This window comes from [Clostridium] aerotolerans DSM 5434 (assembly GCF_000687555.1).
Taxonomy (GTDB): Bacteria; Bacillota; Clostridia; order Lachnospirales; family Lachnospiraceae; genus Lacrimispora; species Lacrimispora aerotolerans.
The window spans coordinates 57,672-115,342 of sequence record NZ_JHWJ01000003.1; the positions used below are offsets into that span (position 1 = coordinate 57,672).

The window sequence follows — 57,671 nt, forward strand, 5'->3', positions numbered from 1 at the left end:
ATACCGGTGGCAGCCGTAATGCTTTTAGGTGCTGTCACTGTAAACTCAGGATCAATGATTGCGATTTCAGGCAATAGATCATCGCCTTTTAACAGCATCTTGATTCCTTTTTTTGTATCCTTAATAACAGTGAATTTTGTTGTTTCCGAGCCGGTTCCTGCTGTCGTAGGTATGAGTACCAATGGAGGGAAATTTCCTTTCAGCTCCTGGCCCATATAATCAGAGATGTCTCCGCCTAATGCTGTCATGGCTCCAATCGCCTTGGCGCTGTCTAAAGGACTTCCGCCTCCGATTCCAATGATAAAATCACAATCGGAATCCTTATAAGCCTTTACTCCGGCGAGAATCATCTCATCCGTCGGCTCGCCGGTTATGTCATTAAATATGGTGTGTTCTATGTTCCATCGGTCAAGATATCCTGTCAGTATAGAAACTGTTCCCGTCTTTGTTACTACTTTTCCAGTTACGATAAACGCTTTCTTTCCCAGACTTTTGATCGCATCTTCACTGTTTTCCAATGCATCTGCGCCTAACATTGTTTGCCCTGGTAACATAAATTTAGTTGCCATAGTCCACCCCTTTTCTAAGCATAAGTTAAAAGTTCCTGATCAACAATCGTTAGTACCTCATCTAATTTCTTCAGTTCTTCTCTTAGCTGCTCCTCCGTAATGATGAGGGGAGGGGCAACTAATACCATATTTTCATGGGTATAAGTCATGAACTTCCGTTCTTTTAAGAGCCCTGTTATTTTTCCCATGATGCCCTTTGGATCTTTTCCGTATGGCACCAGCAGCTCCTTTGTCTCCTTATCCTTCACCAGTTCAACCGCTGAGAATAAACCAATGTAGCGAACATCTCCAACACTTTTATGGTGTTGCTTAAGCTCTTCTAAAACCTCGCCTAATACCTGCCCCACCTTATTTACATTGCTTAAAATATCCGCTTCTTCATAATAATTTACACAAGCAACGCCCGCTGCACAAGATAGAGGGTGACCGCTGTATGTAAGTCCGCAGGATAAGAGGTTATCATCAAAATAAGCTGCAATATCCTTGCTTACCACCACACCTCCAAGAGGAACGTATCCGCAGGTAACTCCTTTAGCAAAGGTCACGATATCCGGCTTAACATCAAAGTGTTCAAAGGCAAACATCTTTCCGGTCCTGCACCATCCAGTCATGACCTCATCGCAGATCATTAAGATTCCGTACTTATCACAAAGTGCACGTACCCCAGGCATATAACCCTTTGGTGGAATCAGGATTCCGTTAGATCCGGTAATGGTCTCCATGACGATTGCGGCTACGCTGTCCGGGCCCTCATACTGGATTTGTTCTTCCAGTTTCTTTAAGTAATAGGAGGAAGCCGATTCTTCTGAATCAAATTCAATTCCTTCTCTGTAAACATAGGGATCAAAAAATTTTACAAAACCTGGAACGCCTGGCTCTAAGGTATATCTTCTCGGCTCTCCTGTTAAATTACCAGCTCCAAAGGAAGATCCGTGGTAGCTTCTGTACCGGCTGAAAATCTTATGTTTTCCTGTAAACATTCTTGCAATCTTTACTGCATTTTCATTGGATTCTGCTCCTGCATTGGTAAAGAAGACCTTTCCCATATTATCAGGCATAAGACCGATGATCTTCTTTGCAAGAATGGCTCTTGACTCAGCACCGTAGGAGGGGCCAATGAAACAGTACTGATCTACCTGATCCTTAATCGCCTGGCTGATAGCCGGATTGCCAAAACCAAGATTCATATTTACAAGCTGAGATGACATGTCACTATAGCGGTTACCATCGTAATCCCAAAAATATATTCCTTCTGCCTTTTCAACTGAAATCGGATTAATGCCTTTTTGCTTGCTCCAGGACTGTAAGTTGTATTCCTTTAATGTGCTTTTAATTTCTTCACCCTTCATTCTGGTTCCTCCTACAAAAAAAGCAGCGGACCGATGGCTTTTGTAGCATCGTCGCTGCATTCATTATTTTTTTGAGAAGTAAATACGCTGTGGTTTTTCTTTGTATTTCCTTCCGTGTTTGACATGGTAGTATTATAAGCACAGTCAAACCTGGATTGCAACCAGCAGTTGAACAAAGATAATTGTGCATCTGCACAAGCAGCTTTCTGTCAATGTGTTAAAAAAGGCCGTTTTGTAAGGCAAAATGAGCATTTTGCATTGGCATCAAATGATATCCTGAATATAAAAGCCAAGATATAATTTTACCTTATCTTCTAATTCCATGGGATTAAAGCCAGTAATCGTCTCAATTCTTTTTAACTGATTTGTCACTGTATTACGATGAATGTACATTTTTTCCGAAACCAATTGGAGGCTTCCGTTATTTTCCAGATACGTCTTTAATAAAGTCACTAAATCTGTGTTATTTTCTCTGTCGTATTTCTCTAAAAGACCAATGGATTCACTATAGAAGCTTCTTAATACAGACCTCTCCTTTACCGCATAAAGGATCTTATAAATACTCATCTGGTCATAATAAAGTACACTTTCCTTCTGCCTTGCCGCCATTTCCATGGCAGAAATAGACCGTTCAAAATTCTGTTCCTGATTATAGATTCCAGGCTGATTTGAGCTGATTCCCATATGAACTAAAGCCTCATTGTTATCTCGTTTCACATAATCGAAAAAGTCTTTGACAAAAGATTCTATTTCCTCATCTGTGTAGGCAACCAGAACAAATACAATATTTTCTTTATAAGTAAAGGAAATAAATAATTCATGAATCTTTCTAGCTGTTTTTTCCGCATATATGGTGAGCCGATCCATATATTCTTCGTATTCTGCAGAATCTTTTTTATCTGCCAGGAGACTGATAAAGCAAAAGGTATCACTTCGTTTATAGCCATAGCGTTCCATCTGAAGTATCTGGGATTCCAAATCACCGACATTAAAAATAATATTCTTAATGGTCGTTGACATGGTGTTTTCCACATTGTCATTTTGCATGATCCGGCGGCAGAAATCCCTGGTCATATCAACCATACGGGTTTCCCATGGTATGGTAAATAACGGCATATTCACCTCATCACAATATGCAGCCACTTCCTTTGGTATTTCTCTGGTATGAGGCCCTAAGTTAACTACAAAAGCACTGACTCCTGACTGATTCAGCTTTTTTGCAAAGTCAAGAAGCCAGTGGTCCGACTGATTTAAGATTCCAGCGGTAAATACCAGTTCATATCCATGTAAAAACGGGCTTACAGCATCATCTTCAATGATGTGAACCCACTGAACCAGATTATTCATTCCATTTCTTCCGGCAACCAATTCCATCTTGTATAAAAAATATGCGTTCTTTACTAGTTTTTTAACGACAATTGCCATAGAAGCCCTCCTATCTGGTTTTCCCTATTATACCGGATTTCTCAGGCAAATCAAGGCCTTTCTATCATCAGTTTTATTTCTTAAGTAAAGATTTCATGATAAAATCAGGGATTTAATTCTGACCTTGCAAAATTAAATCCCTGTCATAAATCCTATTTATAATTTTTTTGCCGGAACAAAATCAATGGTACGCAAAAGCTTATCGGTCCCTTCCACAACAACACGAATGGGCTGTCCAAGTTTGTAAGTCTTTCTTGTCATCTCTCCTACCAGTTCATAATGTTCCTCATCAAAATGATAATAATCATCCTGAAGCTGATTTACATGAATCATACCTTCTACGGTATTAGGAAGCTCCACATAAAGTCCCCAGTTGGTCACACCGGAAATAACGCCATCGAATTCTTCCCCAATATACTTTGACATATATTCGCATTTTTTAAGCTTTATGGTTTCTCTCTCTGCCTCATCGGCTCTTCGTTCCATGGTAGAAGACTGAACCGAAACCTGGCTTAATATCTTATCGTAATGCTTGATTCGCTTCTCACTTAACCCAGATCTTAAATTCTCTTTGATGATCCGGTGAATCTGTAAGTCAGGATATCTTCGAATGGGTGAAGTAAAATGAGTATAATACTTGGCTGCCAGACCAAAATGTCCAGTGTTACCAACCGTGTACTTCGCCTGTTTCATGGACCGTAAGGCCAGACGGCTGATGAGAGCCTCCTCTGGTGTATCCTCAGCGTTTGCCAAAAGCTTCTGCACTTCCTTAGGATAGACTTCTCCATTATGAAAGCGGATGGAATAGCCAAAGTTATTAATGAGAGTCGCAAGGCTCTTCATCTTTTCCGGATCTGGATTATCATGAGTCCTGTAAAGGAATGGAATCTCCTGCCAGAAATAATCTTCCGCCACGGTTTCATTTGCCATCAGCATAAAATCTTCAATGATCTTAGTTGCTGCATTGCGGTCATAAGGCTTGATCTCTACAGGCTTCCCTCTCTCATCAAGAATGACCTTTGTCTCTGGGAAATCAAAGTCAATGGAGCCTCTTTTTTTCCTCTTTTCCCTGAGAATATCTGCCAGCTCCTTCATTAAGAAGAACATAGGTACAAATTCCTCATACTCCTTCATCACAGCCTCGTCACGGTCTGTTACAATGGCATTCACCGCTGTATATGTCATTCTACGGTCTACCTTTATCACAGTTTCAGCGATTCTGTGGCCGGTAACATCACCGTTTCCATCAATATCCATCATGCAGCTTAAAGCCAGACGGTCTTCTCCCTGATTTAAAGAGCAGATTCCGTTGGAAAGCTTATGAGGCAGCATAGGAATGACCCGGTCAACCAGATAAACACTGGTCGCCCTTTTTAAGGCCTCTTCATCAAGAGGGCTGTGTTCTGTTACATAGTTGGTAACATCCGCAATATGGACTCCAAGGGTATACACATCACCCTTTTTAGATATGGTAATGGCGTCATCAAGGTCTTTGGCATCTTCTCCGTCAATGGTAACCGTCTGAAGTTCTCTTAAATCCAGGCGTCCCTGCATGTCCTTTCCGTCAATCTCATCAGGAACGGCTGCCACCTGCTTCATGACACTGTCAGGGAACTCCTCTGCAAGACCGTAAGCACGGACGATGGAAAGAATATCGGTTCCCGGATCATTGACATGCCCAAGAATTTCCGTAATGACTCCTTCCGGCTTTCGTCCCGGACCACCAAAATCGGTTACCTTTACAACAACCTTATGGCCGTTTACCGCTCCCATATCTTTTCCCTGGGGTACAAATATATCCTTGGAAAGCTTCTGGTTATCCGGTATCACAAACCCAAAGTTCTTATTCTTCTGATAAAAACCAACAATTTCACTGTTGGCATGATTTACAACTTTTAAAACACGGCCTTCTGACCGTTTTCCATTGGAAGGCTCTGATTCCACGGAAATAAGTACGGTGTCTCCATGGAGCGCTCCACCCGCCTTTTCTTCAGGAATAAATACATCCTGTTCCATTCCCTCTACTGCAACAAACCCAAAGCCTTTGGGATGACCGAAAAAAACTCCAGCTATGGAACCAATGTCCGGTTTTCCATATTTTCCTTTTTGTGAAATGCCGATTTTACCTTCTGAAACAAGGACATCCAGCACTTCCTTTAAATCCTCCCTCTGGCCCTTTGGAACATCCAGGAGTATGGCTATCTCCTTTATCTTCATCGGAACATAGGCAGGGTCTTCAAACAGCTTTAAAAGCATATCTTTTCGCTGTGTTAATTGTTCACCTGTCATCTTCTACCTCACTTCTCATTCAATAATTTTACCTTTGTAATACATTTTTCTCTATTATCTTTACTTTATCCATAAAGTGAAAAAAACACCCTTGTTATCGTATACAAGAGTGTTTAATCTTTACAGTATATTCAGATTCAATACTAAGGATAAAATGAAAAAAAGAACAGCTGCGTACTTCGTAAATTTTTCCAGATTACCTTCCATGGAACGTCCCTTGTTTTTTCCCCAGTAAGTATCTGCCATACCACCGATGGAACCCAGGCCCTGACTCTTTCCTTCCTGTAACAGGATAATCGCTGATAAAGCGATACATATGATAACAAAGATGATTGATAATATAATCCTGATCATGTTTCCCACCTCCTATAGTCAAACAACAGTTATCATACCATAATTTTTCAGTAAATACAAGCTACTTTTGCATTTTTATAGGTTCTGTCTGCTGGAATAGAACTCTTCAATACGCAGTAATTCGTTGTATTTTGATGTGCATTCTCCCCGACAGGGAGCTCCGCATTTGACATAATCTGCCCCAACAGCTGCTGCCAGATCAGCTGCAAAGGATTCTTCGGTTTCCACAAAATCATTGGCAATAATAACCTTATGCCCTGCCATCTTAGCCTGCTCCACCTTAAAAAGTGCCTCTGTCACCGTACCAGCCTGTTTTAACTCTATCATATGGGCATTGGACGTTTCAGAGTCCGGAAAAGAAAGTAGCACACGGTGGCCAAGCATGCCCATAATCGTCTCCCGTCCTTCCATATCTTCTTTCCACACTCCATTTATAATAGAGATGACAGGAAATCCATCGGTCAGTCTTAAGAAATAATCCATCATATCCTTCTGGTTTCTATGAATCATGAGTCCCTGATGTCTGCTTTCATTTTCAAAATTATAAGTGCCATCTTCTTTCTTATAAAGCCGGTCTGCCGCTGCATGGATACCAATCCCGGCATCGACTCCGGGAATATAGCCCGCAAGCTTTATGGCTTCCATCACATAGTGAAGAGCTTCCTCCGTACTTTTCATATCAGCGATAAAGCCTCCTCCATTCCCTGTAGAGGTATCGTAGCCATTGATCAAAAGCAGCTGTTTCAACGTATGATAAATTTCGGTCCCCATACGAAGTCCTTCGCCATAAGATTTCATATTCTTAGGAATTACGGTTATATCCTGAAAATCAATTCCTTTTCCCCCATCTCCCCCGCTGATCATGCTAAGCATTGGCACCGGCATCATTGGCGCAGAGGTTCCTCCTAAGTATCGGTATAGAGGAAGAAAGAGCCCAGCACCTGCTGCTCTTGCTACCGCCATGGATAAACCAAGCACTCCGCAGCCGCCAACACCATGTTCTCCATTTTCCCGGTACTCTTTTATAAGCAGCCGATCAATTTCCCCCTGATCGCCTGCGTCTTCAAACAGGATGCACTCCGACAACTGGTCCAATAAAAATTCAAGTTCTTTATTGACATCCTCTTTTCCATATATGGGTACAATTGCTCTTCCCTGAGCACCATTTTCCAAGACTACTTCTGCTTCAAGGGCTGGATTTGCCCATGAGTCGTAAACCCTTCTTCCCATTACTTTTATAATATCTAGATCCCCTAGCATCTTACTTGCCTCCCTGTTTTCAAACATTCATATCGTAAGGATTGACCGGAAAACATATACTCATGCAAGCAGGGGGTAAAAAAAGATGCCAGTCGTCGGATTTCAACTGGCACCTTTTTCTTTATTATAACTTTTTATGCACGAAGTTCAATCCCCAGTCCCTGCAATCCATTCAGGATCTTTTTCATGACTGCAGAAACCTCCTGATCTTCCAGTGTATGATCTGCAGACCGGAATGTGATAGAATAAGCCACAGATTTGAAACCTGCCAAAATCTGAGCACCTTCGTAAATGTCGAACAGTTCATAGCTTTCCAGATTCTTTCCGCCCCGCTGTTCGATAACTTCTTCAATCTGTCCTACCAGGATATCTTTAGGAACTACCATACTGATGTCTCTGGTAACTGCCGGGTATTTTGCAATTCCTACGTACTTGCGGTCGAAGTTTGTAAATGGAATCATAGATGGCATATCAATGACAGCCACATAAGCCCGCTCACCAATCTTATAATTATCCGCTACCTCCGGATGAACCTCTCCGATATATCCGATGGTCGTGCCATCATAAATGATATCTGCGCATCTGCCTGGATGAAGGAAGGGTTTATCATCTGCCGGATTATAATGAGGCTTCTTATGCATTCCTGTTTTCTCAAATAACTCTTCTACAACGCCCTTCATATCAAAGAAGTCACCTTCTCCGTAGAATCCAAAGGTAAGCTGCATTCTTTCGTCAGGCAGTTCTGTTAATGGAAGTGCCTTTGGAAGATAAATGTTAGCCAGCTCATAGAGGCGTACACTTTTATTTCTGCGGTTGTAGTTGGTGGACAGGGAATTTAACATTCCATGAAGAGGAGTCGTCCTCATCACACTAAAGTCCTCACCAAGGGGATTTAAGATATTAACAGTTACACGAAGAGGGCTGTCTTTTGGAAGCAGAAGCTTATCAAATACCTTAGGACTTTCAAAGGAATATGTCATTCCTTGAGAGAATCCACAGAATTCAGCCACCTCTCTGGCAATTTCCTCGACTCTTAATTTATAGGATAGCTTTCCTGTCGTAGCCTCACCATTTGGCAAGGATACAGGAATCTTATCATAACCGAAGAATCTGGCTACTTCTTCTGCAAGATCTGCCATGCACTCCAAATCCTGACGGAAGGTAGGAATAAGAATTTCAGAAGTAGAAGCATCGTACTCCAGTTCAAGCATCTTATAATAATCCAGCATGGTTTCCTTTGAAATATCCGTTCCCAAGAGACGATTCATCTTTTCCGGTTCAAAAGGAATTCTCTTTCCTTCTCTCTTTTCCGGATAGATATCAATGATTCCTCCCACGACCTCACCAGCACCTAATTCCTCAATCAGCTGACAAGCACGGTTCATTGCCTCGATGGCATTATTGGGATCAAGTCCCTTTTCAAATTTACCGGATGCGTCCGTTCTAAGTCCTACTTTCTTAGAAGAAAGACGGATATTGGTGCCATCAAAACAAGCGGCTTCAAATACCATGGTCTTTACGTCATCCGTAATTTTGGAGTTATCTCCTCCCATGATACCTGCAATTCCAACTGCTTTTTCACCATCATTGATCATCAGGATGGAGCTGTCAAGCTTTCTTTCCTGACCATCTAATGTCTGGAAGGTATCTCCGTCCTTAGCACGAGCCACAACGATTTCATGACCAGCAATGAGATCATAATCAAAGGCATGCATTGGCTGACCATACTCTTCCATAACGTAATTGGTAATATCCACAATATTGTTGATCGGACGGATTCCGCAGGCTGCAAGGCGTCTCTGCATCCATACCGGAGAAGGAGCGATTTTAATATTCTTGACCATTCTCGCACAATAACGAGGACAAAGGTCCTTATCCTTTACAGATACCTTTAAATAGTCGTTAATATCTTCGCTGTTTCCAGTGGCAGTGACAACGGGAGGAAGGAACGCCTTACGGAAGGTAGCCGCTGCCTCTCTTGCAATTCCTACCACACTGTAACAGTCCACACGGTTTGAAGTGATTTCATATTCAAATACAGTATCATGAAATCCCAAAAGCTCCACAGCGTCATCACCAGGAGTAGAATCTTCCGGTAAAATATAGATTCCACTTTCAGGGGCATCTGGATACATCTCGCTGGTGCCTCCAAGCTCCTCGATGGAACACATCATTCCACAGGACTCAATTCCTCTTAATTTACCTTTTTTTATCTTGATTCCGTCTTCCGGAAGGGCGCCGCCATCATGGCCTCCTGCCACCTTTCCACCGTCTAATACCACCGGTACTTTATCTCCAACCTTTACATTAGACGCTCCGGTTACGATCTGAACCGTCTCTGTTCCTACATTTACCTGACAAACGATTAATTTATCTGCGTCGGGGTGGCGCTCGATGGATAAAATATGGCCAACCACGATTTTCTCTAAGTTTTTGTCAAGACATTCAAAGCCCTCAACCTTGGTTCCGGTAAGTGTCATGGCATCTGTATAATCCTGAGGTGTCACATCCAGATCCGGAACGTATGCTTTAATCCATGATAATGGTGTATTCATTGATTTCTCTCCCTTTCTGTTCCTAGAACTGCTTCAAAAATCTAATATCATTTTCGTACAGCAATCTCATATCATCAATTTCGTACTTTAACAGTGCGATTCGCTCAAGGCCAACACCGAAAGCAAATCCAGAGTACTCGTTAGGGTCAATGCCGCTCATGGAAAGTACATTGGGGTGTACCATTCCGCAGCCAAGGATCTCGATCCAGCCAGAGCCCTTGCAGAAACGGCAGCCATTTCCGCCGCACTTAAAGCAGGTTACATCAACCTCTGCACTTGGTTCTGTAAATGGGAAATGATGAGGACGGAACTTAACCTTTGTTTCCGGTCCAAACAGCTCTTTGGCAAACTCTGCGAGAGTTCCTTTTAAATCTGCAAATGTAATATTCTTATCAATGACCAGACCTTCAATCTGATGGAAGGATGGGGAATGGGTAGCATCTACTTCGTCAGAACGGAATACCCTGCCTGGTGCCAGCATACGGATCGGCAGTTTACCTTCCTCCATGGCACGAATCTGAACCGGTGAAGTCTGGCTTCTTAATACAATGCTGTCACTGATGTAAAACGTATCCTGCTCATCTCTTGCGGGGTGATTCTTAGGAATATTCAGCTTTTCGAAATTGTAGGAATCGTACTCAACTTCCGGTCCTTCCATGACTTCGTATCCCATGCCCACGAAGATTCTTTCTACTTCTTCTAATGCAATGGTATTAGGATGAGAATGACCAACTTTACTCCGTTTTGCTGGAAGGGTAACGTCGATTACTTCCTTTTTCAGCTGTTCTTCTCTCACCTTCTTTTGCAGAACACCAATGGTCTCCTCTAACTTACCTTCAATTACGGCACGGGCATCATTAACAAGCTGCCCTACCTTTGGTCTGTCTTCCGGGGAAATATCCTTCATACTTTTTAAAACGTTGGTCAACTCACCTTTTTTTCCAAGGTAAGCAACTTTAATATCATTCAGTTTTTCCAACGCATCCGAAGCTTCTATCTGCTTTAATGCTTCTTGCTTGATCTTTTCTAATTGGTCTCTCATGATCATGCTCTCCTTCTTTCCTCATTGAATTTTGCCATAACCCAAAGGTTAAGCAAATAAAAAAAGCCCGCCCCTGAAAGGGACGAAGCTATATTCGCGGTACCACCCTAATTCCTGTGATATTCACAGGCTCTCGGAATACGTAACGTGTATCAAACGTCATGACCTACCCACCGGAACTTAAAACTTTAAAAGAATCGGATTCAGCCATGCTGCTTCGGTGAGAAATTCGATTTCTTATCTGAACTTAAAAGGGCTTACAGCCGGTGGCCCCTTCTCTCTGGAAGAAAATAAGTATCTACTAACACCATCATAGCATTTTCATATTTAACTTTATAGTTTCTATTATTGTAATAACAGAAAGCTGAAATGTCAAGGACATTTTATCAGATTCCTGCTTCTATATTGGCCCCCGGTACTGATATACCGGAGGCCGAATATCATTATTTTAATTTGAAACCGGACACAACTGTATTGAGTTCTTCTGCAATGCGCTCCTGTTTCTGAGACATCTTTGACACATCCGTTACAACATCGTATGCTTTTTCTATGGTAGAAAGCACCATACTGCTGTTACCGGCTGTAGTCTGTACAGACTCTGAAACATTCTGGATGGCATCACGAACTTCCTGCATGACCTGACTGATGTTTTCAGCCATCTCCGCTATCTCATTAGAAATCTCTTCTATGGATACTGCATCCCTGCCATACTGCTGCCCAACATCCACAAAGTTATTATAATCCGGAGTTACTGTATCCTTTAAGAATGTGAGCATGGACTCTGATCCATTTAACATCATGCCAAATGCTTTTTGTACCTCAGTGATGGTTCCCTCAATCTCTTTCACGATCTCAGATGTATTCTTAGCAAGGGTTCCAATCTCTCTTGCTACAACAGCAAAACCTCTTCCCTGTTCTCCGGCTCTGACTGCCTCAATGGAAGCGTTTAAAGATAATAAATTAATCTGAGAAGCAGTGTTTGAAATAACTCTTGCCATATCCCCGATCTTTTCCACTACCTTTGCATTCTCTACTGCCATAAGAAGTTCTTCTTCTCTCTGCCTGGAGATTTCAGCAGCACTTGCATAAGCTTCACGGCTGTTCTTCTCAATCACCCGGGCACGTTCCATGATTTCTCCTGCCATCTTACTGCTCTTTCCGGTCTCTCCGGCAAGTACAGTGACAGAAGTATTCACCTCAGCCATGGAAGCGTTCAATTCCTCGGTTGCAGCACTGGAAGACATCATAGCTTTATCTACATCACCCATATAGACCTTAACTTCACTGAACTGCTGAAGAAGATCATTGGATACAGTATTTAACCGCACGCTGGAATCTGTAATGCCGCCTGCCTGTTCAGATATCTGTTCAATGACAGCTTTATTGCTGGTAAACATGTTATTAAGAGAGCTGCTCATCTGGCCCAGCTCATCTTTGCTTTTTGATTTAAGAGGCTTTATGGTAAAATCACCTTCTGCAAGAGAGCCTGCAAACCGTTTTACCTTATTTAAACCAGAAGCAATCACTGCAACCTGGAATAAGACTGCAAGAATACAGCAGATGATTGCAATTCCGCTTACATTCATAAGCTTAGCATTCAGTGCAACAATCGGCTGATCCAGTTCGGACTGAGGCATCTTGATCATAATAATCCAACCAATATCAGGTACCTTATCGTAATACAGGTTATAGGTCTCTTTACCATCTACAAAGGTAACCTTGCCTTTGTCGCTGGAAATCATGGAATTGCCTGCTGCTGCCAGGGATCCATTCTCATCTTGAGAAATATTAGCGCCTTTTGTTATCTTTTCCTGATCTGCTCCACTTAAATAGACTCCGCTGGCGGAAGTCAGCATGGCAGTACCATTCTTCCCTACCTTAATGGACTGAATGAGATCATTAATATCACTTAACTGCATATCAACGGTCACAGCACCAATAAATTTGCCGTTTGTATCATATATAGGCGCGGTACAGGATGCCATTGTTGTATTTAGTGTAGGATCAAAATAGGGATCTGTTATAACCGGTTTTTTAATTCCGCTTTTTGCAAGCTTATAGTATTCCTGATTAAAATAGTCGTAGCTGGGATCGTTATACTCGTAGCTTAACTCCACCTTGTCCCCAGATTTATACCAATAAGGTCCCATGTATTTTTGCTGAGCATCATATGTATTTGGTTCAAACCAGATACCGCTTCCAAGGATTAAATCGTTGCTCTCCACAATCTTTGTGATAGCATCTCCATAGGTGTCAATCTGTGTTGTCTGATAGGAGGAACCCACCACCTGTGCAATGTTCATGGCAGTCGTTTCAACCATATTCAAATAATCATTAATGCTGTTGACATTTGCTTTCAGTTCAGACTGCATCGTAGAGTTGCTTTGCTCCGTAATCAGGTCCCGGCTTGTGGATTCACTGATCCTGGCTAACAACGCCAATGCTAAAACAACAACAGGTAAAATTCCAAGCAGCATCTTAATTCCGATGCTTCTTATTCCTATTTTTTTCTTCATACTTTTCTCTCCCGTGATTCGGATTTTGGCTTTACCTTACAAGTTTCGACATATTTTACGAATAAAATAACACTTTGTTAAGGTAAAATTTTCGTTTGCATATTATCATAACAATAACACTTCATTATGCTCCCCGTATAGAACTAGTAGAATTAGTTACATCTGCTTAAGATATTCCCAGCGGGTTACGCAGGCGTTACCATAAAGACCAATAACTTTATGTATATAACCTGCAACATCTCCTTTCTTGCGCCCGGTAAATGCATAATTTTAACCGTCATTCATTATACTATTCGTATTCATAATATGCAATATATTTATTTTACATACTTTAATCGTGTATTTTATCGATTATAATATCATACAATATATAGGGAGAGGTGAGAGACATGGAGCAGGATTATATAAACAAACGAATAACTGAATTGAGGATAAAAAAGGGAGTAGCCGAACACAAGATGAGTATTGAATTAGGACACAGCAGAAGCTATATTCAAAGCATTTCCAGCGGCAGAAGTCTTCCTTCCATGACTGAATTCCTGGCAATCTGCGATTACCTGGGTGTTACTCCAAGGGATTTCTTTGATGACGATATTTCAAATCCCCCTCTGATCAGAGAAGCGGTAGATAAGCTTAAAACACTTTCAGACGGAGACCTTTTACTGATTCTTACCATGATCAACAGACTGCAGTCTTAAATACTTATTTAGTAACCGAACTCCCCTGCCCATGCAGGGGGTTTTCATTTGTATCTATGATTCTTCTTTTAAATCATGACAGCATTTCTTTTCTTTTTATCTTAGTCGGCTTTGTTTTTTTCACTTGCATAAATCCGTGCTCCCAAAATAAGGCTAACTAAGACCAGTGCATTTCCCAGTAATATATCAAGCAAACCCATAATACACCTCTTATTCTTTCTGTCATTCTTCTTTTTATGAGATCAGACAAACGTTCGATCTGACGTATTGGTACCCGACGGCTTCAATAAATTGATGCTCCCAGTTACACAGCCTAAGTCAGGTACTGCTCCCAATATGCGCCCATATAATTCATCCATACCACCTCTGGAAAGCATCCCGCAAAAGTAACCGTATAAATCCTGAAAGTTTTGCTTTTTTTCAACTTTTCTATCCATACAACCTCCTGTGTATCGCTTAAAAACAGGTTTCCTATCACCGTTTAACCTATTTCCATTTTCTTCTTGTCACCGTAAAGCACTACACTCTTTCGAATAAGCGTTAAGCAGTTGGACCATGAGTTCCGCTTTTCAAAGGGGCAGTTAAACATTATCATAAGCAATCTCTCCCCAGCCGGGTATACAGTAAGAACATTATAGATATTTTCATTAAGAGCACTGCTTATAAATTCCATCCATGCGCTGGGCGTCTCTTCTTTAGGTTCTGAGCCGGTATCCAGACATACGCTCATTGGCTGGAACCGTTTTAAAACCCGATAAAATTCATGTATAACAGCTTCCAGCTGATCTTCCTTTACACTTTTATCTATCATGTTAAAGCAAAGATTAACGGATCCATCTTCATTTGTCTTAATAACTTCAGGCCGCTGTTCTGAAAAGTACTTTTTTCTGGCCATCTCCGGTGTCATATCCCGGAATGCACTGGGAATGGAAACTCCCAGCTCATTATTAAATAACATGGTCTCCTGAAACTGAATCAGCTCACCGTTTACATAGATCCCTGTTTCAATACTGGTAAAACGGTTGATCCATTCAAGATGCCTGTCAGCCAGTGCTTTTTCATCATCTAACATAATTTTATCCTCCGTAAAGATTCTATCCCTCTTCCTTCACCAGCTTCTTCTTTGTCTCCGCATCACTTCTGGTCTCTGAGAAGATATCTAATTCTGATCTTTTTGCACAAATACCATGTTCTTCTGCAGTAACGGAAGATTTAATCGTATTAAGAAAAAGCAGAATAAGCATTTCTATATTCAGCAATAGTTTTTTTAATAAGTTACCAGATTTATTTTTCTTTTGGTCCGTATTATAGGTAAACCGGGGTATGAGAACCAGATTTTCCTGTAAAATCTTGCACTTCACGTTCCTGGTATCCTGTGCAGCCAGGCTGTATAACATGTTCTGACTCTTTCGTATATAATAATATCGATTCCAAAAATAAAGATCCCCATAGTGAATATCTGTATCCAGCTGATACCGTTTGATTTTTTCTGTCCCATCATCTCTTCGAACATAACAACTGGCTCTATATTGATAATAGCTTTCGTTTACCCTTTTTGTGCTCACCTTCTAGTCATCCTTTCATTCCCCCGCTCTCTTTCTTATACATAATTACATTCTACATCTGGAGATTTTTTTTTCAACACTAGTGCCAAAATTATACGCTTTCAGTTCCGAAATTTGCATGGATTTTAAAACACACTTACTATATAGGAAATCAAGAGAATAGGAGGTTTGGGCTTAATTCAGACGGCACTACGACAAACAACCTCCAGAGCATATGCCCTGGAGGTTGTCCTATTTTTTTAATATGATACACATCAATCACAAGCTTTTTTATTTTTAAACACCCCATAAACTAACATAAAAGACAAAATGGCATGACTAGTTGCAATCACAACACCAGCTCTTAAACCAAAATACCAAAACACTGCTCCAATAATAGCTTCAAGTAACCAAATAGTTCTGCTTTTTTTTCGATAATGTCTAGTCTCAACTTCATCTAAAGGCTTATTTTTATCAGCTACAGGTGCATAATTAAAAATGGAAGCTCCAGAAATTATTAGACATATCGGTGGTAATAGAACAGCTAACTCCCCAGTTAGTGTCTTTTCTACCAAACAGACAAATACAATTAATAATGAAGATACAATAGTACATCCACCATTTGTTTTCGAATGATATCCGCCGCAATAAGATCTTAATGGCAAGTAACTAAGAAAAAAAACCAAAACAGGCATTGGTGCCTTTAACACTATAGAAATGAAAATAGCTATCAAAATGTTAATTGTCTGATTTATGAATACTTCATATGCATAGCAATACAGCGCACGTTGCTCGTTCTCTATAATATTTTTTCTTATTTGCCAACAAACTATATTATCTGATAGACGCTGAATCATTAGAACTTTCTAAACCTTTTTGCGTCTACAGGTACTTCCGGCTGATGATGGAAGTAAAAACAAGTAATATTGAATGTATGTACTGCAAGAGCTAGAGCACAAACATTCATGACTTTAAGCAATGATACATTACTTCTTAAATAATTCTTAAATTTTATCATCATAATATCCTCCTTTTTTACAATAATATATTATTTTTCCATTTTTTCAAGTCATGTGCCAAAATTATACACGTTGAGTGCCAATATTAGCATTGCTTTTGTCGCTAAATGTAGAGACCGCAAGTGTAGTAACAAATGTATCCCCTTTTTCTTCTAAAGTTAAAGATCCTCCATATTTTTCTGCAAGATTTGATACTATACCAATTCCCAATCCATGATGTTTATCATCAGCTTTTGTAGACAATAGGCGAGTCCCCTCTCTTTTAGCAGAAATAGAAAATGTGTTCTCAATATAAAATATCAAAAAGAAATTAGTTCCCATAAATAATTTTGCATTAACTACACGATTCCCTTGTTTACACCTTGAAGATGCTTCTAGAGCATTATCTAGTAAATTACCAAACATAGATATTACATCTGAATCCGAAAGAAAATCTGTTTTTATAAATTTCTCAACAAAAATTGATAGTGTTACACCAAATTCTTTTGCCTTTGAAACACGTTCTAAAATAACTGCATTTAAAACTGGGCTACCACAATAAATAACATCACTTGTTTCTTCATCAATTTTTCCCTTTAGTTCATCAATAATCTCTATAATTTTCTTATTCTCGCCATTTATAGCTAAAAGTCTAAAGCTGTTAAAATAGGAATTAATATCATGCATTAAGCACTGGTAATGTTGGTTAATCTTTAAAATGTTTTGAAAATACTCATTTTCCATATCTCTTTTAACAGTTATAAGTTCTGCATATTGAACCTTGTTTAATACATCAGTGTATTTTTCTAAAATGATAAATATAATTGCATTTGTAAGGTAGAGTAATATTGAACAAATGAATACAAAAACTTGAACGATACCTGAATTCGAAAAATCAATAAATGAAAAACTGGTTAAGGTCATCAAGGTTAAAATCGGAACAATTAGCAAATACCATGAAAATACATTGTCGTTTCTAATATTTAATTTTATAATGTATCTTTCAATATATAAGAGAAACAAAAATCCCACAATGTATTCGACTAACAGAAAATACACTCCGCCAGCCGTAAACCACGGCGGTATATAGATAGCCATTACATTTATTAACACGCGATAAAGCAGTTCGAAAAGAACCTCTCTGCCACCAACAAAAGTAAAGAAAATAATTATATATGCCATCGCATTAGTTATAGATACCTTAAAAGATAATATTACGTAAATATAACAAAACAAAGGAACAAATATAAAATTTAAGGATACATTACCGATAGCATTTTCAAAAAATATTAATAATGCCGTTATCACGCTTGAAACAATACGTTTTTTACCAATCCATTTCTGTCTAAATATAGAGTTAAAAAAGCGATATAACATATAAACATCGGCTGCGCAGAAAAACAGTCTGCTTACTGAAAATAAATCATTTTCCATTATAATCGCCTTCCTTATACTTTGATAACATAAAATCTTCTTTTAACTTATTAAATTCCTGAGCCTTACTTCTTGCTATTTGAAAAGTATCCTCCACATCTTTCAGCTTCAAAATTTTACTGGTGCAATAAACCAAATATTTTAAATTAACCAAATAACTGTCGTGAGGATAGCCGAAACCATGAGCTTTAAGTTTTTCATAGATCTTTTCTAACTTTTCCGGGATGCGGATATCAGGTGTCTCACCCTTTTCATTGGGTTTTATACCATAGATGCGAAACGAACTTTCTGAAATATGTACTCTCGTATTCTTCTTGTACTTTTCAATGTACACAATATCATCTGCTCTTAAAAACAGCCTTTCTCTGTTCATATTTGCCGTAAGAAAAGGGGCCTGACCAAATTCGATCATCTTATCCAGAGCATCCTTGATATACCGATCCATAATCTTCTCTGTCATATTTTTCATGATATAACGATATGGCTGTACTTCAAAGCTGCGCGGAGATGGTTCTACGAAACCAATATAAAAGACAAGGATTACATTGTTATCCAGTTCTCTGATCCGGATTGCAGTTTCCTCACCATCGATTCCTTTCATCTGGACGTCCAGGAATATGATGGAAAACCGGATGCTTTTTATGGCCTCTAAAAGCAGCAGACCACTGTCATATTCATGAATGCGAATCTTCTCCGCCTCCGGGATGTTTTTTCCAATCCTCTCAGATAACCGTTGACGATCCTGCGCATTGTCATCACATATAGCAATTTCAAACATATTTTTTCCCCTTTGTAAAAAACATTTTATTTAATCTATCGGGAAAATTTTCCCTATTCATAAGAATAATATAAGAAAAGACGCCAAAAAGCAACATCATTACCCACTTTTTGGCATCTTTTCATTATTTATTTACTTATTTCTTGTTATGACACAGCGAATTGGCTGTTATAAAGCTGGGCATAAAAACCATTTTGAGAAAGCAGATCTTCATGGGTTCCCTGTTCAATGATATGACCATCTTTCATGACTAAAATTACATCCGCTTCCCGGATGGTTGATAAACGGTGAGCAACGATAAAGCTGGTTCTTCCCTCCATCATTTTTGCAAATGCCTTCTGAATCTTTATCTCGGTTCTTGTATCAATGGAGGAGGTCGCTTCATCAAGAATAAGCATAGGCGGAAGGCACAGCATGACCCTGGCAATGCATAAAAGCTGCTTTTGTCCCTGAGATAAGTTTCCTCCATCTTCAGAAATTACAGTATCATATCCATTAGGCATACGCTCGATAAAACTGTGGGAATGAGCTTCCTTGGATGCCAGTATAATCTCTTCATCGGAGGCATCCGGTTTTCCATATGCAATGTTTTCCCGTATGGTTCCTGATTTCAGCCAGGTTTCCTGAAGTACCATGCCGTAATTTGACCTCAGGCTTTCTCTTGTCAGGTGTCTGATATCCGTGCCATCCACCTGAATGGAGCCGGAATCTACATCGTAAAAACGCATGAGCAGATTGATAACGGTACTTTTACCGCAGCCGGTAGGTCCTACAATGGCTACTCTCTGTCCTGGTCTCACCAGAAGATTCATATCCTGGATCAGAGTAACCTTAGGATTGTAAGAGAAATCAACGTGATTAAGATGAATCTCGCCAGTTGCGTTGGTCAGAACTTTTGCATCCGGATCATCCGGCACCTGTGGTTTTTCATCGATCAGCTCAAACACTCTGGCTGCAGATGCCAGTGCATTCTGAAGCTCCGTGATAACTCCCGATATTTCATTGAATGGCTTTGTGTACTGATTTGCATAGTTTAAAAAGCTGGTCAGCTGTCCAACCGTTAAAAGGCCGTTAATGGCGGCAAATGCACCGGATATTCCTACACAGGCATAAACAAGACTGTTTACGAATCGAGTGGACGGATTGGTAATGGAAGAGAAAAAGGTGGCTTTTAATCCCCATACCCGAAGCTCTTCATTAATGCTCTCAAACTTTTCCTGGGCTTCTTTTTCATGTCCAAAGGCCTGAACTACCTTTTGATTTCCCATCATCTCCTCTACAAGAGAAGTAAGCTCACCCCTGGTCCTTGACTGCATTTGAAACAGATGATACGTTTTCTTGGCGATGAAGCTGGCCACGAATAGGGATACAGGAGTGACCACAACTACGACTGCTGCTATGACAGAATTGATGTAAAACATAAATATCAGCGTTCCTATTATGGTAAGAACACCCGTAAACAGCTGGGTAAATCCCATCAACAGACCATCTGAGAACTGATCAATGTCCGCAATGATTCTGCTGATAATATCCCCATGAGAATGAGAATCAATATATTTCAGAGGAAGCATCTCCAGCTTATTAAATGCCTGAGTTCTAATGTCTTTGACAACCCGGTAAGTGATCCAGTTATTGATATGACTCATTAACCACTGGGCAATGGCAGTTAAGAGTATTACAATTCCCATTTGTTTCAGAATCACCCACATCCTTTGAAAATCCACATCTCCAGCTCCAACAATACAGTCTATGGCCTGACCGATGAGAATCGGAATGTATAGAGTCAATAACACGGTAAGCAGGGCACAGAATAAAGAAGCTGAGACTCCCCATTTATATCGGCTGATGCAATCCAGCACACGTTTTATGGTAGAACTATGTTTTTTAATTCCCATATTACTGTGCCTCCTTTTCTGATAACTGTGATAAGCAGATTTCACGGTAAACGCCGCAGGAATCAAGGAGTTCTTTATGGGATCCAAAACCAGCCATAATTCCATCGTCAAGTACTACTATTTTATCTGCATTTTTTATGGTTGCCGCACGCTGCGATACGATAAATACCGTCATATCCTTAGTACCTTCTTTTATTGCTTTCCTAAGCTTTGCATCCGTAGCAAAGTCCAGTGCAGATGCACTGTCATCCATTATAAGAATCTGTGGATTTTTAACAAGTGCCCTGGCAATGGTGAGCCTTTGTCTTTGGCCCCCTGACAGGTTTTTACCTCCAGCCTGAATCATGAATTCCAGACCTTCTCCCTTTTCTTCTACAAATTCTCTTGCCTGGGCAATGGTAAGAGCACGATATATTTCTTCATCCGTTGCATCTTTTTTGCCCCACTGCATATTTTCACGAATAGAGCCTCTAAACAGGACTGATTTCTGCGGAACAACACCCACCAGTTCTCTTAGCTGCCCTAGCGGATACTCTCTCACATCAGTTCCGCTGATTTTCACATCCCCCTCTGAAACATCATAAAATCTTGGAATGAGATTCACTAAAGTGGTTTTTCCCGATCCAGTACCTCCGATGATTCCAATGGTCTCACCCTTACCTGCCTGGAAGGAGATATTTTTAAGTGCCGGTGCTTTTGCTCCCTCATAGGTAAAGTTCATGGAATCAAAGGAAACCATAGCTTCCTCTGGTTTTTCTTTTACATTGGCATGAACGGTCTCCACAATACCTGGCTTTTTATTGAACACAGATGTTACACGGTTTGCACAGGCAAGGGCTTTTGAGATAGTAATAATGAGGTTTGCCAGCTTAACAAGCTCTACCAGAATCTGAGACATATAATTGACAAGAGCCACTACCTGTCCCTGGCTTATGATGCCCTGCTCAACCTTTCCAGCTCCTGCATGAATGAGAATAATAATAGCTATATTAATGATCACGTAAGTAAGCGGGTTCATCAAAGCAGATATTTTTCCTACATGGACCTGGAACTTCACAAACAGACTGTTTTCCTCATCAAAGCGGTTGATTTCATCCCTTTGCCGGTTAAAAGCTCTGATGACCCGGACACCCAGCAAATTTTCCCTTGCGGTTAGAAGGACCTGATCCAGCTGCTTTTGAACCTTTTTATAAAGGGGCATACTGAAGTACATAATCCCGAATATGACCACCGATAATATGGGAATAGTAATTACAAAGATCAAGGCTGCCTGAAAATTAATGGTAAATGCCATGACCATGGCACCAAATACAACAAAAGGCGATCGTAAGAATAATCGGAGAAACATATTGATACCTGATTGAATCTGATTGGCATCACTGGTCATTCTTGTAATAAGAGTAGCTGTTCCTATGGTATCAATTTCGCGATAAGAGAGCTTATTGATATGGGCAAATAAATCATTTCTTAATGCCGTACCAAAGCCAGCCGCTGCCTTAGCAGCAAAATACTGGGCCGTTATGGAACAAACAAGACCAATGATACCAAGTAGTACCAAAAGGCCTCCCATTTTCAGAATGTAAGATGAATCCTGAGACTTTATGCCCACATCAATGACCTTTGCCATGACCAGAGGCACCAAGAGCTCAAAGCTTGCTTCCAGAAGCTTAAATAACGGCCCCAGAGTGCTTTCCAGCTTATATTTTTTGAGATACTTCAGGAGTTCCTTCATATTAAATCCTCCGCTTTTGAAAACTTATATTTTTTTGGAATACTATATTGTATTATTATATCAGTTTGGTATAATAATACAAGTACAAATAGTAATATATTATGAAATAAAGGATGTGCCAAATGTATCCACTTAATTCAAAACAGTTATATTATTTTATAACCATCGCGGAAACAGGAAGTTTTACCGATGCAGCAAAAAAACTGGGACTCTCCCAGCCACCACTTAGCAAGCAGATCATGCTTCTTGAAGAGGACCTTGGCATAAAGCTGTTTGAACGGGGGTCGAGAAAGACAGAACTGACGGAAGCAGGAAGCTTTCTCTATTCCCGTGCAAAGGACATCCTTAATATGATGGAAGACGTTACAAAAGAACTTATTAATTTTCCTTCCTCTGCAAAGGGGATATTAAAATTGGGGACCATCTCATCTTCCGGAATTATATTGCAGGATTTTTTAAAGACTTTCTGCAGCTCTCATCCTAATGTAAGGTTTGAGATCACAGAGGGGAACACCTATGAATTAATGGAAAAAATGAGAAATGGAATCATTGAATGTGCCATTATCAGAACTCCCTTCCATTCGGAGGGATTTGCATGCGAATACGGGAAGAATGAACCTCTTATGGCGGCTGGAATCCCTGCCTTTTTCTCCGAAATTCCATCTGAGAAGATAAAATTAACAGAGCTTTCCGGAAAGCCGCTCATTTATTACCGACGCTTTGATGCCATAATTTCCACGGCATTTCAAAATATTGGTATAGAGCCTCACATCTTTTGCCGTAATGACGATGCCAGGACCTGCCTCCAGTGGGCCGAATCCGGTCTTGGCATCGCTCTTGTGCCAAGATCCATCTGTCAGGCGGAAAAGGGTTCTAATTTGGCACTTTGTGAAATTGACTCTCCGGATACGGTCACGAGAATTGCAGCTGTATATAAAAAAAATGGCTATGTCTCAAACATAGCCAGGGAATTTGTTGCTTGCTTCGGCAAGGAGATTTCCAGTTAGTCAAAAAGACTTAGCTGGGTAATCTCGTAATTCTTTTTATAGGAATGAATGATATCAGGCATCTTATATAAAATACCAAACCGTTCGCACTCCTTTGTAAAAACAGCCCAGAGTTTTTTTACATGGGGGCTTGTGCACCCATAGCTGTTTCCGTAACGCCTGATATAGCTGGCAACCAGGTCCTGTTCCGGGAACTGCTCCTTTAAACGGTCAAAAAACCACTCCCGCTGATTGTTGCGAAGAGTTACTCCAAAGGACGGATAGATGAAATTCGCGCCGGTTTCATGAGCCGCATTAACAATGGATCGTATGTTTTCTTCATTGTCTTCCAAAAACGGAAGGAGCGGCATCATTAGAATTCCGGTAAAGATACCATTTTTTCTTAAAGCATCTATTAGCTCCAGGCGTTCAGAGGGCAGCGATACATGGGGCTCTATCTTTTTTGCCAGATGATTGTCCGTTGTGGTCACCGTGACTTTACAAATCACGGGAGAATGCTCTTTAATTCCCAAAAGCACGTCCATATCCCGCTTCAGCAACGCACTTTTGGTTGCCACTGCTGCTCCGAAACCAAATGCATCGATTAGTTCCAGGGCATGCCTCGTAAGCTCTGATTCCTTTTCAAAAGGATTATAAGGATCGCTCATAGCACCGGTGCCCACAACACCCTTTTTTACTTTTCGTCTCAATTCGTCCCGTATGATCAAAAGGGCATTTTCTTTCACCCGGACCTTGTCAAACTGGTCGATTCCGTAACAGTCAGACCGGCTATCACAATAGATACAGCCATGACAGCAGCCTCTGTAAATATTCATATTGTAATCGATTCCAAACCAATCTGCACTGCTCTTGGTTTTCGTCACGATTGTTTTTGCAGGAACGTATTCCATGAGTCATTTCCCTCTCTCTGATCATAAAAAACATATTTCATTCATTCTATAAGTACAGGCATCTTTTGTCAATTCCACGGAATAAATTTCTCTCAAATACTTTAAAAAGAGGTGCCTTGATATTTTTTTTGTCCCATGCTAATATGCTTATACAAGTAACTCTGATACGGGTTCCTTTGAAAGGAGATTTTATGATTCGTTTTCTTTTGCGCTGTAAGGAAATAAATGATAAATATAACAGAGATGAAATGACCGTGTACGCCGCCCAGGCTTCCTTCTTTTCCATCATCGCTGCATTTCCCTTTTTGATGCTTTTACTAGCATTGGTCCAGTTTATACCTCCCATTACAAAAGCCAACCTTTTGCAGCTGGTGATTACCGTAGTTCCAAACACACTGGAAATGAACAGCGTAATTGTAAATGTGATTGACGATTTATATACCACCACTCCGGTGGCTGTACTTTCTGTCTCTGCTTTAGCCGCCTTATGGTCATCATCCCGGGGAATGTTAAGCATTGAAAAAGGGTTAAACCGGGTGTTTGGACAGCAGAAAAAAAGAGGTTATCTTATGACCCGTATCATATGCACTGGCTATACCATCGTTTTTATGATTATCTGCATCTTGTCCCTGGTGCTTTTGGTTCTTGGTAATTCCATTCAGAATTTCCTATATCGTCACTTTCCCCTAATTGGCGAGATTACGCAATATATTATCACCTTCCGGTCCATGCTGATTCTTATTCTGACCGTATGCTTTGCACTGGTCTATACCTATGTTCCGTCCAAAAAACAACATTTTTTAAGACAGTTCCCTGGTGCGATATTTTCCACTGTGGGCTGGATATCGTTCTCATTTATTTTTTCTATCTATTTTAATAATTTCGGCAACTTTTCCGTAACGTATGGAGGACTTACAGCGATTGTACTGTTAATGCTGTGGCTTTATACTTGTATATGCATTCTCTTCTTTGGTGCAGAAATAAATTATTTTTATTCAGAGTATCGGGAAGGCCGTAAAAAAGCGTAAGAAAAACCAGGGTCGAACAACCACCCTGGTTTTAAATTTGTCCGATTCAATTAACTAAAGAGAGGTGTTGATAAGTAACGGTCACCTGTATCAGGTAATATCACAACGATTCTCTTTCCTGCATTCTCAGGCTGCTTTGCCAGCTTAGCAGCTGCCCATACGGCAGCTGCAGAGGAGATTCCCACCAGGATTCCCTCCAGCTTTGCAATATCCTTTCCTGTGGCATAGGCATCTGAATTTTCCACAGTTATAATCTCATCATAAATCTCTGTATTTAATATAGAAGGAACAAATCCAGCTCCAATTCCCTGAATGCCATGAGGACCTGGATTACCGCCGGATAGCACTGGAGATCCTGCTGGCTCAACTCCCACGATTCTAATCTCCGGATTCTGGCTCTTTAGATACTCTCCGGCTCCGGTTATGGTTCCACCTGTTCCAATACCAGCAACAAAAATGTCCACCTTACCATCGGTATCCCGCCAGATCTCCGGACCAGTTGTTTCCCGATGGGCTTTTACATTGGACTGATTGTCAAACTGCCCCAGTATCACAGAATTTGGAATTTCTTTTTGTAATTCCTCTGCTTTTGCAATGGCACCCTTCATTCCTTTGGTTCCTTCGGTCAGAACAATTTCTGCACCATATGCTTTTAATAGATTTCTCCGCTCTACGCTCATGGTCTCAGGCATGGTAAGGATGGCACGATAGCCTTTAGCGGCCGCAATGCTGGCGATTCCAATTCCGGTATTGCCTGATGTGGGTTCGATGATCGTTGCTCCTGGCTTTAAAATTCCATTCTTCTCTGCATCATCAATCATAAAGAAAGCCGCCCGGTCCTTGACGCTGCCAGCAGGATTAAAATACTCCAGCTTCGCAAGTAAAACCGCTGATAGCTTATAATTCTTTTGGAAATTACAAAATTCAACCAATGGAGTGTTGCCGATTAATTCCAGTGCACTTTTTTTAATATTTTCCATGATATCCCCCTCCTTTTTTCAATACCTGACTGATAAGAACTTATGACAGTTCGTACAGCTTGCTGTATTTTTCCTTCAGATACCGTATAAAATATTCAGGGTTAAAGTCTTCCCCTGTTACATCTTTTAAAATCTCACGGCTGGTTTTCATCTTACCGAACTGATGCACATTCTCCTTCAGATAATTGCGGATTACATCTATTCTCTCAGTTCTAAGTAATTCATCAAAATCCATTTCCTTCTGCATATGGTAGTAAAGCTGTGCACCAAACGCATTTCCCAGGGCATAAGATGGGAAATATCCAAACATTCCCTGAGACCAATGGATGTCCTGAAGAATTCCTTCTGATGGATTTTCCGGTCTGACTCCTAAATATTCCTCGTATTTATCCGCCCATAGCTCTGGAAGCTTTTCTAAATCAATATCCTCTTCCACAATCATCTTTTCTATTTCATAACGAATCATAATATGGAGACTATAGGTAAGCTCGTCAGCCTCTGTACGGATAAAGCTTGGCTCTACCTTATTAATTGCTTCCACGAACTGTGTAAGCGGAATCTTTTTCAGTTTATCCGGGTATAACTCTACCAGCTTTCCATAAATCGGCTCCCAGAACGCTTCCTTCCGTCCGATGATATTTTCAAAGAACCTGGACTGGGATTCATGAACGCCCATAGAGGTTCCCTGTCCTACCGGTGTCTGGGTGATATCATCTCTGATTCCCAGCTCATAAAGCCCGTGGCCGGCTTCATGTATCACAGAGAACATGGAGCTGTCCATCTTATCATGATAGCTGGTAGTAATTCTTACATCGTGGTTGTGAAGGTTTGTGGTAAATGGATGGGCGCTTTCTGACAGAACCCCCTTATGAAAATCAAATCCAACATATTCTGCAAGAAATTCTGCCATCTCCTTCTGTTTCTCTACTGGATATCCACCAGACAGGAAGGAGTTATCAATTTCTTTTCCATTTTCCTTGATTTCTTTTAAAAGGGGTACGATTCCTTCTTTTAGCTGACTGAAGAATTCATCCAGAAGCTCTGAATTAAAATCCTTCTCATGTTCATTCAGCATTACATCATAAAGCTTCTGATCATCTTTTTTACGATAGGAAGCAAATTTCTTTTTAAAGGAAATGACTTTTTCAAGGATAGGTGCAAAGGAATCAAAATCTTCGCTTTTTTTGGCCTTTGTCCAGACTCTGACTGCATCTGCCACCAGCTGAGCGTTCTCCCTGTATTCCTCAGAGGGAACACAGATCAAATCCTCTCTTGCTTCTCTCGCCCCTTTTACGATTGCCTGCTCCACATCGGAGAGGCCCTCTTCTTTTTCACAGGCTTCAATGGCTTTCCCCATCTCATCCCCTGTGATAATACGATAATATTCTTCCGATAAAACACCAATCACCCGATTGGTATAAGAACCGGCATCTTCCGGTGCCAAAGTTTCATTATCCCACTCAAAAAGCACAAGTGCTGTTTGTAAAGCCATGGTTCTCTCCAAGAGAGAGGTTAACACTTCATAAGTTTTTTTCATAATTACGTTCTCCTTCATAAATATAAGGCATATTCTTTATGAGTGTGTCCAAAGGGTCAGAAAAAATACTTTTTAAGATTTTACATTCCTGCTCCAAAAATGGAAGCCTCTTTAATATCAAGCTTCGCCAACCACTGACGGACCTTATCTTCTTCATAAGAATCGGAAGAAAATGAGGCAAGGGAAAGGTCAATAGGAATGTCGGTTTTCATCGTTGCCAAAGCTTTTGACATGAGAGCCGCCTTTTCTCCGCATAATTCTTCCTCGCTGGTCTTAGTCAGAGCTTTATATGGAGAGCGTGAGATTCCAAGCTCATTTTTCCAAAAATCCTGTAATTCTTTTAGACGCTTTTTATCTTCTTCCACTTCATGAATCGCCCGGTAAATTTCCTCTACCGTTCCATATTCACGAAGAAGCAAGGGAGCTGCACTGCTGACACCTTTCACTCCGGGAATATTATCTGATGAATCTCCCTGAATGCCTTTTAAATCCGCAATCTGCTCTGGTCTCACTCCTTCTTCGTAGAAGACAGTATCAGACGTATATTCAAATACCTTCTCCGGAAGATTTACATCCTCTTTTTTTATGCGATAGAAGGAATAATACTTTTTATAAAGTTCATCTGCTTTTTCCTGGCGTGACTGCACCATCCAGGCACGGACATTGTGCTCGTCATTCACCAGCTGAAGGTAATCGTGGTCCTTCGTAAGAACGACCATTGGGATCTCTTCTCTGAACTTCATGACCAGACTTCCGGCATAATCATCTGCTTCATACCGATCACAGCAAAGAACCTGAAAACCTACATCCTCAAGAATCTGCTCCATCAGAACAAATTGATGTTTCAGTGGCTCTGGTGTCACGCCTCTTGTTCCTTTGTATTCTGAATACATCTCCCTGCGGAAGGTATCCCTGGTCTTATCAAATACAAAAGCGATGTGGTCCGGCTGCTGTTTTTTCATCAGAGAGACTATCATCTTAAGCATACCGAAAATGGCGTTGGTATAAGTGCCATCTTTCGCATGAAGGATCTTGTCATAATGTCTCTGCTTTTCTTCTTCTGTCTTTGCAAACATGATTTCTCTTGGCAAGACTGCATAATAGCAGGTGGACAGCATGGAAGAGCCGTCAATTACCACAAATTTTCTTTCTGACATGTAATTCTCCATTCTTTCCTGATGTTATTTATGATCAGGTAAAATATTGCTGTAAATCTGTTTCACTTCTGGCACCCAGACGTTTCATGATTTCCTTACGCTCCTGACCAGACAGTCCCTTCCAAAGCTTTTGCACACGAGGGTCTGAAAAACCAATATAGGGAACGCCATTCACATCACATTCGTAGGATGATAAGTAATGATTGAGCGCACTCCACTCTACGTAAAAGGTATTAATGCTGCGGCTCAAAGAGCTTACTTTTGCCATGTTCTTTCCTCCCGGATAAAACCTTTATTTCACTGTTTCATGATTCCAAATCTGAACTTCACCTTCATAGCCTTCAAAGACCTGCTCAAGGATCCCTTTCACTGTTTCCCAGTCGCCTCCGGCATTGCCGCATCCAATCTTATATGGAAACGCTACTTTCTCCTGTTTCTTTCTTACGTCCAGGAAATCACGAATCTCCTGAAACGCTTTTTCCAGAGCTTTATAATCCGTATAGAGGCCGTTTTTCCCATAATCATCCTGTCCATAAAGATTGGCAATGAGAAACCACCGGTCATCTTTTTCCACCAGCTGAGCCGAAACGCGGCCAAGAAGCTCCGCGGTTCTTCCTCCCGCCTGTTCCTGCCACTGTTTTGTTAATATCTTATAAGTCTTCTCTACCTCTGGAAACAATTTTTTTATCTGCCCATTCAGTCCTTTTTCGAATACCCCCCGACAATTTACCTGATGGCAGATCACATCTGCATCAGAAGTAAAAATATCTCCTTCGTAGTACTTTATCATTCTATTCCCTCCAAACAATGAGATCCAATATCCAGTAACATTATACCCTGATTTTCCAGTTATTCATAGTCTTATCATAAAGTTTTAATATATAATTTTCCGTAAAAGAGATTGAACTATATGACAATACGTTCTATAATGAAGAAGTATTAATACAAAAGAAAAAGGTAAGGTGCTATTAAAATGGAAAATGAGATCAAATGTCCATACATCATATTTAAACTATCCGGGTCTCTTTACTGTATTGACAGCAGATATGTATCTACAATTGTACAGCTTCCAGAGTACAATACGATTCCTGCTGCACCAGCCAATGTAACCGGCATGTTCAAATACAGAGACCAGGTCATCCAGATGCTGGATTTGCGAATCACCTTTGGGATGAAATCCATTTTCAGCGAATTCAGTGAATTTGAACAGATGATTGATGCAAGAAAACAGGATCATATCAACTGGGTTCGTGAATTTGAGCGCTACATAACAGAAGGCGGTGTATTTACACTTGCCAAAGACTCCCATCAATGCGCTCTTGGCAGATGGTACGACCGATTTTCTACGGACAACCAATCTGTAATGTCTCATCTTCGTAAGATGGAAGAGCCTCATGAAAAGCTTCACCATTCCGCGTTTGAAGCAGAAGATTGCATGAAAAATCTTGAAGGTGAAGAGCTTAAGCTTCAATTAGATCAAATATTAAAGATGGCAAAAGAAACTTACATGCCTGAGATCTTAGCACTATTGGATCAATCAAAGGAAGTATTCCGGTCATCCCTTTTTAAAGAGATGGTTCTTATTCTTGACAATACCAGCTGGGGAATCGTAGTGGATGAAATTGTAGCAGTTGAGGATCTCGAGATAATTGCGGACAGAAAGCAGGATCCAATGATCAACCGCTCCTCATTTATTTACAATGTTATGGAAAGCAGCAAACGGGAAGGACTGATTTTCGAACTGAGTACCGAGAGTCTCATTACGAAGTTAGAAGAACTGGAAACAACGTTCTAATGGATATCTCTTATATATTTGCAGAGAGCCGAAAAAGTCATAACGACTTCTCCGGCTCTTTGCATTCCGTTCAGAAATATTTTTTATTGCCCCAAAGGTTACTCTTCTTCAGATCCAGATATTCATTATAAGCCTTCTCCAGAATCTGCTTTTCATTGGAAAATTTCAGAAGATGATACGCTTCATGGAACTTGTAATATCCTGAATCAATAAAGTATTCTTCCCGCTGTGGTTTACTGTAATAGCTGTCGGCCATCATCAGATACCAGTGTACATCCTTCTCCACCATATCCTGGGGTGTGTTAAAAGAGTACTGGCTCTTGCCGATGTACTTGATAATAGACGCACTGACCCCTGTCTCTTCCTTCACTTCACGGAGCGCTGTCTCTTTATACTCTTCACCCGCTTCTACTGTTCCCTTTGGCAAAACCCAACCTTCATACTTGTTTTTGTAATTCTTATATAAAACCAGAATTTTACCTCGAAAAATAACCACACCGCCACAACTCGTTGCTTCTATCATTGCAATTCCTCCAGAGTGAACCGGATATTTATAACAAACTCCGATTTTGGTGTGTCTCACAGACTGGCTATAGTATACCTCTTTTTCACCTCTTATGCAAGTCTGTAATCATCAAAACCATATATCATATCTTGCATCATCTGGAAAAATATAAGTCAAAAAGAGCTCTGGCAATGGGTGCGGCTGCCTGTCCGCCGGAACCGCCTTCCTCTACAATTACGCTGACAACTACTTTCGGGTGCTCCACGGGTGCGAATCCGATGAACCACGCGTGTGTCTCTTTCGCTTTTTCGAATTCTGCAGAACCTGTTTTTCCTGCTACCGTATAGGATTTGGTACGAAGAGCAGAGCCGGTTCCGTCTGTCACCACGGCCTTCATATATTCGGTCAATGCCGCCGATTCCTCTGCGGTCATTAAATTTCCGTAGGACTGAGGCATGAACTTCTTTACAACATCTCCTCCCACGCTTTCCACGCGGTCAATCAAATAAGGCTTCATAAGCGTACCACCGTTTGCTATGGCGGCAGTCATCATGGCATTGTGAATGGGAGTGATCTGGGTCTGGCCCTGACCGATGGAGGTCTGAAGAATCTGCCAGGTTTCTGCTCCGCTTTCCATAGAATAAGAGCTTTTACTGTAGGGAATGGACAGGGGCAGTTCTTTATTAAACAATAGCTGTTCCGAGGTATTCTTTAAGCTATTTAAATTCAGGGAAAGACCCAGGTTTGAAAAGGCACCGTTACAGGAATTGGCAAATGCCTGAATCAGATTCTGGTGCCCATGTGCCGTTCCATGGTAACACTTAATGGAATATTCTCCATTTTTATATACCCCGTTACAATCAAAGGTATAATCTCCGTAGTTAGAGGGATTTTCCCTCATATATTCCAGAGCTGTTACCACCTTAAAGGTAGAACCAGGCGGATACAGCCCCTGAGTAGCTCGGTTTAGCAGCTGACCAGAGGTATTCTCCTCCGCTACCAGATGATTCCAGTCTGCCAGCAGAGTGTTTGGATTATAATCCGGCTTTGATACCATGGCAAGAATCTTTCCTGTATCCGGCTCCATGACGACCACAGCTCCGTTTCTCTTACCCAGTGCATCATAAGCAGCCTTCTGGAGATCGAGATCAAGGGTAGTGACTACATTATCTCCCTTATTCTTCACAGAAGACAGTTCGTTAAAGACCTGTTCCAGCATATTTACATGGCTGGTAAGCAGGTAAAAGTTAGAAAGAGCCTCAAGTCCTGTCTTTCCATTGGTGGAGTATCCCACAACATGAGAAAAGAGAGAATCATAAGGATAAAATCTAGATTCATTTCCTTCCCCATCTACATTGGTCTGGGCCAGTACTCTTCCATCACTGCTTCGTATCTCACCTCTGACCACCCGGTCAGCAAAGCTGTCAAGTCTTGCATTATAGGAATTGTTGATCACAGCATCACTTTTCGCAAAAAGAAAGTAACCGTAATAAGCGGAAAGCCCTGCAAACAGGAGTACAATTCCATAGGTGAGTATGAGCATATGACGATTTGCTTTTGGATTTGGATTACTCTTCATCTTCTTCCTCTTCATTGCGTTTCAAAATATAAAGTCCTTGCATGATACCAAAGATAATAAATGTACTTAAAATGGAGCTTCCTCCATAGCTGACAAGGGGCAGTGTCACTCCTGTGGAGGGGATAAACTTTGTCACTCCGCCCACAGTCAAAAACACCTGGAAAATATAGATCGTTCCCAATCCAAATGCAATCAGCTTATAAAACACTGCCTGCATCTTACTGGCGATCATCATAAACTGCAAAAAGCATCCAAGACAGATTAGCAGGATGCATAAGGCAAATACAGCCCCCAGCTCTTCGGATATGGCAGAGAAAATAAAATCCTTTTCCACTACAGGAATTTTTCTTGGCATTCCCCGATAAAGCCCCATACCGAACCAGCCACCGGTTCCAATTGCAAAAAGAGACTGGGTAATCTGATAACCTTTTCCCGCTATGTCAGACCAGGGATTCAGCCATGCCATGACCCTTGTCCGAACGTGGCCAAATATCTGGTAAGCCAGCAGGGATGCCACTGAACCGCCTCCGATTCCAGCCAGAAGATAGAGCCATTTTCCAGTGGCAACAAAAAGCATGAACACATATGCCACAAAGAAAATCAAGGCGCTTCCCAGATCCTTTGAAATAACAAGAATCAAAACATGAATAGAGGCTACTGCTGACACAGTCATCACGGTCTTGAAATCGGTAGACCGGTAAAACATTGTGGCAATAAAAAATACATAGCTTATTTTTACAAACTCTGAGGGCTGGATAGAAAAGTCTCCCACCCCAAGAGAGAGCTGGGCTCCAAAGCTGCTGGTACCGGCGATGCATACAATACCCAGAAGAATAATTCCTCCGATGCCGTAAATCCAGGGAATCCTGCTTAACTGCCATACCCGGTCTATGACAAACGGAATGATCCAGGTGATCACCGCTGCCGCCACGACAATTACAAACTGCTTCATCGCCCGGTCAAAGGAAAGCCTGGTGAGCATGATAAAGCCCACAGCCAGAAGCATGCACATATTGTTTACCAAAAGCCTGGATACATTTCTGTAAAACAACCGGTACAAAAATAGATATACCAAAAAGAACAAAACCTGAGCCAGATAAAATACCAGTATTCTCTCATCCTTTGTTTCAAACCAAGTGATAACATAAGCAAGCAAATGAATCAGAAACATGGAGAAATTCTGGCGCCTGCAGATTTTCTTTTTTTTGTATTCGTCCTTTGCAGAAAAAATATGAAAATTAAAAAATGTATACAGTGCGATCAATAGTATCATCAGATATCTTGACACATCAATTATTAGATTAATCATATATCACCTACTCTACGCCGCGCTTAAAATGACCTCGTGTAAATTCTTCAAAAGGAAGCTCTCGTTTTTCTCCCCGATAAAATTCTCCCAAATAATACTGGATCACTGCCTTTGTCTGCTCCTTATCTTCGGTTGTAAACTGAAGTCTCAAAGAAGACGGAGCCAGTGACTTAATTCCCTCGCCAAAACCATGGAGAGATACTGGAGCAGAATTATAAATCGTATTATAGCAGAAGGTACAATGGTTTCTGACAGGAAACTCTTTTCCCATACGATCTTTCATCATAAGAACTCCTGGAATTTTATCACATTGCTCCACACCCTGATGGATACACTGTGCCGTTACCATCATGGGCAATCGTCCGTATACCAGAAGCTCTCCCGGAACACTTAGCTTTCCCAGTTCCCGGTTGTTTAATTCTACCGGCCAGGTAAGCTCGTCGGCTCCTAAATCTGAATATAACTCCTGAGCCCGGTTGTTCATCCCATACATGCCAAAATCAAAAATCAGCTTTCCGTCGATGTCTTTTTGCTTCAAATATGCGACTTCTTCCAGGGAACGAATGAGGAAACCGTCAAAAGAAGCCTCTTTAAGCTCTTTCGTATACTTATCTAAGAACTGCTCTGCTCTTGTCCTGAAAATATGGGGCATAGTAAGCATGCATTCTTTCCCGTTCTTATGACACAGCTCAACATAAGACTTCCAGCGTTCCGGTTCAAATTCAGCTGCATCGATATAGATGCGGCTTACCCGCGGACTATTGGCAGCGGTTTCCAGACAATCCGGCCGTTCCAGGGATACTGTCAGCTTACAATCCTCTCCTGACTTTAGATCAGCCTTCATTGTTCCTTCTTTTTTTACAGCCGCTTTCCGGTCTTCCCTTCTATACTGGCTTAATATCGCTTTTTCTATCTCCTCCAGACCTCTTCTTCGAAGATCATTTAGGGACTGAACAGGAAGAAAGCAATTTCCTGTCAAATGAATCTCAAGGTTCTCAAAATAGAAAGGCGTATTTCCTGTCTTATCAAGCTGTTTTCTTATCTTTTCCTCTGTCATCGGCTGATTCTGGGCCTTTTGAACCAGATCGCCGGTAACCGTAACCTCATGTCCGCAGGCTTCCAGTAAAAGACATGCTGCCTGTCCTTCTTCTAAAAAGGCTTGTCCATGAACCGCTTCTTTGACCTGCTTTTCCACATAATTTTCATCCAGGTAATCAAACAATGCCTGATTGCCTTCCCGGAAGGACGGTTTCTCTTTCCATACCACCATGTCCCGTCCATTATGCTTTTTGTAATATCCATCGGTCTGGCCGCCCCGGTCAAATAAGTCCAAAAGCGCCTTTCGGTCTTCCTCTTTGATGTGGTAGCCTTCCCGTCCCCGGCTCAAATATAGGTCCGTATATTTACGGTAAATGCTTACGACTCCAGCAGTATACCTGGGGCTCTTCATTCTGCCTTCAATTTTCATAGAATAAACACCCGCTTCAATCATATCGGGAATTATATCCAGAGTGCTTAAATCCTTAAGGCTTAAAACGTAACGGTCTTCCTTTTTTCCAATGACCTTTCCGTCTTTTTTTACTTCATAAGGCAGACGGCAGGTCTGGGCGCATCTTCCTCTGTTGCCGCTACGGCCACCGATTAAGCTGCTGAAAAGACACTGGCCCGAATAGCAGTAGCAAAGAGCTCCGTGAACAAAGCTTTCAATCTCAACATCCACATTGTCATGAATCTGTTTGATTTCCCGCAGAGATATCTCCCTGGCAGTGACCACTCTCTCGGCTCCCAGACTTTTTAAGATACCGGCGCCATATGCTCCTGTGGTGCTCATCTGTGTGCTTGCATGAATGGCAAGACCCGGGAAATTCTCCTTGATAAAAGAAAACACCCCCATATCCTGAACAATCGCCGCATCTAGTCCCTGTCTGTAATAAGGAAGAAGATAATCAAATAAATCTCCCATCTCCTGTTCCTTCATGAGTGTATTGACCGTCAAATAGAGCTTTCTTCCGTGTAGATGAACATAGTCGATTGCCTCTAAAAGCTTGTCTTCTTCCGGATTCTGCGCAAACGCTCTCGCTCCAAACCGACTTCCCCCCATATATACAGCATCAGCCCCTGCTGCAACTGCTGCTTTCATGCTTTCAAACGATCCTGCCGGAGCTAGGATCTCAACTGCTTTTTTCACATATGCCTCCTGTTTGCCTCTATTGATGAAAGAGAGGATGTCATGGCAGCGCCATAAAACATCCCCTCGTAATTATTCCTTCTTTGCCCCTGAAAGTTCGTGCTTTGCTGCTTCAAGCTTCATCTGAGTCGCCACCAGCTCATGCTTTAAGCTGTAGGTCTCCTTCTCCATCTCTGCCTTTTGCTGTTCCAGTCTGGCAATCTGCTCTCTGGCTTTAAAATAATCATCTGCCATATTAAGCTCTATCATGACATTCTGGTACTCTGCACTTTGCTTTGTAAATCCCTCCTGGCGTTTTAACGTCAGGATCATCTCATTGATATAGCTTGCCAGGCGCTGAATGTATCCCTCTTCTTCACTTCCGGCTAATGTATATATTTTGCCATCTATTAAAACTTCTGTATTGTGTTTGGAATCCATGTTTTTTCTCCTGTTATCATTTGCTCTTTCTTTACTATATCACACTTTATAAAGTTAGGAAAGTTCTAAAATTCAGGCAGGTCATGGTTCCAGTGTGATTCCAAGATGCGCATAAGCACGTTCCGTTGCTACCCGTCCCCTAGAGGTACGGTTTAAAAACCCATTCATTAAAAGGTAGGGTTCGTATACATCTTCCAGCGTGCCTGCATCTTCCCCTAAAGCCGCTGCAAGTGTATCAAGGCCCACCGGGCCTCCTGAAAACTTCTCAATCATTGTGGTTAAGATGGCACGGTCATTGTAATCCAGTCCAAACTTATCCACATCCAGAATATCAAGGGCAAAATCAGCCACCTCTTTGGTAATCACACCATCATACTTTACCTGGGCAAAATCCCGGACCCTCTTTAGAAGGCGGTTTGCAAGTCTGGGAGTTCCTCTGGAACGCTTGGCGATCTCCGCTGCTCCCTCTTCCTCGATCTCAACATTAAGAACTCTGGCAGAACGGCAGACAATGACCTTTAGCTCCTGAGGTGAATAAAACTCCAGCTTTTGAACCACGCCGAATCGGTCCCTAAGCGGTGCTGTTAAAAGCCCGGCTCTCGTCGTTGCTCCTACCAGAGTAAACCTTGGCAGATCCAGTCTTATGGATCTCGCTGCGGAATCTTTTCCCAGCATGATATCAATGGCAAAATCCTCCATAGCAGGGTATAACACCTCTTCCACCTGCCGGTTCAACCGGTGAATCTCATCTACGAACAGCACATCGCCTTCCTGGAGATTATTTAAAATAGCTGCGATTTCTCCTGGCTTTTCAATGGCCGGACCTGAGGTGACCTTCATATTGACCCCCATCTCATTGGCAATGATGCCGGAGAGAGTGGTCTTACCAAGACCAGGAGGGCCGTAGAATAATACGTGATCTAAGGATTCCCCTCTGGCTTTAGCAGCCTCAATATATACTTTCAGATTGTTTCGGATTTTTTCCTGTCCAATATATTCATTCAGACTTCCAGGCCTTAAGTTCGGCTCAATCTGCTTGTCTTCTTCCGTTATCTCTGTGGTTATAATTCTTCGTTCCATCTTATACTTTACCCGTCATTTTATAGAAAAGCCAAATGTTTTAATGATGCCTTAAGCACATCTTCTGCTGTCATGGATTCTGTTAGTTCCACTTTTTTCACGGCTCGTCCCGCTTCCGAAGCCGTATAGCCAAGAGCCGTAAGGGCTTCTATGGCTTCTCCAGCCACTCCGCCAAGGGATGCAGAATCATTCACGGTTTCAGCAAACACCGGTAACACATCTGCCATATCCACCTTGTCCTTTAAATCAAGGATAATTCTCTGAGCCGTCTTCGCTCCCACACCTGGTGCCTTGGAAATCGCCTTGGCATCTCCGCACACAATGGCTCTTCTTAAATCATCAGGAGACAGTGCTGAGAGTACTCCTAAGGCTCCCTTAGGCCCAATTCCGTTGACGCTTATGAGCTGCTTGAACATCTGCAGATCCTGGCGGCTTAAAAAACCGTATAAGCACATCGCATCCTCTCTTACCTGAAAATATGTATAAAGCTTAACTTCTTTGCCGATTCCAGGCAGTCTTTGAAGTACGGATACTGGAACGTGTACTTCATAGCCCATGTTCCCGCATTCTATCACTACCGTATCCTCAAACAACTCCACAAGCGGTCCTTTTACATAAGATATCAAATCTGTCTGTCTCCTTTTGGCTCCTGTATTCGTAATTAGTGGTTTTATCATAGCATAAGGTCTGTTGTTATGCAAGGGTATCATCGAACAAATATTCTGTTTTCGTTGACGGACAGGCGGCATTCCGCTATAATATTGGTGAAAGAAAGGACGGCATTATTTATGATTACCCTACATAAAACCATAGAATTTCAGGAGACTTATCCGCTTGAGAGAATCGGCAGGAAAGAGGAACTTCTGTTTTTTGATATAGAAACAACCGGTTTTTCTGGAGAATACTCCACCCTATATTTGATTGGCTGCGTCTATTATGAGAATGGCTGCTGGAATTTAATTCAGTGGTTCGCTGATACTCTGGAAGCGGAGCAGGAGCTCCTACACACCTTTTTTGAGTTTTTAAAAGGCTTTTCCAAAGTGATTCATTTTAATGGGGATGGCTTTGATCTGCCATACCTGTTAAAGCGCTGCCGGGCCTACGGACTGCCTTATGATTTTTCTCACGTAGACAGCTTTGATATATATAGGAAGATACGCCCTTACCGGGAGCTCCTTGGGCTGTCCAGCATGAAGCAAAAAGCAATCGAAGCTTTTTTAAAGATTCAGCGAGACGACCTTTATTCCGGGGGACAGCTGATTGAGGTATACAAAGATTATTTAATGACCCATGAATCATTTTTATTTGATCTGCTGATTCTTCATAATGAGGATGATTTAAAGGGAATGCCCCTGATTCTTCCCATATTAAGCTATCCGGATTTTCTGGAACATGAATTTCATCTGGAGAACCAGGAGCTTATCAGCCAGCCGGATATCTTTGGGCGGGAGCATAAGTCTCTTAAACTGGTCTGTAAAAATGGTTTTTCTGTACCAACAGGCTTTTCGAAATCCAACTCTGTATTCAGCCTGGAGGCAGAAGGAGAACTACTAAGTATTACCGTGGACTTATTTGAAGGAGAACTAAAGTATTTTTATCCGGATTATAAAAATTACTATTATCTGATTTACGAGGACAAAGCCATACATAAAAGCGTTGCTGAGTACGTTGATAAAGAGGCCAGAAAAAAGGCAACTGCCAAAACCTGTTATACCCGCCAGACAGGTCTTTATCTTCCTCAATTTTCGCCCTTATGGTCCCCATGTCTTCAGATGGAGCACAAAGATAAGATTACCTACGTTCCTTTCCACATAAATCTGCTTCAGGATGAACAAAAGTCCAGACTTTATATCAGCCACGTATTAGATGCCCTCGGCCGGTAGATTATATCATCCCCTGCATGCTTCTATAAGCTCTTGGTGCAACGCCTTTTATCTTCTTAAATGCATCTCCAAAGTAATTTCCATCTCCAAATCCGCATTCCACAGCAATCTCTGTGATGGATTTGGAGGTGTTCAAAAGAAGTTCCGAAGCCTCCCGAATTCTGATATTTGTTAAATATTCCTTGTATCCAAACCCAGTGACTGCCTTGAATTTCCTGGAGAAATAAGCGGGGCTCATATGGATTCTGTCTGCCACCTCTTCCAGCGTGATCTGGCTGGAATAATGATTGTAAATATATTCTGCCGCTTCTTCAATGGCTTTCTCTGCTACTCCAAGCTTCACTGGCTCCGGTTTTGTCTCCTGGCATCTTGATAAGAAAACAAGGAATTCGTACAGGTAATTATGCATCATAAAAACGGAATACCCATCCTGACCTGCCGCCTCATACTCCATTTTCTTAATCAGTTCTTCTGCAAAGGCTTGTCTTCCTGCCGGTAGGGAGACCTTGGAACTTCGAAATACATAATCCGTCAATTCATTCCCACATTGTTTTATAAAAGGCTCTAAGTATTCTCTGTCAAAGCTTAACGTGATCCGTTCATTGACTGGACTGGAGTAATGGGTCGTCCGGTGGATTTCACCTGGAGCAATCAGTATCAGATCCCCAGGCTCAATGTAATAGAGTGTATGATTGATAATGATTCTACAATGTCCTGATACCAGATAGAACAGTTCATAACCTGGGTGCCAGTGACTGGCAGCCATATTAAATTCAAAGGAACGCTTTGTCCTGCTAATAATAAATTCCATATTCCTTTATGCTCCTGTTAAACAACCTTTCCTTTGTGTAAATGAACAAATTATCTGTAGAATTTATGGATTCTGACAGATAATTCGTAGTTTTCCTTCTTAAATCACGTTATAATATAGAGGAAAAGAAGTTATGATTATGACTGTAAGCACTCTTTCTCTTTCCTCTTGCAGCATGCTCCATATCTTCTTTTTTTCTGCTAATACGTTCCCTTTTTTAACAGTGCTCTCATATAAGAAAAGGCTTTTTCTTCCCCTTCCTCTTTTAACATAAAAAGAATGGTCTCAAGAAGCTGATCTGTTTCAGGGTGAATGACGGTGTAGGGTTTTGTCAGCATATAATAATCCCAGGCTGCTCCGTTTGTATAGTTCTTTCCTTTGTAGGTTTTGCAGGCAGCAATCCGGTCCATCACCATCTCTATTACATACTTTAGGGGCATTTTATGACCTACAAGTCCTTTGGAGGGATCACTGGAAAAATCAATCCAGTATTCGTCGTGATGTTTATTGCGTCCCTTATGGTGAAGCCATGCTTCGGAATATCCTTTTTCCTCTCGTTCCGCCGCATTGGGACTTCGGTTTCCCTGATAATATTTTACTCCTGCAAAGAATTCCTGCGGGCTGTATTTGGATAAATCATGAAGAAGTCCCTGCTTGAAAAGTCCTACGCGAAAGCAGTTTTTCATGACTCTTATTTTATGCGAAGTTATGGTACAAAAATGTCCCCAAAAATTACTCATTTTCATTGTCTTTCCCTCTCATCCTATGTCGCAATCTTTCCCCATTTTACCACAATTTTCAACGCTTTTTCTACTTATTTTTACCCTAATTATATTTTTGAGATTTCTTGTTTTTTAAGGTGGAAAATGTTTGACACTTTCCCCGTTTTATGCTATTCTTAGGGAAGTTACAGATATCCTGTAGCAGTACAATTTTTAATTCATTTTGGAGGTATCATAGTGAAAGGTACAGTTAAGTGGTTTAATAACCAAAAAGGTTACGGATTCATTTCCGACGAACAGGGTAACGATGTTTTTGTTCATTACTCAGGTCTTAGCATGGATGGCTTCAAGTCTTTAGAAGAAGGCGCCGCTGTTGAGTTTGATGTAGTTGACGGAGCGAAAGGGCCACAGGCTACTAACGTTATCAAATTATAATCATTGACTCATCAGTGTACCTTTTTTCAACATAAAGGAAGAAGTTATATTGTTTCGCATGATTACGACTAGAGCCATCCTTACGGATGGCTCTTTTTGTTGCTCCCCATCTTGAGGGAGCATTTATCTGGTCGCTTTTTCGTACAGATCCTTTAAATCTTCCACTGTAAATTCATAGTTCTTATTGCAGAAATGGCAATTCACATCGATATTCTTTCCATCATCAATCATTTCCTGAAGCTCTTTTCTTCCAATGCTGATCAAAGCCTTTTCTACTCTTGATTTATCACAGTTACAATGGAATCTCGTTGGAATCCGTTCCATGATATCCAAACCAAACTCTCCTAAAATGTGCTCTAAAATCATCTCCGGAGTTTGCCCTTCATCAAGAAGAGTGGTAATGGAAGTAATTTCCCCAAGCTTCTTTTCAAGATTGTCTATCATCTCATCAGATGCTCCGGGAAGAAGCTGAATAATAAAGCCCCCTGCCTGTCTTACTGTATTTTCCTTATTCATCAGGACTCCCAAAGCAACAGAAGACGGAGTCTGCTCAGAGGTTGCATAATAGTAAGTAAGATCCTCGGCAATCTCTCCCCCTACCAGTATGGTCTGTCCCAAATACGGCTCTTTTAAGCCAATGTCCTTAATAACACTGAGTACACCTTCTCCTACAGCGCCTCCTACGTCAAGCTTTCCTGCCTGATTTGGCGGTAACATGACATCCGGATTAAACACATAGCCTTTTACATTTCCTTTGGAATCAGTTGTGACGGTAAGCCCCTCAATAGGACCGCTTCCCTGAATCTTTATTGTCAGGATATCGTCTTTCCCTTTCATCATGATTCCCATCATGCTTCCGGCTGTCAAAAGCCTTCCCAAAGCAGCAGTTGCCACGGGACTTGTATTATGAGCTTTTCTTGCCTCTTCCACCATCTCTCTGGTCGTTGCTGCAAATGCACGGATCTGATGATCTCCTGCCGTCGCTCTTACTATATAATCAGACATATTATATCTCCTTTCCATGTTCCCTTGCTACGATATAAATCCGTTCACTGTTTTCCTTTACCGGCATTCTGGTGAAGGCATCGTAAGCTTCCAAAAATTCCATACCGGAATCTTTAATTGCCTGTTTGATCTCATCCATGGTATAAGCTCTCTGGTAATGATATTCTGTATGCTTCCGGTATAAATCGTCCTCCTGCCGGATAAACAGAGACAGCCCATATTCGTTGATTCCGGTTTCTTTATCATAGAAATTATCCCAGATAAAGCTGCATTCCTCCCGGTCCTCTGCAATCGTGGAGTCTCCCATAAGAGTTTCATATTTATATACCGTATTCAAATCAAACACAAAGATCCCGCCAGGATCAAGATAATTATTCACCAGCTTGAATACCTGGGTCAATTCCTCCTGCTCCAGGATATAATTCATGCAGTCGCAAATACTTATCACTGCCCGAACCGTACCGTAAAGCTCGAATTCCCTCATATCCTGCATAAGATATAGAATATCGTTTCCAGACTCTGCCCTTTTATCCATGGCAATCTGAAGCATGTCCTCAGAGCTGTCTACGCCAATCATATCATAGCCCCGCTCTGCTAAAAGCTCGGTTAAGCTTCCGGTTCCACAGCCTAAATCCAGAACGAGTCCGTCATTGATTCCATAATCTTTTAACATGCCGGCAACGTATTCACACCAGTCTTTGTAGGGAATGTTATCCATAAACAGATCATAAACCTCTGCAAACCCTTCGTAAGCTTCCATATAATGGTTCCTTTCCCAAGTGATTCCTTTAAAAACAAAGCAGGTAGCCCCTTTTGAGGTACCTGCCTAACTGTCTCTTATTTTCTGCTTTCGTTTAAACGGCCGTTATTACTGGTTAGCTCCGCAGCACTTTTTATACTTCTTGCCGCTTCCGCAAGGACATGGATCGTTTCTTCCGATTTTTGCTCCCTTAACAATGGTTCCGGAAGCTTTCTGCTTCTTATAGAGTTCTTTTTTCTTATCTTCTGTCAGTAAGGTTTCCCACTGAGGAAGATTATACAGCCATTCTGCCTTTGCCTCTACCATATTGTAATAAAGCTTTTCAGGATCAATCTCGATCTTGACTACAGTCTTTTCATCCATGGTCTCAATTGGATTTTCATAGCCTTTTAAGCTGTCGTTGATTCCATCTAAAAATCCGGTGATTGTCTGAACATTGGTTCCGTATCTTTTTGCAAGATCCTCAACGCTCTCTTCAATCACTTCCTCTGGTTTTGAAAGTATATGCTCATAGATTCCTTTTTCAATCACGAAATACTCGGTCCATAATTCTTCTTTGCCTTTATCATCCAGCCCTTCACCATAAGCCAGATTTCTCCAATTTTCTAAAATAGTCATGACTAAACCATCCTTTTATCTCTTTATCTCTTATTTCTGGTAACTCTCCATCAAACAGTATATAACATCTTTGTCGATTTTGCAAGCTGTCCAATGTATGTTTTGCAAGGCCAGGTATGAGGAGATAAAAAATACCCCGCCTGCAACGCCTTTGCTGCAAATGGGGTATTAAAAAGGGGAGGATAAGTATATTCCTCTTAAAAACTCTGAGAAGCCCGTAAACACTAGGGTTTTTTATGATGGGGCAACAGCTGAGCAACATACTTCTTATATCTTTTCCATAATTGTGCCTTTTATTCATATTAGCATTACGAAATATGCTATCAATTATTTTAGCACCTGTTAAATATTTTCTCCAATCCATCTATTTTCATTTTCAATTGGCTGTACTTGCATACATTTGCTGACCTTTCCCTATATTCACCTTATAGGCACTATAAAAAGCTCTGGAAAATAAACCACCCCCAAAAAGTTAGACCTAGGATCTAACAATTGGAGGCAGTTCATAACTCGATAGGATTTACACTCTTTGTTTTTATAACCTTTATGCGATTAAGTGATTAATAGATTCCAGTTCATAAAGCGTGAACGGGTCAAGGTCTATGCATTCACATGGGTTCCTATCCCCTGATAAATCCCATGCAAGAGTATCATTTAATACAGTACATGTGTCTTTGAACGTTTGGATATCTTGCAGAGGTTTAAAAACATCACCTTGTAGAATACTTGTTGCATCGTATTCAACTATCTTCCCATTATCAAAAAATACTTGTACATGATAATTGTCTAGTGGTATTACTTGTACAACTACCGGAAAATAATCTTGCATATTCCCACCTCCTATATTAATGGATTGATTCTATTTAGCGGTTTTTGGTCTTTAGTAAGTTCCCAGTTTTGCATTAATTCATCTTGATGAATTGTACACCACGCAAGGATTAATCTTAATTGTTTATTAGGAAATGAACCTTTTATAACTTGTATATTAATAATGTCAACCAATGCTTTATTCTCATTGTATTCTGCATGAAAATGTGGTGGCATATGGTCGTTGTAGTACATGGTTATGCGTATACCATAGAATAATGATATTTCAGGCATTCTTTATCACCGTCCTTTTTGATATTATAACATAAGCAGGAAGTGATATGCAAGATTGTATATAGCCTATTAAGTTACAAATGAACCAATATTCTTTAAGGAATATGAGAGGGCGACTCTTATATTCCCTATCTTTTACGAAATGAAAGAGCAATTTAATTTCTATAAATATCATGAGTATAAAACCTCTTTTATTAAATTATCATAAGGATTCAACGGCATACTACATACTAGATTTTCTGCTCTTATGGCTCGATTATATAATTTTAGGGCATTCTCTACTGTTAACTCTATACCATGGTAATAATACAAAGTTGCTTGTGTATGGGTAACAACATATTCAATCAGTAACCTTGCATCATGATTTTCAAATAAAACTTCATTTAAATTATTTCTAGTAATCATCATATGCTTAGTCTCCTTTCTGTTAGAACGTACGTTCTTTATGCAGTTAAAATTAAAACCACAATCATAGCGTGGTTTTAATCGATTCCTTAATACAATCATAGGCGAGTCGCTGTTTCTTGGTAATTTCATGCATTTGATATCACGCCTCTTCCTACTGATGATATTAATTATATCACATCCTATCGCAAAAAGCAAACATATGTTCTGATATGTTCACAATATAAAATAAGCCAGAAACATAAAATATGCTTCCAGCTTATCATAGCTTATATCTATTTATTATTTATCTTTATTTGCAATCAGCACCTTTAAATCAGAAATTGAAATATGATTCTCTTCAAGTACATTTGACAATTCATTTAATTCATGTAGTTTTAATTTTTCTTCTAATTCCTTACATTTTACTTCAAGTGTTTTAATAGCATTTTTATGGCTCTGTATTTCTTCTTTCGTTTTAACGAGTTCCTCATTGAGCTTTTCTGTTGGTGTCTTGCGAACTCCTCTTGCCATTGTTTACTGCCTCCTTAATATAATTTATGTATGTTCTATTATAAGTACAATTTAAATATATCAAACATGTAATTAAAAATCAAGAAGCGACATTGTTAAAGTAAGTTATTTTTTATTCGGGCAGCACCTTTAAATAGAAATAGGGAAATAAAAAACGAGAGAAGCCCATAAACACTAGGTTTTTAGACTTCTCTCATTAAAAAGGGGAGGATAAGTATTCACTCATCTTTGGTATATTTTTATTATCGTCCATTTCTGAAATATTATTCAAACAAATATAAACTTTTCTATGAAACTTTTATGGTATGTCCTTAATTTACATTTTCAAATATTTGTGAGCGCCTCAAACAAGAGGTTTACCTCAATCTGTCCATAACCCCAGATATTATTGGGATAGGTATATGCACTGTTTCGCTGGGCCCCACGGATAATAAGCCGGTTTACATCAATTCCTGTGATATTGGTATAATTTCCTCTGGGCACTGCCCATTCAAAGACCATGGCAACGATCCCGGCTGCCAGAGCCGCTGCACAGCCACTTCCAGTTATAGTACCGTAACCATTTCCAGGGACTGCGCATGCAAGCTGAAATCCTGGTGCTGCTATGTCTGGTTTTACATATCCTGTTCTTGTATATCCTCTTCCCGATTCCGGCAGGATGCTGTCATTGAATTGATTGTAAGCAGTTACTGTCAGAGGGTATGTCGCATTTCCTGGAGAGGTGATCGTAGTGTCCGGGTTCGCATTGACAAAAAAGGTCCCTTCTGAGATCAAATCGCCGGACGGGAGCCATGCGTGAAAGGAAAAAGCTTCGCTATCCAGATTTTCCACACGAATATTCCAGATCCCCTGAATGGGGTTTTGAAAACGCATTAGTATGAGCTGATCTCCTGTCTCTTCCTCAAAAATATAGTTATTGATCCATACACCGCTTTGGCTGTTAGGTAAAATAAATTCTCTGCACTCTCCCAGAGCCGGAAGCACCACTCCGGTAGTTTCCTGATTGGGCGCGGTTATCTGAACAGAAAGCCTTGCAGGAGCAAAGGGCCATAGCTCAATGGCAAACAGCTTATCGCTTTCTGTTACACTTAATTCAAATGTATCGTTAAAAGGTTCCGCGGTTGTATTCTTAAAATAATGTCTGCGCTTGTTGGCTTCATTTCCAGTTGTTATGGTGATCCCCGTCTGCGGCTGCTGTGCCAGGAAGTTTGTATAGTAGCTGGTAGCACCTCTACCATCATGGCTTGACTGATTTGTTCCCATTGCAATGCATATTGCCACTGGCCGATTCAGTCGGATCGCAACGGAAATCACATAATTAATACCAATAATCAAATCTGATTCCTGATAGCATTCGGCCTCTTCCGGTACAAAAAAGATTCTTTTCAAATTATTCTTTGCAGGCTTTAACTTCACTATCAGCAGCTCTGCTTCTGGCACAACACCGCTAAAGGATTGATCCTGATTTGGCTTTCCCGCTATTACACTGGCAATTGCGGTTCCATGTCCATTGCTATCAACAGAAGGAACAATGGATAAGGGGTCTTCTGACCTGAGAGCTACATTAATATGTTCTCTGGAATATTCCGTACCATAGGTAAAGCCCTCTGGAGGCGGTCCCTCCTGAATGGTCTGATCCCACAAGGAAATGATGCGGGTGGTTCCGTCATTATATAAAAATGTCTGATGCCGATAATCAATCCCTGTGTCAATGACTGCAACTAGAATTCCTCTTCCAAATAGAGCGAGATAAGGATTTCTCTGGACCGTTCCAATTCCGGATTTTTCCAGACTGATGGTTGAGCTTAAGGTAAGTACAGAAGGAAATGCATTGTATGGGTAGATACCTAAATTACAGGGATTCTGGGAATCAATAGGAATATGTGCCAGAGAATGCCTCAAATTCATGTTTGTAATATTGTCCCCGGTGTCATAGTATGGAATCATTACATTACTGATAATCAGATCATAATAGTTTTCATCCACTATTTTTTGCATCATCAGGCCTCCTGTCTGCCACTATGGCACATATGATATATTTTATGCAGGACAGTATCTATTATGAATGCAAGTATATGGTGACAGCCTGGAAAACATTAATCATATCAGAATACACGCAGCATAAAATATATCATATGCTTAGAAGAAAGATGTAGGGGGCTGAAGCTATGAGTAAAATATTGGATAACAATTACTATGATTTAGCTATTAGTAATACTTTGATTCCAGACTTTAGAAGTGGTGATAATATCACATGGCTGAATGATGAGTTTTCTCTGCTTCATGTCAGCAAAGGTGACAAGCAGCCCTGTGATCTGGGGGAATATCCATACTCTCTGTTTTCCGCCCTTTTTACACCTACTTCCGTCATTGATTCTGCCCCCGATGCCATCTGCAACACTCAGCAAACTCAGCACTTTACATTGCTTGGTCAGGGCATTTTGGTTGGAATTGTCGATACTGGTATCGATTACCTGCATCCTGCCTTTCGAAACAAAGATAAGACGACCAGAATCATATCCATCTGGGATCAGACTCGTCAGGATGGGGTAGTTCCGGCCGGTTTTACTTTTGGAACAGAATATACAAAGGTCTTACTTAATAATGCCATTCTCTCTGCAGATCCTAAGATTTTGGTCCCCACGACCGATGAGAACGGGCACGGAACTGCCATTGCAAGTATTGTAGCCGGTTCCCCTACAGAGGACCGTTCTTTTTCAGGAATCGTTCCAAATTCAGAACTAATTGTTGTTAAACTAAAGGAAGCCAAACAGAATCTTAAAATGATATTTTCCGTACCTGAGGATAAGCTATGCTACCAGGAATCTGATATTGTATTGGGTGTCAGATATCTGATTTCCGTGGCTCAAAGGCTAAAGCGCCCTCTTGTCATCTGCATTGCTCTCGGAAGCAATCAGGGAAGTCACGATGGACGGGGGATTTTAAGCCTTTACATGGAAAGCATAGTCCGTATCCCTGATATCAGTGTTGCTGTATCCGCAGGCAATGAGGGAAACAGCAACAGGCATTTTTTTGGTACCAGCATGTATCCTCCCTACACAAAGGATTTTCAATTAAATGTAGGAGCTCAGGATCGGATGTTTTCTATGGAAATCTGGCCAAATCTTCCCGGACGCCTTGCCATTGAAGTCTCTTCGCCTGACAGAGAAACCATTTCCCTGATTCATCCTTCTTTTTATACCTGTGAGAAATTTACATTTAAATCCAGCACCAGTGTGGTCTGGATCAACAATATGGCATTTGAAAGAGGAACCGGAGATCAGCTTATATTGATCCGCTTTGTGGACCCCCTCCCCGGAATCTGGTACATACACGTCCAAAGCACCGATAATGAACCCTTTTCCCTTCATTCCTGGCTGCCTTCCGGAGATTTAATTTCTAATGATACGTTTTTTCTTTTCCCCAATCCTGATACCACCATAACCGCTCCAGCAAATGCCTGGCATCCTCTTACGGTAACAGCTTATAATCAGTTAAGCGGAAATATTCTTAATGAATCCAGCAGAGGATATACCAGAAGCGGCTTGGTCAAGCCCGATGTGGCTGCCCCAGGTTACCAGATTTCCTGTGCACTGCCAGGAGGCACCTACGGAACCCTTACCGGTACCGGCGCTGCTGCTGCCTATGCTGCCGGCTCCCTGGCTATAATTTTTGAATGGACCGAGGGAAAAGGAAACTTTACTTATGTTACAGGAGAGCAGGCCAGCCTTATGCTCATCAGAACTGCAAGCCGGAATCCTGCCTACAGCTATCCCAACAACATCTGGGGATATGGTACCATTGATGTATTTAGGCTTCTGTCCCGTCTTTCAGATGATATGTAATCGTAACCATTCATTTAAGTCAATAAAAAAAGATGATTTTCACAATGGAAGTCATCTTTTTTTGTGTCTCATTTTAACTCTGACCGGAGCTTTCACTTGATTCTTCCAGCTGACTGGTACAGTATGGGCACCGGATCGCATTGCTATGAATCTTTTTATAACAGTAAGAACATAGCTTTTCCTCTGATGACGGGTCAGAAGCAGAGTCAGATGTGGTTGACTGGGAGGGACTTCCTCCGGACTTCCCCTTCATTTTAAGCGTCACCGCCTGCTGAGCTTTTCCTCTTAATGAATTGATGGACTTAACCATAAAGAAAATTACAACTGCCATAATCAGGAAATTAATGACAGAGGTTATAAAAGCACCATATGCAATGACAGGTCCCTGAGCGCCTGCTGCCTCCAGTGTTGAAACATCGGCTCCATTTGCGGGAGTATAAAGAAGCAGGAACTTATTGGTAAAGTCCACTCCTCCAGTAATTACACCAATTAACGGCGAAATAATATCCTTAACCAGAGAGGTTACTATGGACTGGAAAGCAGCACCAATAATAACACCCACAGCCAGATCCACCACGTTGCCGCGTAAAATAAAATCCTTAAACTCATTTACCATAGATTTTTTATCGCTCATATCCTTGACTCCTCTCTGAGAATCTCAAACATCCTTACCTGAAAATGATAAGGCTGTCTTCCACTATCATGCTTAGTACCAGAATAAATTATTCATCATGAAACCCTGATTTTTCCAACCTTTTATTTTATTTGCTTTTCCTCATAATGATACATCTCTCTTCAAACCCAAGACTCTTCCAGAAGCCCTGTCCTCTCTGATTCCAGCAGAAAACATCAAGATCCATGTTTTCTGTATTTAGTTCCTCTAAAAGCTTTTGAAATGCAGCCGTACCAAGATGATTTCTTCTCATGTTCTTACAGATAAAGAAATGAGAAAGATAATAGGGCGTTGTCTGTGTCTTTACCAGAGCATATCCGGAAACTTCACCATCCAACATGAAAAAGAACGCTTTTGATCCCTGCTCCATAGAAAGCTTTAACCGTTCTTCCAAAACCTCCATTGCAGGTATGGTATCATTGTTCTCATCCTCATATAACTCTTTGTTCAACTTTGCCAGAAATGGTATATCATCAAACGTACATGCGATCAGCTCCATATTATTTCCTCCTATACCGTCTGTTAAAATCCCTGTGTGAAATACAGTTATTTTAACGGTTCCTGGCAAATTATGTCAATAGGTTTTTAGGACTTTATTTTCCGTTCTATCAGCTTTTTATCACATTTTCTGCGTGATTCCCTATCCATTCCCTGGCAAAGGCGGAAAAGCTTCGAATGGTGGGGTGAAGTATTTTTCTGGATGAAATACAAAAATATATGATGCGGTGAACTTTAGGATCAAGAATTTTTCTGATATAGCCTTCCGTGCCATAGGAATCAAGAACCAGCTTTGGCAAAATGCTTATGCCGCATCCACCGGATACCATTGCAATGGCCGCCTGATCACTTAAAAACCCATTATGCTCCATCAGCTTTCCCTTTGCCTGTCTTAATATCTTTCCAACCAGATAGCTGGTTCCCTCACTGGGAACCACGAAGGTCTCACCCTTTAATAATTGAGGCGTAATGGTCTCGTACTGTCTCAAAGGATGGTCCGGAGACATAATTACATAATAAGGGTCCTCAACCAATGGAATCTCATTCTCCTTTCCGTTTGATTCTGCTGTAATGGCGCAGTCTATGACATCCTTGGAGAACCAGTCCTTCATGATTTCATAATTAAGCGCGTCGTTCATATACAGTTCTACATAAGGATACTGTTTTCTGAATTCCATAATAATCTGGGGCATCCATTTTACTGCCACACTTGTGATGACTCCTATCCGGATTCTGCCATGATGGATTTTCTCCTCGCCTGCCATAATCCTTATAGCTTCCTCCTTCTCTGCAAGCTCCTTTGCCAGAGGATAGATTCGTTCCCCCTCCTCCGTAAGGGACACTCCGCTTCTCCCTCTGTATAAAAGCTTGATCCCCAGTTCCTCTTCCATAGAAGAGATCATGTGGCTGGCCGCTGTCTGTGAGTAGCTTAACTGAGCGGCTGCCTTTGATAAATTACCTGTTTCAACCGCGCGCACGAATAATATATACTTATTAACATCCATTTTTTCTTCCTCTTTATCTTAGCTGTTATGGTCATATTATACATGAAAATTATTCATGATACCATTGATAATTTAGTATTATATATCATTAATTATTCATGATACTATTGGTTAGTATTTTAATCAAGAGCCGGAGGGACTAAATGAAAATTGCAATTCTTGGGGCCGGCGCCATGGGAAGCCTTTATGCCAGCTACCTTGCCCCTATTCATGATGTTACATTATTAGACAGTTATAAACCGCAGGTTGATAAGATAAATTCTGACGGAATTACAAAGATCGGAAAAGACCAGTCTGAGACCAGCTTTTCCGTGAAGGCAGTCTTAAGTGGCACAGATATTGGATTTCAGGACCTTTTAATTGTCTTTGTAAAGGGAATCCATACATACGATGCCATGAAAGAAAATACGGGGCTCTTAGGACCCCACACCATTGTTATGACACTGCAAAACGGAGCAGGCAATAACCGGGATATTGCACAGTTCGTTCCAAAGGAACGGATTATCGTAGGAACCAGCAGCCATAACAGCGTTTCCATGGGACTTGGTAAGTTCTACCATTCCGGGTGCGGCCCCACAAATATCGGCCCTGACTATCCTTGTGAATCTTCCCTGAGAGATGTAAAAAAAGCCGCCGCTGCCTTGGAGGAAAGCGGCTTAAACGTAAATATTATGGAAGACATCCAAAAAGTGTTATGGCAAAAGCTTATGGTCAATTGCGGAATCAATGCACTGAGCACATTGATGCAGTGCCGGATCGGAGAAATTTATACCAATCCATATCTTTGGGATTTGTGTAAAAAAATCGTTTACGAATGCGTGATGGTGGCAGAGGCAGACGGCACCTATTTTGACCGCAGGGATGCCCTTAAGATCGTCCAGAGCGTATGCGAAAATGATGCCGAAGGATATGCAAGCATGTATCAGGACCGCCAGAATAAACGGATCACAGAAATTGACCGGATTAATGGAGTCGTGGCAAAGCTTGGAGATGAATATAGCATTAATACTCCATGCAACCATATGCTGGTAACTCAGATTCACGGAATGGAAGGGATGTATTCCAATCAATAAAAACATGATGTCCACTTATTATATAAAAAACAGGCCGGAGCTCACTCACAGTGGCTCCGGCTTATGTATTACTTATTGTTTTTTCTTATAGAGAATGGTGGGCTCCATCACAAAATGGTGGATTCTTGGTCATCTTACATCCGCATAGATGGACAGTCTCTGTCTTTTCAGCGGTAAATGGAAGCGGGCTAAAATCAGTCCCCTGATGAGATCCATCGCAGAACGGCTGACTTCCACTTCTTCCACAGGAACACCAATAATATGTTTTGCCTTCTTCTACATCTACAGAATAAGGAAATTTCTGTGCAATCACTGGTTCACTCATTGTAATTATCTCCTTTCATTTTCTGTATCCAGCGTACACCTCTTGATAAAAAAAATCAATTATTTTCCATCCTCATTTTTTCCCCATGAGAAAGCTGATAATAAGTATGATAAATACGGTTGCAGTAATTGCGGCATACATATAATCCTTTTCTTTTAGAAATGTCACAATCGATACTCCCACCCTTAAAACGGGAGTGAGAATCAGAAGAAATAATCCGCTTAACATGACGGCATAGGGTTTTAAAGTCCCCAGTCCCCGGAGAATTTCAAATACTGAGGTAGGAAAACTTTCCCCCGGATATCCACTGTTTCCTGTCAACAGAAACAGCACCAGGCCAAGACAAGTGATTGCCCCGCTTAAGGCCACTCCAGCTCTTAATGTCTTACTAATTATGATTTCCGTATCTTCAATCCCATTCTTATCCACTGCATTCTTACTCATAGTCTTATGCCTTTCATGATCATTTCAATGGATACATACAGCAAAACCGGAATAAAGACCAGCCGCAGGGTCCTGCTTTTCAGCCTCTGCATAAGCTTTGTTCCCACTGCTGCACCCAAAAGAACTCCAAGAGCAACCGGTGCCGCGATCTTAGGATCAATATTTCCTCTGGTCAAATATATCCCGGCACTGGCGGCTGCTGTTACTCCTATCATAAAATTACTGGTTGCTGTGGATACCTTCATGGGAAGCTTCATAAAGGAATCCATTGCCATCACCTTGAAGATTCCGCTTCCAATCCCCAAAAGCCCCGATATCACACCGGCAGCATACATCATGCCAAAACCACCGTAAACTCCGGTCACATGGTAATCCACCTGCCGGGAAAGGGCCCGGTCCCAATAGCTTCCATTTAATTTCAGCTTATCCGCCAACGGATTGATAGGAAATTCCTGTGGAAGCTCCTGATTTCTCTTTTTGAACATATTCCCTGCCGAATACAGCAAAAGGAATCCAAAGATTAAGTATAAGTACCTGGTACTGACTACCCCTGCAAGAAATGCTCCGGTCAACGCTCCTATGGTAGTTGCAATCTCCAGAAACATCCCCGCACGTACATTGGTAATCTTATCCTTTAAGTAAGCAATGGCGGAACCGCTGGAAGTTGCGATTACGGATACGATGCTGGCCCCAATGGCATACTTAATATCAATGCCAAGTAAAAGCGTAAGGGCCGGAGTGATGATGATACCTCCTCCCAGCCCCAAAAGAGAACCTATAAAGCCTGCAAATACTGATATGAGCAATATTATTGCTGTTATAGAAATCATGATATAGCCACCTTTTATCTTAATTGTAAGTCCACTGAAAATGTAAATTTATCGCTTCTAATGACAGATACACGAAACTCAATGGGCCTGCCCTTCCTGTCATAAGTAATCCGCTTAATTAAAAACGCTGACAGCCCTTCCGGCACCTCTAACAGTTCTGAGATAGCTGGATCGGTGATACAGGTCTCAAGATATTCCTTTGCTCTTTGTATCCCATGCCCATAAGTATGTTCCAGCAAATCGTAAATCGAAAGACGTTCCACATCATAGGACTCAATGTCGGGGACAAGATCTGCTGGCAGATAAGAGTTTTCAATAATGACAGGCACTCCATCCATCTTACGGATACGGGTGATCTGCTTTATGTGCTGGTCACCCGAAAGTGCAAGTGCCCTCTGCGCCTCAACATCCTGGCTCTCCTTAATTCCTAACAGCACGGAATCTTTATTTAGTTCTTCATGATCTCTTCCAAAGCTGTAAAACTTAAACAGGCTCTGTTCAATCTTTGGGTGATTTACATAGGAGCCTTTTCCTTTTTCTGTTGCAATGAGGCCCTCGCTCTGAAGTTTTTTTACGGCATTCCTTACCGTTGCCCTGGTCACTCCAAATTCCTTCACCAGTTCATTTTCTGAAGGAATGGACTCACCTGGAAGGTACTCCTTTATAAGGATCCTTTCCCGAAGCTTCTGATATATCTGGATATAATAAGGAAATCCGCTGTCTTTTTCAACCATCATTCGCCTCCTGTTTACTTGTGTATACAAGTAATTATAGCACGGGATTTTCTCCCGTCAAGAGCTTTTACCCGTTTTCTTCGTCATGGTTGAAAGGATCCTATTTCAATGACATTTCCCTCAGGATCAGCAATGTAGCAGGTGCGCTGCCCCCAAGGCTCTGTTGCAGGCTCCATTACCGGAATTGCTCCCTTTTTCGTTACCTCCGAAAATGCCAGATCAACTTCTGCATAATTTTCTACCCCAAGAGCGATCTCATAATGACCATTGATCCTATCTGCATAATCAAAGGTTTTACCAGTCATGGCTTCAAAATCTTTTCTGCCATACAATAAAAACAAGGTACCATCCTTTTCAAGATATACATTACTGGTATCTTCCTCTTCTTTTATCTCAAATCCCAGCACATCCCTGTAAAATCGAATCATAGTTCCCATATCTTTTACGAAGATTCCAAATCCTTCCAGCTTTAGTTTCATCATTTCTACCTCCTTGTATTTGTCTTATTCCTTTGTAAAACCCATTATACAATATCAATCAGGACAACTGTATGTCATGTTCCTTTTCTTCCTTAAGCGCGTCATATATATCCTGTCCGACAAGACTTCTTTTATGTACCGCTCATATCTTTCCCATATACAAAAAGAGACGCCCTAAGACGTCTCTTTGCTGTAATTAATACTTTCCTAACTTCATATGTCCGGCAAGCTCTGTTTTACATCTCTGCTTGATTACCCATGCTTCATCCTTTGCCTGAGTAAATGCAGATACGCATTTAGGATCAAGATTATCCTCGATTCCCTCTTTGCTCAAAGCAATAATTTTTTCTGCCAATGTAATGACTTCCATATGGATGGCATTGGTACGGTCAGAGCGGTAAATCTTTTCTGCATCTTCCTCGTTGATCAGTTCAAACTTGTCTGCACCTACCATACATTTAGGACATTTCTCCGGAGCAGTTTCTCCTTCATAAACATAACCGCATACTGTACATCTGAATAACTTCATAAAAACATGCCTCCTTAATTGAAAAATATTGATCATCTTACGATCAATATTAGTATCACTTACAACGAGACATTTGTCAATCTCTGACAGAAACTTTTTTTCTATAATTTTCCTCTATTATTCGAACATATATTCGAATATAATAAAAACAGAGGTGGTCATATGGATAACGTAATCTTTCACATTGATGTAAATTCGGCATTTTTAAGCTGGGAGGCCGTGTACCGGCTTCATCATCTTGGCGGAAAGCTGGATTTGCGGGAAATACCATCCGCTGTCTGCGGAGATACAGAAAAGAGACACGGCATCATTCTGGCAAAAAGCATACCAGCAAAAAAATACAATATTAAAACCGGGGAGGCGGTTTGGGAAGCGCTTAGAAAATGTCCTGACCTCACTATGGTTCCTCCTAATTATAACCTGTATCAAAAATCTTCAGAAGCCTTTCTCCTTCTTTTGAAGCAGTACTCTCCCATGGTGGAACAGTACTCCATTGATGAGGCCTTTGTTGATATGACTGGCACGGATTCCTTGTTTGGAACACCGGAGGAAGCTGCTGAGGATATGAAGGAACGGATTTACAGGGAATTGGGATTTACCGTAAATATCGGAGTTTCCAATAACAAAATTCTGGCTAAGATGGCATCGGATTTTAAAAAGCCTTATCGGGTGCATACACTATGGAAGCATGAAATCCAGACTAAGATGTGGCCCTTATCCGTGTCAGAACTGTTTTTCGTTGGCAGGGCTACCTTTTCAAAGCTTCACAATCTGGGAATCAAGACCATTGGAGAGCTGGCTCAGACAGACCCTGCCATCCTTAAAAATCATTTCGGTAAGCACGGAGAAGTTATCTGGTCCTTTGCCAATGGAATCGACTTTTCCGCCGTGGAACCAGTCCCTCCTCCTAACAAGGGATACGGAAACAGCACTACCATTTCCTTTGATGTCACCGATTCCAATACGGCCAAATTAGTCCTTTTATCTCTGGCAGAAACCTTATCCGCAAGGCTGAGGGAGGATGGGGTAAAAATCGGCGTTGTATCCGTAGGAATTAAGAATTACAACTTC

59 protein-coding genes, 1 pseudogene and 1 other annotated feature (2 of these 61 cut by a window edge) are annotated in these 57,671 nt (G+C 41.1%); of the genes and pseudogenes, 9 read left to right on the forward strand and 51 right to left on the reverse strand.

Annotated features, from left to right (window positions below; genetic code table 11):
- The 9 genes from T546_RS0105180 to T546_RS0105220 all read right to left on the reverse strand — a co-directional run.
- On the reverse strand, window positions 1-569 hold the start of the coding sequence (locus tag T546_RS0105180) for an iron-containing alcohol dehydrogenase (RefSeq protein ID WP_026890710.1). Its footprint begins 583 nt before the window's first position; the window shows 569 of its 1,152 coding nt (coding positions 1-569); the start codon lies at window positions 567-569; its stop codon lies beyond the left edge, outside the window.
- A 14-nt stretch (window positions 570-583) separates the two neighbouring features.
- Complete coding sequence (locus T546_RS0105185) at window positions 584-1,918, reverse strand: aminotransferase class III-fold pyridoxal phosphate-dependent enzyme (RefSeq protein ID WP_026890711.1); 1,335 nt, start codon at window positions 1,916-1,918, stop codon at window positions 584-586.
- Window positions 1,919-2,182: 264 nt separating this feature from the next.
- Window positions 2,183-3,343, reverse strand: a complete 1,161-nt coding sequence (locus tag T546_RS0105190) for a PucR family transcriptional regulator (RefSeq protein WP_026890712.1) — start codon at window positions 3,341-3,343, stop codon at window positions 2,183-2,185.
- 156 nt (window positions 3,344-3,499) lie between these two features.
- The gene (gene rnr, locus T546_RS0105195) at window positions 3,500-5,599 is read right to left on the reverse strand and encodes a ribonuclease R (RefSeq protein WP_034598088.1); all 2,100 of its coding nucleotides are present in this window, start codon (window positions 5,597-5,599) and stop codon (window positions 3,500-3,502) included.
- 153 nt (window positions 5,600-5,752) lie between these two features.
- Window positions 5,753-5,986, reverse strand: a complete 234-nt coding sequence (gene secG, locus T546_RS0105200) for a preprotein translocase subunit SecG (RefSeq protein ID WP_024836095.1) — start codon at window positions 5,984-5,986, stop codon at window positions 5,753-5,755.
- Window positions 5,987-6,061: 75 nt separating this feature from the next.
- Window positions 6,062-7,246, reverse strand: a complete 1,185-nt coding sequence (gene eno, locus T546_RS0105205; RefSeq protein WP_026890714.1) for a phosphopyruvate hydratase family protein — start codon at window positions 7,244-7,246, stop codon at window positions 6,062-6,064.
- A 134-nt stretch (window positions 7,247-7,380) separates the two neighbouring features.
- Complete coding sequence (gene pheT / locus T546_RS0105210) at window positions 7,381-9,801, reverse strand: phenylalanine--tRNA ligase subunit beta (RefSeq protein ID WP_026890715.1); 2,421 nt, start codon at window positions 9,799-9,801, stop codon at window positions 7,381-7,383.
- Window positions 9,802-9,823: 22 nt separating this feature from the next.
- Entirely contained in the window at window positions 9,824-10,843 is a 1,020-nt protein-coding gene (pheS, locus tag T546_RS0105215; RefSeq protein WP_026890716.1) for a phenylalanine--tRNA ligase subunit alpha, read from the reverse strand.
- A 75-nt stretch (window positions 10,844-10,918) separates the two neighbouring features.
- Window positions 10,919-11,166, reverse strand: a binding site (T-box leader).
- Window positions 11,167-11,286: 120 nt separating this feature from the next.
- Window positions 11,287-13,359 carry a methyl-accepting chemotaxis protein gene (locus tag T546_RS0105220; RefSeq protein ID WP_034597983.1) on the reverse strand — a complete coding sequence of 691 codons (2,073 nt, stop codon included), beginning with the start codon at window positions 13,357-13,359 and terminating at the stop codon, window positions 11,287-11,289.
- A gap of 458 nt (window positions 13,360-13,817) precedes the next feature.
- On the opposite strand from T546_RS0105220, the gene T546_RS0105225 reads away from it, so the two are divergent.
- A complete protein-coding gene (locus tag T546_RS0105225) occupies window positions 13,818-14,057 on the forward strand; it encodes a helix-turn-helix transcriptional regulator (protein ID WP_456300579.1) in 240 nt (79 codons plus the stop codon).
- Window positions 14,058-14,299: 242 nt separating this feature from the next.
- Here T546_RS0105225 and T546_RS0105235 read toward each other — a convergent pair whose 3' ends face one another.
- From T546_RS0105235 to T546_RS0105275, 9 genes are all read right to left on the reverse strand, one after another.
- A complete protein-coding gene (locus T546_RS0105235; protein WP_026890719.1) occupies window positions 14,300-14,494 on the reverse strand; it encodes a hypothetical protein in 195 nt (64 codons plus the stop codon).
- Window positions 14,495-14,538: 44 nt separating this feature from the next.
- The gene (locus T546_RS24510; RefSeq protein ID WP_051629619.1) at window positions 14,539-15,129 is read right to left on the reverse strand and encodes a hypothetical protein; all 591 of its coding nucleotides are present in this window, start codon (window positions 15,127-15,129) and stop codon (window positions 14,539-14,541) included.
- A gap of 22 nt (window positions 15,130-15,151) precedes the next feature.
- Window positions 15,152-15,622: a hypothetical protein gene (locus T546_RS0105245; RefSeq protein ID WP_026890720.1), complete on the reverse strand. Its 471-nt coding sequence runs from the start codon at window positions 15,620-15,622 to the stop codon at window positions 15,152-15,154.
- 254 nt (window positions 15,623-15,876) lie between these two features.
- Window positions 15,877-16,458 (reverse strand): accessory gene regulator ArgB-like protein, encoded by a 582-nt coding sequence (locus T546_RS0105250; protein WP_026890721.1) that lies wholly within the window; start codon window positions 16,456-16,458, stop codon window positions 15,877-15,879.
- On the reverse strand, window positions 16,458-16,622 hold the full coding sequence (locus T546_RS26405) for a cyclic lactone autoinducer peptide (RefSeq protein WP_084326176.1): 165 nt from the start codon (window positions 16,620-16,622) through the stop codon (window positions 16,458-16,460). The genes T546_RS0105250 and T546_RS26405 overlap by 1 nt, the downstream gene beginning before the upstream one ends.
- 61 nt (window positions 16,623-16,683) lie before the next feature.
- A complete protein-coding gene (locus tag T546_RS0105260; RefSeq protein WP_026890722.1) occupies window positions 16,684-18,033 on the reverse strand; it encodes a sensor histidine kinase in 1,350 nt (449 codons plus the stop codon).
- Window positions 18,023-18,811, reverse strand: a complete 789-nt coding sequence (locus tag T546_RS0105265) for a LytR/AlgR family response regulator transcription factor (RefSeq protein ID WP_026890723.1) — start codon at window positions 18,809-18,811, stop codon at window positions 18,023-18,025. The genes T546_RS0105260 and T546_RS0105265 overlap by 11 nt, the downstream gene beginning before the upstream one ends.
- Window positions 18,812-18,957: 146 nt before the next feature.
- Window positions 18,958-20,706: an ABC transporter ATP-binding protein gene (locus T546_RS0105270; protein ID WP_026890724.1), complete on the reverse strand. Its 1,749-nt coding sequence runs from the start codon at window positions 20,704-20,706 to the stop codon at window positions 18,958-18,960.
- A gap of 1 nt (window position 20,707) precedes the next feature.
- On the reverse strand, window positions 20,708-22,438 hold the full coding sequence (locus tag T546_RS0105275; protein ID WP_026890725.1) for an ABC transporter ATP-binding protein: 1,731 nt from the start codon (window positions 22,436-22,438) through the stop codon (window positions 20,708-20,710).
- Between the two features lie 122 nt (window positions 22,439-22,560).
- Here T546_RS0105275 and T546_RS0105280 point away from each other — a divergent pair, with 122 nt between their 5' ends.
- Window positions 22,561-23,445, forward strand: coding sequence for a LysR family transcriptional regulator (locus T546_RS0105280; protein ID WP_026890726.1), 885 nt, complete (start codon window positions 22,561-22,563; stop codon window positions 23,443-23,445).
- On the opposite strand, the gene T546_RS0105285 is transcribed toward T546_RS0105280, so the two are convergent.
- On the reverse strand, window positions 23,442-24,335 hold the full coding sequence (locus tag T546_RS0105285; protein ID WP_026890727.1) for an SPL family radical SAM protein: 894 nt from the start codon (window positions 24,333-24,335) through the stop codon (window positions 23,442-23,444). The genes T546_RS0105280 and T546_RS0105285 overlap by 4 nt on opposite strands.
- Window positions 24,336-24,526: 191 nt before the next feature.
- Here T546_RS0105285 and T546_RS0105290 point away from each other — a divergent pair, with 191 nt between their 5' ends.
- Complete coding sequence (locus T546_RS0105290; protein ID WP_026890728.1) at window positions 24,527-25,363, forward strand: YihY/virulence factor BrkB family protein; 837 nt, start codon at window positions 24,527-24,529, stop codon at window positions 25,361-25,363.
- A gap of 50 nt (window positions 25,364-25,413) precedes the next feature.
- On the opposite strand, the gene cysK is transcribed toward T546_RS0105290, so the two are convergent.
- The 5 genes from cysK to T546_RS0105320 all read right to left on the reverse strand — a co-directional run bounded on the left by cysK (window position 25,414) and on the right by T546_RS0105320 (window position 29,827).
- Window positions 25,414-26,343 (reverse strand): cysteine synthase A, encoded by a 930-nt coding sequence (gene cysK, locus T546_RS0105295; protein WP_026890729.1) that lies wholly within the window; start codon window positions 26,341-26,343, stop codon window positions 25,414-25,416.
- Window positions 26,344-26,383: 40 nt separating this feature from the next.
- Window positions 26,384-27,880: a carboxypeptidase M32 gene (locus T546_RS0105300; protein ID WP_026890730.1), complete on the reverse strand. Its 1,497-nt coding sequence runs from the start codon at window positions 27,878-27,880 to the stop codon at window positions 26,384-26,386.
- Between the two features lie 80 nt (window positions 27,881-27,960).
- Window positions 27,961-29,037, reverse strand: coding sequence for a 5'-3' exonuclease (locus T546_RS0105310; RefSeq protein ID WP_026890731.1), 1,077 nt, complete (start codon window positions 29,035-29,037; stop codon window positions 27,961-27,963).
- A 34-nt stretch (window positions 29,038-29,071) separates the two neighbouring features.
- Window positions 29,072-29,305, reverse strand: a complete 234-nt coding sequence (locus T546_RS0105315; RefSeq protein WP_026890732.1) for a hypothetical protein — start codon at window positions 29,303-29,305, stop codon at window positions 29,072-29,074.
- 24 nt (window positions 29,306-29,329) lie between these two features.
- Entirely contained in the window at window positions 29,330-29,827 is a 498-nt protein-coding gene (locus T546_RS0105320; protein WP_024836116.1) for a macro domain-containing protein, read from the reverse strand.
- Between the two features lie 183 nt (window positions 29,828-30,010).
- Here T546_RS0105320 and T546_RS0105325 point away from each other — a divergent pair, with 183 nt between their 5' ends.
- A complete protein-coding gene (locus T546_RS0105325; RefSeq protein ID WP_026890733.1) occupies window positions 30,011-30,832 on the forward strand; it encodes a chemotaxis protein CheW in 822 nt (273 codons plus the stop codon).
- A 70-nt stretch (window positions 30,833-30,902) separates the two neighbouring features.
- Here the strand turns inward: T546_RS0105325 and T546_RS0105330 are convergent, their stop codons facing one another.
- The 7 genes from T546_RS0105330 to ruvA all read right to left on the reverse strand — a co-directional run bounded on the left by T546_RS0105330 (window position 30,903) and on the right by ruvA (window position 38,539).
- Entirely contained in the window at window positions 30,903-31,355 is a 453-nt protein-coding gene (locus T546_RS0105330) for an NUDIX hydrolase (protein ID WP_002603763.1), read from the reverse strand.
- Window positions 31,356-31,491: 136 nt separating this feature from the next.
- On the reverse strand, window positions 31,492-32,916 hold the full coding sequence (locus tag T546_RS0105335) for a peptidoglycan D,D-transpeptidase FtsI family protein (RefSeq protein WP_242842188.1): 1,425 nt from the start codon (window positions 32,914-32,916) through the stop codon (window positions 31,492-31,494).
- Window positions 32,906-34,225 (reverse strand): FtsW/RodA/SpoVE family cell cycle protein, encoded by a 1,320-nt coding sequence (locus T546_RS0105340; protein WP_026890735.1) that lies wholly within the window; start codon window positions 34,223-34,225, stop codon window positions 32,906-32,908. Before T546_RS0105340 ends, T546_RS0105335 begins: the two co-directional genes overlap by 11 nt.
- Before the next feature lie 7 nt (window positions 34,226-34,232).
- The gene (locus T546_RS0105345; protein WP_084326194.1) at window positions 34,233-36,365 is read right to left on the reverse strand and encodes a U32 family peptidase; all 2,133 of its coding nucleotides are present in this window, start codon (window positions 36,363-36,365) and stop codon (window positions 34,233-34,235) included.
- A 120-nt stretch (window positions 36,366-36,485) separates the two neighbouring features.
- Window positions 36,486-36,833 carry a cell division protein ZapA gene (locus T546_RS22870; protein ID WP_024836121.1) on the reverse strand — a complete coding sequence of 116 codons (348 nt, stop codon included), beginning with the start codon at window positions 36,831-36,833 and terminating at the stop codon, window positions 36,486-36,488.
- Between the two features lie 81 nt (window positions 36,834-36,914).
- A complete protein-coding gene (gene ruvB, locus T546_RS0105355) occupies window positions 36,915-37,913 on the reverse strand; it encodes a Holliday junction branch migration DNA helicase RuvB (RefSeq protein WP_026890737.1) in 999 nt (332 codons plus the stop codon).
- A 20-nt stretch (window positions 37,914-37,933) separates the two neighbouring features.
- Window positions 37,934-38,539 (reverse strand): Holliday junction branch migration protein RuvA, encoded by a 606-nt coding sequence (ruvA, locus tag T546_RS0105360; RefSeq protein WP_026890738.1) that lies wholly within the window; start codon window positions 38,537-38,539, stop codon window positions 37,934-37,936.
- Window positions 38,540-38,701: 162 nt separating this feature from the next.
- On the opposite strand from ruvA, the gene T546_RS0105365 reads away from it, so the two are divergent.
- Complete coding sequence (locus T546_RS0105365) at window positions 38,702-39,796, forward strand: ribonuclease H-like domain-containing protein (protein ID WP_026890739.1); 1,095 nt, start codon at window positions 38,702-38,704, stop codon at window positions 39,794-39,796.
- Window position 39,797: 1 nt separating this feature from the next.
- Here the strand turns inward: T546_RS0105365 and T546_RS0105370 are convergent, their stop codons facing one another.
- Window positions 39,798-40,607, reverse strand: a complete 810-nt coding sequence (locus T546_RS0105370; protein WP_026890740.1) for an AraC family transcriptional regulator — start codon at window positions 40,605-40,607, stop codon at window positions 39,798-39,800.
- 200 nt (window positions 40,608-40,807) lie between these two features.
- Complete coding sequence (locus T546_RS0105375) at window positions 40,808-41,353, reverse strand: DUF5662 family protein (protein ID WP_026890741.1); 546 nt, start codon at window positions 41,351-41,353, stop codon at window positions 40,808-40,810.
- A gap of 213 nt (window positions 41,354-41,566) precedes the next feature.
- On the opposite strand from T546_RS0105375, the gene T546_RS0105380 reads away from it, so the two are divergent.
- The gene (locus T546_RS0105380; protein WP_024836127.1) at window positions 41,567-41,764 is read left to right on the forward strand and encodes a cold-shock protein; all 198 of its coding nucleotides are present in this window, start codon (window positions 41,567-41,569) and stop codon (window positions 41,762-41,764) included.
- 123 nt (window positions 41,765-41,887) lie between these two features.
- Here the strand turns inward: T546_RS0105380 and hslO are convergent, their stop codons facing one another.
- From hslO to T546_RS0105430, 9 genes are all read right to left on the reverse strand, one after another.
- Window positions 41,888-42,769 (reverse strand): Hsp33 family molecular chaperone HslO, encoded by an 882-nt coding sequence (hslO, locus tag T546_RS0105390; protein WP_026890742.1) that lies wholly within the window; start codon window positions 42,767-42,769, stop codon window positions 41,888-41,890.
- Window position 42,770: 1 nt separating this feature from the next.
- Complete coding sequence (locus T546_RS0105395) at window positions 42,771-43,529, reverse strand: class I SAM-dependent DNA methyltransferase (protein WP_026890743.1); 759 nt, start codon at window positions 43,527-43,529, stop codon at window positions 42,771-42,773.
- A 108-nt stretch (window positions 43,530-43,637) separates the two neighbouring features.
- Entirely contained in the window at window positions 43,638-44,147 is a 510-nt protein-coding gene (locus T546_RS0105400) for an SEC-C metal-binding domain-containing protein (RefSeq protein WP_026890744.1), read from the reverse strand.
- The gene (locus T546_RS25520; protein ID WP_166429798.1) at window positions 44,107-44,511 is read right to left on the reverse strand and encodes a hypothetical protein; all 405 of its coding nucleotides are present in this window, start codon (window positions 44,509-44,511) and stop codon (window positions 44,107-44,109) included. The genes T546_RS0105400 and T546_RS25520 overlap by 41 nt, the downstream gene beginning before the upstream one ends.
- A 180-nt stretch (window positions 44,512-44,691) precedes the next feature.
- The gene (locus T546_RS0105405) at window positions 44,692-44,976 is read right to left on the reverse strand and encodes a DUF2442 domain-containing protein (RefSeq protein WP_026890745.1); all 285 of its coding nucleotides are present in this window, start codon (window positions 44,974-44,976) and stop codon (window positions 44,692-44,694) included.
- Between the two features lie 11 nt (window positions 44,977-44,987).
- On the reverse strand, window positions 44,988-45,248 hold the full coding sequence (locus T546_RS0105410) for a DUF4160 domain-containing protein (RefSeq protein WP_026890746.1): 261 nt from the start codon (window positions 45,246-45,248) through the stop codon (window positions 44,988-44,990).
- Window positions 45,249-45,419: 171 nt separating this feature from the next.
- Window positions 45,420-45,656 (reverse strand): hypothetical protein, encoded by a 237-nt coding sequence (locus tag T546_RS0105420; RefSeq protein WP_026890748.1) that lies wholly within the window; start codon window positions 45,654-45,656, stop codon window positions 45,420-45,422.
- A gap of 279 nt (window positions 45,657-45,935) precedes the next feature.
- Entirely contained in the window at window positions 45,936-46,166 is a 231-nt protein-coding gene (locus T546_RS0105425) for a hypothetical protein (protein ID WP_026890749.1), read from the reverse strand.
- A 324-nt stretch (window positions 46,167-46,490) separates the two neighbouring features.
- Window positions 46,491-48,164 carry a S8 family peptidase gene (locus tag T546_RS0105430; RefSeq protein ID WP_026890750.1) on the reverse strand — a complete coding sequence of 558 codons (1,674 nt, stop codon included), beginning with the start codon at window positions 48,162-48,164 and terminating at the stop codon, window positions 46,491-46,493.
- 170 nt (window positions 48,165-48,334) lie between these two features.
- Between T546_RS0105430 and T546_RS0105435 the strand changes: the two genes are divergently transcribed.
- Complete coding sequence (locus T546_RS0105435) at window positions 48,335-50,011, forward strand: S8 family peptidase (protein ID WP_026890751.1); 1,677 nt, start codon at window positions 48,335-48,337, stop codon at window positions 50,009-50,011.
- A gap of 73 nt (window positions 50,012-50,084) precedes the next feature.
- Here the strand turns inward: T546_RS0105435 and mscL are convergent, their stop codons facing one another.
- From mscL to T546_RS22875, 3 genes are all read right to left on the reverse strand, one after another.
- Window positions 50,085-50,645 (reverse strand): large conductance mechanosensitive channel protein MscL, encoded by a 561-nt coding sequence (gene mscL / locus T546_RS0105440; protein WP_026890752.1) that lies wholly within the window; start codon window positions 50,643-50,645, stop codon window positions 50,085-50,087.
- 127 nt (window positions 50,646-50,772) lie between these two features.
- Window positions 50,773-51,183, reverse strand: coding sequence for a GNAT family N-acetyltransferase (locus tag T546_RS0105445; RefSeq protein WP_026890753.1), 411 nt, complete (start codon window positions 51,181-51,183; stop codon window positions 50,773-50,775).
- A gap of 109 nt (window positions 51,184-51,292) precedes the next feature.
- Window positions 51,293-52,186 carry a LysR family transcriptional regulator gene (locus T546_RS22875; protein WP_051629621.1) on the reverse strand — a complete coding sequence of 298 codons (894 nt, stop codon included), beginning with the start codon at window positions 52,184-52,186 and terminating at the stop codon, window positions 51,293-51,295.
- Window positions 52,187-52,329: 143 nt separating this feature from the next.
- Between T546_RS22875 and T546_RS0105455 the strand changes: the two genes are divergently transcribed.
- Entirely contained in the window at window positions 52,330-53,259 is a 930-nt protein-coding gene (locus T546_RS0105455) for a ketopantoate reductase family protein (RefSeq protein ID WP_026890754.1), read from the forward strand.
- Between the two features lie 85 nt (window positions 53,260-53,344).
- Here the strand turns inward: T546_RS0105455 and T546_RS0105460 are convergent, their stop codons facing one another.
- The 6 genes and pseudogenes from T546_RS0105460 to T546_RS26310 all read right to left on the reverse strand — a co-directional run.
- Window positions 53,345-53,584 (reverse strand): CDGSH iron-sulfur domain-containing protein, encoded by a 240-nt coding sequence (locus T546_RS0105460; protein ID WP_026890755.1) that lies wholly within the window; start codon window positions 53,582-53,584, stop codon window positions 53,345-53,347.
- 72 nt (window positions 53,585-53,656) lie between these two features.
- Window positions 53,657-54,028, reverse strand: coding sequence for a DUF1634 domain-containing protein (locus T546_RS0105465; protein ID WP_034597992.1), 372 nt, complete (start codon window positions 54,026-54,028; stop codon window positions 53,657-53,659).
- Window positions 54,025-54,858: a sulfite exporter TauE/SafE family protein gene (locus T546_RS0105470; RefSeq protein WP_026890757.1), complete on the reverse strand. Its 834-nt coding sequence runs from the start codon at window positions 54,856-54,858 to the stop codon at window positions 54,025-54,027. The genes T546_RS0105465 and T546_RS0105470 overlap by 4 nt, the downstream gene beginning before the upstream one ends.
- Window positions 54,859-54,872: 14 nt before the next feature.
- Entirely contained in the window at window positions 54,873-55,595 is a 723-nt protein-coding gene (locus T546_RS0105475; protein WP_084326178.1) for a GntR family transcriptional regulator, read from the reverse strand.
- 80 nt (window positions 55,596-55,675) lie between these two features.
- Window positions 55,676-56,074 carry a VOC family protein gene (locus tag T546_RS0105480; RefSeq protein WP_026890759.1) on the reverse strand — a complete coding sequence of 133 codons (399 nt, stop codon included), beginning with the start codon at window positions 56,072-56,074 and terminating at the stop codon, window positions 55,676-55,678.
- Between the two features lie 427 nt (window positions 56,075-56,501).
- Window positions 56,502-56,600, reverse strand: a pseudogene (locus T546_RS26310) (rubredoxin-like domain-containing protein); the annotation flags it as partial.
- Window positions 56,601-56,762: 162 nt separating this feature from the next.
- On the opposite strand from T546_RS26310, the gene T546_RS0105490 reads away from it, so the two are divergent.
- Window positions 56,763-57,671, forward strand: the 5' portion of a protein-coding gene (locus T546_RS0105490; RefSeq protein ID WP_026890761.1) for a Y-family DNA polymerase. It continues 354 nt past the right edge of the window; 909 of the gene's 1,263 nt are visible here — the first part of the coding sequence; its start codon is at window positions 56,763-56,765; its stop codon lies beyond the right edge, outside the window.

Bases quoted from the DNA above. Each gene is read 5' to 3' on its own strand.
- T546_RS0105315 (WP_026890732.1), bottom strand. From the start codon at position 29,305: ATGGCAAAAGTAAGCTCTTTGAGCCGCAGCATTAATACCTTTTACGTA.
- T546_RS0105320 (WP_024836116.1), bottom strand. From the start codon at position 29,827: ATGATAAAGTACTACGAAGGAGATATTTTTACTTCTGATGCAGATGTG.
- T546_RS0105335 (WP_242842188.1), bottom strand. From the start codon at position 32,916: ATGAAGAGTAATCCAAATCCAAAAGCAAATCGTCATATGCTCATACTC.
- T546_RS0105190 (WP_026890712.1), bottom strand. From the start codon at position 3,343: ATGGCAATTGTCGTTAAAAAACTAGTAAAGAACGCATATTTTTTATAC.
- T546_RS0105260 (WP_026890722.1), bottom strand. From the start codon at position 18,033: ATGGAAAATGATTTATTTTCAGTAAGCAGACTGTTTTTCTGCGCAGCC.
- T546_RS0105425 (WP_026890749.1), bottom strand. From the start codon at position 46,166: ATGGCAAGAGGAGTTCGCAAGACACCAACAGAAAAGCTCAATGAGGAA.
- T546_RS0105285 (WP_026890727.1), bottom strand. From the start codon at position 24,335: ATGGAATACGTTCCTGCAAAAACAATCGTGACGAAAACCAAGAGCAGT.
- T546_RS0105455 (WP_026890754.1), top strand. From the start codon at position 52,330: ATGAAAATTGCAATTCTTGGGGCCGGCGCCATGGGAAGCCTTTATGCC.
- T546_RS0105470 (WP_026890757.1), bottom strand. From the start codon at position 54,858: ATGATTTCTATAACAGCAATAATATTGCTCATATCAGTATTTGCAGGC.
- T546_RS0105275 (WP_026890725.1), bottom strand. From the start codon at position 22,438: ATGAAGGAACTCCTGAAGTATCTCAAAAAATATAAGCTGGAAAGCACT.
- T546_RS0105325 (WP_026890733.1), top strand. From the start codon at position 30,011: ATGGAAAATGAGATCAAATGTCCATACATCATATTTAAACTATCCGGG.
- T546_RS0105435 (WP_026890751.1), top strand. From the start codon at position 48,335: ATGAGTAAAATATTGGATAACAATTACTATGATTTAGCTATTAGTAAT.
- T546_RS0105300 (WP_026890730.1), bottom strand. From the start codon at position 27,880: ATGAAAAAAACTTATGAAGTGTTAACCTCTCTCTTGGAGAGAACCATG.
- pheT (WP_026890715.1), bottom strand. From the start codon at position 9,801: ATGAATACACCATTATCATGGATTAAAGCATACGTTCCGGATCTGGAT.
- T546_RS0105225 (WP_456300579.1), top strand. From the start codon at position 13,818: ATGAGTATTGAATTAGGACACAGCAGAAGCTATATTCAAAGCATTTCC.
- T546_RS0105345 (WP_084326194.1), bottom strand. From the start codon at position 36,365: ATGAAAGCAGCAGTTGCAGCAGGGGCTGATGCTGTATATATGGGGGGA.
- T546_RS22870 (WP_024836121.1), bottom strand. From the start codon at position 36,833: ATGGATTCCAAACACAATACAGAAGTTTTAATAGATGGCAAAATATAT.
- T546_RS0105270 (WP_026890724.1), bottom strand. From the start codon at position 20,706: ATGGGAATTAAAAAACATAGTTCTACCATAAAACGTGTGCTGGATTGC.
- rnr (WP_034598088.1), bottom strand. From the start codon at position 5,599: ATGCTTTTAAAGCTGTTTGAAGACCCTGCCTATGTTCCGATGAAGATA.
- T546_RS0105235 (WP_026890719.1), bottom strand. From the start codon at position 14,494: ATGGATAGAAAAGTTGAAAAAAAGCAAAACTTTCAGGATTTATACGGT.
- T546_RS0105395 (WP_026890743.1), bottom strand. From the start codon at position 43,529: ATGGAAGCTTACGAAGGGTTTGCAGAGGTTTATGATCTGTTTATGGAT.
- T546_RS0105340 (WP_026890735.1), bottom strand. From the start codon at position 34,225: ATGATTAATCTAATAATTGATGTGTCAAGATATCTGATGATACTATTG.
- cysK (WP_026890729.1), bottom strand. From the start codon at position 26,343: ATGGAAAATATTAAAAAAAGTGCACTGGAATTAATCGGCAACACTCCA.
- secG (WP_024836095.1), bottom strand. From the start codon at position 5,986: ATGATCAGGATTATATTATCAATCATCTTTGTTATCATATGTATCGCT.
- ruvB (WP_026890737.1), bottom strand. From the start codon at position 37,913: ATGGAACGAAGAATTATAACCACAGAGATAACGGAAGAAGACAAGCAG.
- T546_RS0105220 (WP_034597983.1), bottom strand. From the start codon at position 13,359: ATGAAGAAAAAAATAGGAATAAGAAGCATCGGAATTAAGATGCTGCTT.
- T546_RS0105475 (WP_084326178.1), bottom strand. From the start codon at position 55,595: ATGATGGTTGAAAAAGACAGCGGATTTCCTTATTATATCCAGATATAT.
- T546_RS0105465 (WP_034597992.1), bottom strand. From the start codon at position 54,028: ATGAGTAAGAATGCAGTGGATAAGAATGGGATTGAAGATACGGAAATC.
- T546_RS22875 (WP_051629621.1), bottom strand. From the start codon at position 52,186: ATGGATGTTAATAAGTATATATTATTCGTGCGCGCGGTTGAAACAGGT.
- T546_RS0105365 (WP_026890739.1), top strand. From the start codon at position 38,702: ATGATTACCCTACATAAAACCATAGAATTTCAGGAGACTTATCCGCTT.
- T546_RS0105460 (WP_026890755.1), bottom strand. From the start codon at position 53,584: ATGAGTGAACCAGTGATTGCACAGAAATTTCCTTATTCTGTAGATGTA.
- T546_RS0105410 (WP_026890746.1), bottom strand. From the start codon at position 45,248: ATGCCTGAAATATCATTATTCTATGGTATACGCATAACCATGTACTAC.
- T546_RS0105250 (WP_026890721.1), bottom strand. From the start codon at position 16,458: ATGATTCAGCGTCTATCAGATAATATAGTTTGTTGGCAAATAAGAAAA.
- T546_RS26405 (WP_084326176.1), bottom strand. From the start codon at position 16,622: ATGATGATAAAATTTAAGAATTATTTAAGAAGTAATGTATCATTGCTT.
- T546_RS0105400 (WP_026890744.1), bottom strand. From the start codon at position 44,147: ATGACTATTTTAGAAAATTGGAGAAATCTGGCTTATGGTGAAGGGCTG.
- hslO (WP_026890742.1), bottom strand. From the start codon at position 42,769: ATGTCTGATTATATAGTAAGAGCGACGGCAGGAGATCATCAGATCCGT.
- T546_RS0105480 (WP_026890759.1), bottom strand. From the start codon at position 56,074: ATGATGAAACTAAAGCTGGAAGGATTTGGAATCTTCGTAAAAGATATG.
- T546_RS25520 (WP_166429798.1), bottom strand. From the start codon at position 44,511: ATGGATTGGAGAAAATATTTAACAGGTGCTAAAATAATTGATAGCATA.
- mscL (WP_026890752.1), bottom strand. From the start codon at position 50,645: ATGAGCGATAAAAAATCTATGGTAAATGAGTTTAAGGATTTTATTTTA.
- T546_RS0105375 (WP_026890741.1), bottom strand. From the start codon at position 41,353: ATGAAAATGAGTAATTTTTGGGGACATTTTTGTACCATAACTTCGCAT.
- T546_RS0105420 (WP_026890748.1), bottom strand. From the start codon at position 45,656: ATGATGATTACTAGAAATAATTTAAATGAAGTTTTATTTGAAAATCAT.
- T546_RS0105290 (WP_026890728.1), top strand. From the start codon at position 24,527: ATGATTCGTTTTCTTTTGCGCTGTAAGGAAATAAATGATAAATATAAC.
- T546_RS0105405 (WP_026890745.1), bottom strand. From the start codon at position 44,976: ATGCAAGATTATTTTCCGGTAGTTGTACAAGTAATACCACTAGACAAT.
- pheS (WP_026890716.1), bottom strand. From the start codon at position 10,843: ATGAGAGACCAATTAGAAAAGATCAAGCAAGAAGCATTAAAGCAGATA.
- T546_RS0105370 (WP_026890740.1), bottom strand. From the start codon at position 40,607: ATGGAATTTATTATTAGCAGGACAAAGCGTTCCTTTGAATTTAATATG.
- T546_RS0105265 (WP_026890723.1), bottom strand. From the start codon at position 18,811: ATGTTTGAAATTGCTATATGTGATGACAATGCGCAGGATCGTCAACGG.
- T546_RS0105430 (WP_026890750.1), bottom strand. From the start codon at position 48,164: ATGCAAAAAATAGTGGATGAAAACTATTATGATCTGATTATCAGTAAT.
- T546_RS0105330 (WP_002603763.1), bottom strand. From the start codon at position 31,355: ATGATAGAAGCAACGAGTTGTGGCGGTGTGGTTATTTTTCGAGGTAAA.
- T546_RS0105310 (WP_026890731.1), bottom strand. From the start codon at position 29,037: ATGTCAGAAAGAAAATTTGTGGTAATTGACGGCTCTTCCATGCTGTCC.
- T546_RS0105280 (WP_026890726.1), top strand. From the start codon at position 22,561: ATGTATCCACTTAATTCAAAACAGTTATATTATTTTATAACCATCGCG.
- T546_RS0105185 (WP_026890711.1), bottom strand. From the start codon at position 1,918: ATGAAGGGTGAAGAAATTAAAAGCACATTAAAGGAATACAACTTACAG.
- eno (WP_026890714.1), bottom strand. From the start codon at position 7,246: ATGCTAGGGGATCTAGATATTATAAAAGTAATGGGAAGAAGGGTTTAC.
- T546_RS24510 (WP_051629619.1), bottom strand. From the start codon at position 15,129: ATGTTAGATGATGAAAAAGCACTGGCTGACAGGCATCTTGAATGGATC.
- T546_RS0105445 (WP_026890753.1), bottom strand. From the start codon at position 51,183: ATGGAGCTGATCGCATGTACGTTTGATGATATACCATTTCTGGCAAAG.